Here is a 46618-nt window from a genome sequence, read left to right on the forward strand (position 1 = left end):
GGTCGACGACCTCCTGGACGAGGTGCGCCGCGTCGCGGCCCAGGGTTACCGCACCCTTGTCACCACGCTCACCAAACGCATGGCCGAGGACCTGACCGAATACCTGCACGAACAGGGCATCCGCGTCCGCTACATGCATTCCGACATCGACACGATCGAACGGATCGAGATCCTGCGCGACCTGCGCCTGGGCGCCTTTGACGTGCTGGTCGGCATCAACCTCTTGCGCGAGGGGCTGGATATCCCCGAATGCGGCCTCGTCGCCATTCTGGATGCGGACAAGGAAGGCTTCCTGCGCTCGGAAACCTCGCTGATCCAGACCATCGGCCGCGCCGCCCGCAACGCCGATGGCCGCGTCATCATGTATGCCGACCGCATCACCGGCAGCATGGAGCGCGCGCTGGCCGAAACCGACCGCCGCCGCGCCAAGCAGATCGCCTATAACGAGGAACACGGGATCACCCCCGCCACGGTGAAAAAGAATGTCGAGGACGTGCTGGCCGGCCTCTACAAGGGCGACACCGACATGAACCGGGTGACCGCCAAGATCGACAAGCCGCTGCATGGCGGGAACCTGGAGGCGGTGCTGGACGGTCTGCGCGCCGACATGCGCAAGGCCGCCGAGAACCTGGAATTCGAAGAGGCCGCACGCCTGCGCGACGAGATCAAGCGGCTGGAAGCGGTGGACCTGGCGGTGTCAGACGACCCCATGGCCCGGCAATGGGCGGTCGAGAAAGCCTCGGAAGAGGCGGTCCGGTCCAAGGGTCGGAGTACGGCGGGCAGACCGGGGCAGCGGGGCGGGAATGTGAAGCGGAGGGGGCGGTGATTATGTTAAAGAATGCAGAGGCTTTTAGTCGTCGAGCATGGGCCGAAGCACCAAGTTGGCTGTGTCCCAAATGCAAAAATGGCACTTTGATCAAAAAGGATAAACTCTCCAAAGATATTGAGCACGGATGGTCCGAAGATGCGCATCGCCATGAGGCATGGGAACCTGAATGGGTGTCCGGCGCATTTTTTTGGACTATGTGTTGTTCATCCCAGGATTGTAGGCACTTTGTTATTGTCACTGGTGAAACGGGGGTCGATTGGGATATTCAGGACAATGGCGCTGGGTCGGAACAGATTTGGTTGACATACTTTGTGCCACGCTCGTTTAGTCATGCACCACCGATTTTTATTATCCCAGAGAAAACCCCAGACAATGTTAGGGCTTTGGTTGAGGCGAGTTTCCATCTTTTTGGGGTTGATGCAGCGAGTTGCTTGAATAGGATTCGAGTTTGCATTGAAGAATTATTGACAATTGAAAAGGTTGCGCGATTTAGAATATCCAACGGGAAGCGCAAGATAATTCCCCTTCACAGTCGGATTCAGGCGTTCAAGGAAAAGAATGACCAAGTTGGTGAACTCCTGATGGCGTTAAAGTGGCTCGGAAATGATGGTAGTCACTCAAATGCCAGAGCTAAACATATTGAGCGATCTCACTTATTGGATGCGATGGAAATCCTGGAGTACAGCCTGGAAGCCATTTTCGACCCGAAGAGTGCATCTCTTGCCAAGACCGCAAAAAAGATAAACAAGAAAAAGGGAATATAACCAGCGAGCTTTGGGTGGGCAGTCCTGCCCACCATCCCACCATCGAATATTGACTCCACCCGCTGCATTGGTGGGCAAACTGCTCACCCTACGGCGTCACTCAATCATCTCGCCGGTGGGCAGTCCTGCCCACCCTACACTACTCGCCAAACCCGCCTTCGGTCGGGGACCAAGCCATTGCGCATCGGCACAATCGGGCGGTGTTGCCTTCGGAGCGAGCGGGCCGGGGCAGGGCGGTCTGTCCTGCCCCGGTCAATCGCAGGGGGCCGGATCAGCTCCGCGATGGGTAGATGCCGAACAGGGCGATGCAGTATTTCAGGCCAAGCGACGGCTGGTGGTTTTCCTGCGGAAGACCCTGACCGGTGCTCAGAACTGTGGTGGTGACACCGGTGGTCGCGGCTCCGTTTGCCATGACCTCGTCGGGTTGCGCCGTGTTGTAGGTCGCGGCCGGGGTCGTACCCAGAACCGCGTTGCCGGGCTCTTGTATATTGGCGTCGTCACTGCTCACATGGATCGAGGTCGATGCATTGCTGGTGGCCAGGTGGGTGTGCGGCGCCATCGTCGCGATGGTTTGGGTGGTGGTGGGTTGGCCAAGTCGTTCACCCTGTGTGATGGGCTGCAAGCCGGGGCCGGTGCCGACACCGATGGCGACGCGCCCGCGCAGATCGGGCAGGGCGAATGTGGTGCGTCCGTCACCGCCGTACATAGTGCCCAGCAACGAGAACAGCGTAGTGTTGGACGAGATGGGCAGCAGTGCCCCGTTGGCCTCGGCCCAGCCGCGCGGGCAGAAATTGAAACCGGCAAGCATCAGCTCGCCGACAAACGGCTCGGCCCCGGCGCGCGCCTGCGATGCGGGAGCGATCAGGCCCAAAGAAAGGGCCGCAGCGGCCGCGAATGTGGTAAATGCAGTCTTCGACATCTCAATCCTCCAGAAATTTTGGCGCGCTCACAGGGGCACGCGCCACCACTTTGAGGGAGAATCCGTCATCGCGATGCAACCTAGATCACATAGAACGCAGTTATTTTTCAAAAATGTATGATCTTGGGTATCAAGATGAGATTAAGTGCAGACAAAAAAAGGGTAACGGTTCACAACACGCAAGGCTTGCTTTCGCGTGAACTCGGCGAACGGGGTGACCGCGCAGCGCCCGCCGACCCGGTACGGCTTTGTCCTGTTCCGCTATGGACAATGGGGATCGTCCTTGCTAAGTGCCACCAATCTTGCGCCCTGGGATTCGTCCCGGGGCTCGTGATTTTTGCAGCCGGGGACCTTCGGGGCCCTATACCACGGGCACCTACGGGGGCCTCAATACATAGGCGGGGCAACCCGCCGTTGCTAAACGGAAGACAGAAAGCATGGCACTCAAGTCGTATAAGCCGACGACGCCGGGCCAGCGCGGGCTGGTGCTGATCGACCGTTCGGAGCTTTGGAAAGGACGTCCGGTCAAGTCTCTCACCGAGGGTTTGACCAAGTCGGGCGGCCGGAACAACACCGGACGGATCACCTCGCGTCGCCGCGGTGGTGGGGCAAAACGCCTCTACCGGATCGTTGACTTCAAACGGAACAAATTCGATGTGGCGGCCACCGTCGAGCGGATCGAGTACGACCCGAACCGGACCGCATTCATCGCACTGATCAAATACGAAGACGGCGAGCAGGCCTATATCCTGGCCGCACAGCGTCTGGCGGTCGGTGACAAGGTCGTGGCATCCGCCAAGGCCGACATCAAGCCCGGTAACGCGATGCCCTTCTCGGGCATGCCGATCGGTACCATCGTGCACAACATCGAGATGAAGCCCGGCAAGGGCGGTCAGATCGCACGTGCCGCCGGCACCTACGCCCAGTTCGTGGGCCGCGATGGTGGCTACGCTCAGATCCGCCTGAGCTCGGGTGAACTGCGCATGGTGCGTCAGGAATGCATGGCCACCGTCGGTGCCGTGTCGAACCCCGACAACAGCAACCAGAACTACGGCAAGGCCGGCCGTATGCGCCACAAGGGCATCCGTCCGTCGGTCCGCGGTGTTGCAATGAACCCGATCGACCACCCCCATGGTGGTGGTGAGGGCCGCACCTCGGGTGGCCGTACGCCGGTGACCCCGTGGGGCAAGGACACCAAGGGTACCCGTACCCGCAACAAGAACAAAGCGTCGCAAAAGCTGATCATTCGCTCGCGTCACGCCAAGAAGAAAGGGCGTTAAGCAATGTCTCGCTCTGTTTGGAAAGGTCCTTTCGTCGATGCTTATGTCCTTAAAAAGGCAGCAGCAGCGCGCGAGTCGGGCCGCAACGAAGTCATCAAGATCTGGTCGCGCCGGTCCACCATCCTGCCCCAGTTCGTGGGTCTGACCTTTGGCGTGTACAACGGCCAGAAGCACATCCCCGTCAACGTCTCCGAAGACATGATCGGTCAGAAGTTCGGTGAATACTCGCCGACCCGGACCTATTACGGTCACGCGGCTGACAAAAAAGCGAAGCGGAAGTAAGTCATGGGCAAGGAAAAGAACCCCCGCCGCGTGGCCGAAAACGAAGCAATGGCGAAAACCCGCATGCTTCGCACCAGCCCGCAGAAACTGAACCTGGTTGCAGCGATGATCCGCGGCAAGAAAGTTGGACAGGCCCTGACCGACCTGACTTTCTCGAACAAGCGGATCGCGCAGGACGTGAAGAAATGCCTTCAGTCCGCCATCGCCAATGCCGAAAACAACCACAACCTGGACGTGGACGAGCTGATCGTTGCCGAAGCATGGGTTGGCAAGAACCTGGTCATGAAACGCGGCCGTCCGCGGGCCCGTGGCCGGTTCGGCAAGATCATGAAGCCGTTCTCGGAGCTCACCATCAAGGTGCGTCAAGTTGAGGAGCAAGCCTAATGGGACATAAAGTCAATCCGATCGGCATGCGTCTTCAGGTCAACCGCACCTGGGACAGCCGCTGGTACGCAGATACCAAGGACTATGGCAATCTGCTGCTTGAAGACCTCGCAATCCGCGAGTTCATCAAGGAAGAGTGCAAGCAGGCCGGTGTCGCCCGTGTGATCATCGAGCGTCCGCACAAGAAGTGCCGCGTGACGATCCACACCGCGCGTCCGGGCGTGATCATCGGCAAGAAAGGCGCTGATATCGAGACCCTGCGCAAGAAGCTGGCGAACATGACCGACAGCGAGCTGCACCTGAACATCGTCGAAGTGCGCAAGCCCGAGATGGATGCTCAGCTGGTCGCCGAGTCGATCGCCCAGCAGCTGGAACGCCGCGTGTCCTTCCGCCGTGCGATGAAGCGCGCGGTGCAAAACTCGATGCGGATGGGTGCCTTGGGCATCCGTGTGAACGTCGCCGGCCGTCTGGGCGGTGCCGAGATCGCACGGACCGAGTGGTATCGCGAGGGCCGCGTGCCCCTGCACACCCTGCGTGCCGACATCGATTATGCTCTGGCCGAGGCCTCGACCCCTTACGGGATCATCGGGATCAAGGTCTGGATCTTCAAAGGCGAGATCCTCGAGCATGATCCGCAGGCGCGTGACCGCAAGGCACAGGAACTCCAGGACGGTCCGGCCCCGCGTGGCGCCGGTGGCCGCCGCTAAGGAGGATTAGAGATGCTGCAACCAAAGCGCACTAAATTCCGCAAGATGTTCAAGGGCCGTATCCACGGTCTGGCAAAAGGCGGAAGCGACCTGAACTTCGGCACCTATGGTCTGAAGGCTCTGGAACCCGAGCGGGTTACCGCCCGCCAGATCGAAGCCGCACGTCGTGCCATGACGCGTCACATGAAGCGTCAGGGCCGCGTCTGGATCCGGATCTTCCCGGATACGCCGGTGACCTCGAAGCCGACCGAAGTCCGTATGGGTAAAGGTAAGGGTTCGGTGGATTACTGGGCCTGCAAGGTCAAGCCCGGTCGCGTGATGTTCGAGATCGATGGCGTCAATGACGAAATCGCCCGCGAGGCTCTGCGCCTGGCTGCGATGAAGCTGCCGATCAAGACCCGCGTCGTGGTCCGCGAAGACTGGTAATTTCGGTTCTTTGCTAGAACGAGAACCCCCGCCGGGCGACCGGCGGGGGTTTTCTGTTCTACGCTGCGCGCCTTACCAGTTGCCGGACTGGCGAAGCCTCGTCTGCTCAATCTGGTCAACTCCGCCAGTATCTCGTGCAATCGACATGACATCATCGCGTGTCAGCCCGATGTCGCGCAATCCGCGGTCCGATAGCAGGGACAAAGTGGCCATCGCCTGCCAGCGGAGCAATAGCCCTTGGGCGATCAAACGGAACCGATTTATGGAAAGGGCATTGTGAAGTCGGGTCTGCTCGGTTGCGGCATGTGCGAGGGAGATCATCTGTCGTAGTCCTTGTTCGGGGTTCATCTGACGACAGGGTGCCACCTCAATCATGGCGCGGGGCAGTGTAGGAAGTGAACCAGAACCGGTACAGCTTCTGTACTGGAGCGAAATCCCGGGCCCGGATAGACTGTCACATACCCTACAGACCAGAAGATGGAGGTACGAGATGACGACCAAACCGTTTGGTCTCTTTTGCCCGACTTCCAAGGCTTGCGAAGTCCTCAATCCCCGTTGGACCATTCAGATCCTCGGAGAGCTCTCCACCGGTTCGACCCGTTTCAACGATATCAAGCGCGGCCTACCGGGAATCTCGCCGACTCTGCTGGCCAAACGCCTGAAAGAGATGCAACTGAATGGACTTGTCGAACGGATCGATGACCCAGCCAGCGGGGTCATAGACTATATCCGTACCGAGAAGGCCGTCGAACTGGACCCGATCCTTGAAGGTCTCGCGCGATGGGCGCAGCGCAATGTAACTGTCGATGTGGCGCTCGAAGACCGTGATGCGGATGTCCTGATGTGGACCCTTCGAAACCGGATCGTGGTCGATGCGCTGCCGCCGGGCCGGACAGTTGTCCGTTTCAACTTTTCGGACGCAACCTCGCCTGCGTCAACCTATTGGCTGGTCGTTCGTCCGGGTGTTCCGGTGGAACTTTGTGCTGCGGACCCCGGCTTTGACGTGGATTTGTTCATCGAGACGGGTGTGTCCGTGATGACCGGCATCTATCTTGGCCGGATGTCTTACGGTCGCGAGATCGACAGCGGGAGGTTTTTCATGTCAGGAGACAAACGACTGGAAAAGACGATCGGGAGATGGCTCAGACTAAGCATGTACGCCGGGGTCGAGGGTCTGGCTCGGGCCGTTTGACATCGAATATTGCTGTCGCGGCGACTGGCTCTCGCGCGTGTTCCCGGGTTGGTCTATGACTCCGCCATGTCCCAAATCGAATCCCTATTTGTTACCCGCCTCTACCGTGCCCGCCTGTCCGAACATGGCCCCGCCATCGACCCGGACGAGATGGAGGCGTCCTGCTATTCAATCGCCGAGGATGACGAGGCCGGACAGGAATGGTGCGAGGAAAACGGTTATCCCGGCTATACCTCTTACGCCTCGCTTACCGATCTGCCCTGGCGGTTCCCGATCTTCGCCGATCTGGTCACATCGCTCGACGCTCATGTCGCGGGTTTTGCGGCCGATCTGGAGTTCGATCTGGACGGGCGCAAATTGGTGCTCGAGGATCTCTGGATCAACATCCTGCCGCAGGGCGGCATGCATTCCAGCCATCTGCATCCGCATTCGGTGATCTCGGGCACCACCTATGTCGCCATGCCCGACGGCGCCAGCGCGCTTAAGCTGGAAGACCCCCGCTCGGGCCGGATGATGGCGGCGCCGACGCGCACCAAGACCGCCCGGCGCGAATTGCAGCCCTTCATCTATATGAAACCCGATGTGGGCGACGTCCTGCTGTGGGAAAGCTGGCTGCGCCACGAAGTGCCGATGAACATGTCCGAAGAGGAACGCATCTCGGTCAGCTTCAACTATCGCTGGGAATAATCCCGGCGCCGACAGCACCGGATTTGACCGAAGTCATGGGGATCACGCGCGCGTTGCTCTAGGCTGGGGGCGCTGCGTTGGCGTGACGCGCCAGCGGCGGCGCTTGTCCCTGGTCGCGAGTGTGCCATGCCGCGTATCCCTGTTCCCCTGTTGGCCGCCCTTCTTGCCCTGTTTCTGACAGCGCCCGCGCTTGCCCAATCGGCCAACCCACATCGCTTGTACGAGGAACGCTGCGCCGGTTGCCATCTGCCGCATGCTGGCGATTTCGTCTGGCAGGATCTGGCGCTGACGCAAGAGGGGTTGACGGGGCAACGGTCGGGACGCTCCGTCGCCGCGATGCTGGCGGCGGGCCATGGCCGCCTGACCCCGCAGGAGGCTGCGATCCTGCTTGACCATTTCGACACCATCCGTGCCTCGGGGCAGCTGTTCCGGCAGAAATGCCGTGCATGTCATGTCTCGGCCCACGATCTGGCGCGCGACGGTCTGATTCTGCGTGAGGGGGTGCTGACCGGCCGCTACACGGATCGGGATATCGCGGTGTTCCTGGTGGGGCACGGCCGGCTGACCCCGAAACAGGTCGCCCAGATGCTTGAGGTGTTGAAACGCGCGACTGCCAACCCCTAGGCCCTCGCGCCGTGCTTGAATGCAACCGAGGGGACCGCTATCGCTGAAAGGGGGTCGGAGAAATACCGGCGGGACTAGCGGATATCGCGCATGGATCTGGGGTTCATCATCGAAGGCTGGGCGGGGCATCTGTCCTATCTGCTGCTCGTGCTGTCGATGCTGATGCGCCACATGTTGTGGCTGCGGCTGTTCGTGATCGCCTCGGCGCTGGCGGGCATCGCGTTCGATCATTTCTGGCTGCAAAACCCGGTCGGCGTATTCTGGCAGAGCCTGCTGGTGCTAGTGAATGTGGCGGAGCTGACCCTGCTCTGGCGCAACGACCGGCGCGCGCGGTTCACGGCTGAGGAGGACCGGTTTCGCGAAACCCTGCTGAGCGGCCTCTCGCCGGGGCGTACCCGCCGGTTGCTGGATATGGGGCGGTGGGAAACGCTGCCATCCGAAACGGTGCTGACGCATGAAGGGCAGCCACCCGAGTTCCTGACCTATGTGGCGTCCGGCGTGGTTCGGATTGAACGACAGGGTCGGCTGCTGCGGCTGGTGGGCGAGGGCCATTTCATCGGCGAGATGTCCCTGATGGGAGATGGTCTGGCAGTGGCGACGGCGGTGATGCAAAACGAGGGATGGGTCTGGCGGATCGAGCGGCCCAAGCTCGACCGCCTGCGCGAGAGCAACCCGGCGGCCATGGCGGCCGTCGAGGCGGGTGTTGCCCGCGACATGCGCGCCAAGCTGGCCTATCAGAACGCCGGTGCCGAAACCGCTGTTCGACCGGCTGGCGGGACGGCCGACTGACAGCAGGTCGCCGGTGTGGAGCGCGGGCGAACTTTCCCTTGCCCTCCCATGGCAACTCTCCTATAGAGCGGCATCTTGCGTTCCCCCGCGCCAGCGGGGGATTCGCTTGTTTGTCATTCATCCACCAGGTCAAGGGTGACCCGGCCACGGGGCCCTCTGGTGTTTTGAGCAAAGGAAAAGGCGATGAACGCCCAGGAACTGCGTAACAAGACCCCGGATCAGCTCCGGGAAGATCTGGTCAACCTGAAAAAGGAGGCGTTCAACCTGCGCTTCCAGCAGGCCACCGGTCAGCTCGAAAGCACGGCCCGCATCCGCACCGTCCGCCGCGACGTTGCCCGTGTGCAGACCGTGTTGAACGAAAAAGCCGCTGAAGCTGCGAACTGAGGAGCCTGAGAGATGCCCAAACGTATTCTGCAAGGCACCGTGACCAGCGACGCCAACGCACAGACCGTGACCGTCCTGGTGGAGCGTCGCTTCACCCACCCGGTTCTGAAGAAGACCATCCGTAAGTCCAAGAAATACCGGGCTCACGATGAAAAGAACGCTTTCAAGGTCGGCGATACTGTCCGCATCATCGAATGCGCGCCGAAATCGAAAACGAAACGCTGGGAAGTTCTGGAAGCCTAAGAGTCTGATTGCTCAGACTCCTGGCGACTAGGCCTCTTGGCACAGTCGAAACCCTGGGGATACCGCCACGCATCGGCGCCCCAAAGGTCGGGAGAAACCACATGATCCAGATGCAAACCAATCTGGATGTTGCTGACAACTCCGGCGCTCGCCGGGTTCAGTGCATCAAGGTTCTGGGTGGTTCCAAGCGTAAATACGCCTCCGTCGGCGACATCATTGTCGTCTCGGTGAAGGAAGCCATCCCGCGCGGCCGCGTGAAGAAAGGTGACGTCCGCAAGGCCGTCGTCGTGCGCACCGCCAAAGAAGTCCGTCGCGAAGACGGCACCGCGATCCGTTTCGATCGCAACGCCGCCGTCATCCTGAACAACAACAACGAGCCGGTCGGTACCCGTATCTTTGGCCCGGTTGTTCGTGAACTGCGCGCGAAGAACTTCATGAAAATCATCTCGCTCGCTCCGGAGGTGCTGTAATCATGGCCGCAAAACTCCGCAAAGGCGACAAGGTCGTCGTGCTGGCCGGCAAGGACAAGGGCAAAGAGGGGACCATCTCCTCGGTTGATCCGAAAGCCGGCAAAGCTGTTGTCGACGGCGTGAACATCGCCATCCGTCACACCCGCCAGACCCAGACCTCGCAAGGTGGCCGCCTGCCCAAGGCACTGCCGATCGACCTCAGCAACCTGGCGCTGCTGGACAAGAACGGCAAGGCAACCCGCGTCGGCTTCCGCATGGAAGGTGACAAGAAGGTCCGTTTTGCCAAGACCACGGGGGACGTGATCGATGCTTGATGCTGCAAACTATACCCCGCGTCTGAAAGCCCAGTACGCAGAAACCATCCGGGCCGCTCTGAAAGAAGAGTTCGGCTACAAGAACGACATGATGATCCCCAAGCTGGACAAGATCGTTCTGAACATCGGTTGCGGTGCCGAGGCGGTGAAAGACAGCAAGAAGGCCAAATCAGCTCAGGAAGACCTGAGCAAGATTGCCGGCCAGAAAGCCATCACCACCAAGGCCAAGAAGTCGATCGCCGGTTTCCGCGTTCGTGAAGAAATGCCGATGGGTGCCAAGGTAACGCTGCGCGGTGAGCGCATGTATGAATTCCTTGATCGTCTGATCACCATCGCGATGCCCCGCATCCGCGACTTCCGTGGTGTGAAGCCCTCGTTCGATGGCCGTGGCAACTTTGCCATGGGGATCAAGGAGCACATCGTGTTCCCGGAAATCGACTTTGACAAGGTCGACGAAGTCTGGGGCATGGACATCATCATCGCCACCACTGCGAAAACCGACGCCGAAGCCAAGAGCCTGTTGAAGCATTTCAACATGCCCTTCAACGCCTAAGCGCGCGAGGATTAGACATGGCTAAGAAAAGCATGATCGAACGCGAGAAGAAGCGCGAGCGCCTGGTGGCACAATATGCCGCAAAGCGCGCCGAGCTGAAAGAAATCGCAAACGACGAGAGCCGCCCGATGGAAGAGCGCTTCAAGGCGCGTCTGCAACTGGCGAAACTGCCGCGCAACAGCTCGGCAACCCGTCTTCACAACCGCTGCCAGCTTACCGGCCGTCCGCATGCTTACTATCGTAAGCTCAAGGTCAGCCGGATCATGCTGCGCGAGCTGGGGTCTGCTGGTCAGATCCCCGGCATGGTGAAATCGAGCTGGTAAGGAGAGAGTGATATGAACGATCCTATCGGCGATATGCTCACCCGTATCCGCAACGCTCAGCTGCGCGGCAAGACCACGGTCAGCACCCCCGGCTCGAAACTGCGCGCCTGGGTTCTGGATGTACTGGCGGACGAAGGCTATATCCGCGGCTACGAGAAGTCGACGGATGCCAATGGCCACCCGACGCTGAACATCGAGCTGAAATACTACGAAGGCGAACCCGTCATTCGCGAACTGAAGCGGGTGTCGAAACCCGGTCGTCGCGTTTACATGGGCGTCAAGGACATCCCCTCGGTCCGTCAGGGCCTGGGCGTGTCGATTGTCAGCACTCCGAAAGGTGTGATGTCGGACGCGAACGCTCGCTCCAACAATGTTGGCGGCGAAGTGCTCTGCACCGTCTTCTAAGGAGGTCTGCAAATGTCTCGTATTGGTAAGAAACCGGTCGAGCTGCCCAGTGGCGTTTCCGCCTCTGTGTCGGGCCAGACCATCGAAGTGAAGGGCCCCAAGGGTGCCCGTACCTTCACCGCCACCGACGACGTGACCATCACCGTCGACGGCAATGTGGTGAGCGTCACCCCCCGTGGCATGTCCAAGCGGGCACGCCAGCAGTGGGGCATGTCGCGTACCATGGTGGCCAACCTCGTCGCCGGCGTGACCGAAGGCTTCAAGAAAGAGCTGGAGATCACCGGTGTGGGTTACCGCGCCAACGCACAGGGCAACACGCTCAAGCTGAACCTCGGCTACAGCCACGATGTCGACTTCGCCGTTCCGGCGGGCGTCACCGTGAGCACGCCGAAGCAGACCGAGATCGTTGTCGAAGGCATCGACCAGCAACAGGTTGGTGAAGTGGCTGCGAAAATCCGCGAGTGGCGTTCGCCCGAGCCGTACAAAGGCAAGGGTATCCGTTACAAGGGCGAGTTCATCTTCCGCAAAGACGGCAAGAAGAAGTAAGGACGCGAACAATGGCAAACAGCAAACGTACCCTGTTTCTGAAACGCCGCCTGCGCGTTCGGAACAAGCTTCGCAAGGTCAACGCCGGGCGCCTGCGCCTCAGCGTGCACCGCTCGAACAAGAACATCAGCGCCCAGCTGATCGACGACGTTCGTGGCGTGACCCTGGCGGCAGCCTCGACCATGGAAAAGGACCTTGGCGTTGTTGGCAAGAACAACGTCGAAGCGGCCAAGAAGGTGGGTGCGGCAATCGCCGAGCGCGCCAAGAAGGCTGGCATCGAAGAGGCCTATTTCGATCGTGGCGGCTTCCTGTTCCACGGCAAGGTGAAGGCCCTGGCCGACGCCGCGCGTGAAGGCGGTCTGAAGATCTAAGACCTGAGGGGGGCGCCTGCCGCCCCCCCGATGATCCGGGGCCGCGCCCGCGTGGCCACCATGGATCGGAGACAACGGCGCCCAGGCGCCAACAGAGAAAGAGGAATGCCGCATGGCAGAACGTGAAAACCGCCGGGGCAACCGTCGCGACCGCGAGGAAGCAGCCCCCGAATTCGCCGACCGTCTGGTCGCGATCAACCGCGTGTCGAAAACCGTCAAGGGCGGTAAGCGCTTCGGCTTCGCCGCTCTGGTGGTCGTGGGCGATCAGAAAGGCCGCGTCGGCTTTGGCAAGGGCAAGGCAAAAGAAGTGCCCGAGGCCATCCGCAAGGCAACCGAGCAGGCCAAGCGCCAGATGATCCGCGTGCAGCTGCGCGAAGGCCGCACCCTGCATCACGACATCGAAGGCCGCCACGGCGCCGGTAAGGTCGTCATGCGCGCCGCGCCCGAAGGTACCGGTATCATCGCCGGTGGTCCGATGCGCGCCGTGTTCGAAATGCTGGGTGTCAAGGACGTCGTGTCCAAGTCGCTGGGCAGCGCGAACCCCTATAACATGATCCGCGCCACCATTGACGGCCTGAAAAAAGAGCAGAGCCCGCGTTCGGTCGCACAGCGTCGTGGCAAGAAGGTCGCCGACATCCTGCCCAAGCGGGACGAAGCACCGGCTGCTGAAGCCGCTGAAGCCTAAGGAGACGCACCCATGGCAAAAACCATCGTCGTCAAGCAGATCGGCTCGCCGATCCGCCGCCCCGCCGACCAGCGCGCAACCCTGGTTGGTCTGGGCCTGAACAAGATGCACAAGACCCGCGAGCTGGAGGATACCCCCTCGGTCCGCGGCATGATCCGCAAGATCCCGCATCTGGTCGAGATCGTCGAAGAGCGCGGCTAAGCCCCTCTCGACAGACAGTTGAAACGCCCCCGGTTCGCTGGGGGCGTTTTTTTGCGTCGTGCGGATCAATTTCGCGTGTTTGGACGAGGCACGGGATGCGGTGCCGCCGACGTCCGCCTAACCTGCCTGACATGGCCCGTATTGACTATTTCTATTCCGCCCATTCCGCCTATGCCTATCTCGGCGCACAGGAGCTGTACCGCATCTGCGCCGCCCACCCGGACACGGAGCTGGTGCATCGCCCCATTCTTCTCAGCCCGGTGGTCGAAGCGGCGGGCGGCCTGTCCTTCGCCGCGCGCAGCCAGGCGCATGTAGACTATTTCTTTGGTCGCGAGATCGAACGCTGGGCCGAATGGCGCGGCGTTCCGGTAATTGATCATCGCCCGACCTATCACGACAATCCGCTGGACCTGCCCAACGGTCTGATCATCGCCGCGCAGAGGGACGGATTGGATGTAAACGCGCTGTCCTTTGCGATTCTACAGGCGCATTGGCGCGACGATGCGGATATCGCCGATCCCCGACTGTTGAGCGAGCTGCTCGCGCGGCTGGGACTGCCGGTCGAGCCGTTGATGGCGGCGGCCCGATCCGCCCCGGCAATCGACGAGCAGGCCGTCAATACGCAAGAGGCGATCGACCGCGCGCTGTTCGGCTCTCCGACTTATGTGGTCGATGGAGATCCGTTCTATGGCCAGGACAGGCTGGAACTGGTGGCCCGCGCCCTGACGCTGCCGTTTCGGCCGGGCTATTGGCACAATCCGCCGGTCGGATGAGCCAAGCCATGCCGCCGCTGCATGGCGGCTAGACCAAAGCACCTCTTGCTGATGCTGCGGTGCAGCACTATCTGCCAGCCATGTTCGGAATGCCCGAAAAACAGGCAGTGGGGAAGGGCCCTGCTGCATCCGTATGAGGTAAGAGAAAATGGCATATGCAACCGTGACCGCCGACCGCGCCCCCTCTGTGGTGGCCCGCGTCCTGTCCGCCCTGAAATCGACCCGCGCCACCTGGGCCCGGAACGCCGCCTACAAGCGTACGTTCAACGAGCTGGACCGCCTGTCGAACCGGGAACTGGCAGATATCGGCATCCGCCGTTGCGATATCGAGGATATCGCCCGCTTTCACGTCTATGGCGCCTGAACGGCCCATCTGACGGACTGCTGCACCGCCCTCGGAAATCCGGGGGCGTTCTGCATTTTGAGGCACCTCTTGCGTGACGCGAGCACAGCGTCTATACGCCTCCGGTGGCCGCAGGGCCGCGAGAATCAACAAGCAAGAAATGCCGAGGTTGGCCCGTCACGCTTCGTGGGTCACATCCGGCGAAGGAGAAGCGACATGAAACTGCATGAACTCAGCGACAATCCGGGCGCAGCCAAGAAACGGATGCGCATCGGCCGTGGCCCCGGCTCGGGCAAGGGCAAGATGGGTGGCCGTGGTATCAAGGGTCAGAAATCCCGTTCGGGTGTGGCCATCAATGGCTATGAAGGCGGCCAGATGCCGCTTTATCAACGTCTGCCCAAGCGTGGCTTCAGCAAGCCCAACCGCAAGGCATTCGCGGTGGTCAACCTGGGCCTGATCCAGAAATTCGTCGAAGCCGGCAAGCTGGACGGCGCCGCCGCCATCACCGAGGACGCGCTGGTCGCATCCGGCCTGGTGCGCCGCAAGCTGGACGGCATTCGCGTGCTGGCCAAGGGCGATTTCAACGCCAAGCTGAACATCGAAGTCACCGGCGCGTCGAAATCGGCTGTCGAGGCTGTCGAAAAAGCGGGCGGCTCGCTGAAGGTCACAAACGCTGCTGCGGCAGAGTAACGGCTTGTGAGCGGGCGCCGACCCGCTTACATAGACACCCAAGTTTTCCAAAACGCCGCCCGAGCCGGAAAACGGTTCCGGGCGGCGTTTGCATCAGAGAGACCGATACAACATGGTATCAGCAGCAGAACAAATGGCGGCCAACACCAGCTGGTCCGCCCTGGGCAAGGCCACGGACCTGCGCAATCGGATCCTGTTCACGCTGGGGCTTCTCATCGTCTATCGTCTGGGCACGTTCATCCCCGTGCCGGGCATAGACGGTGTTGCGCTGCGCGAGTTCATGGAACAGGCAGGGCAGGGCATCGGCGGCATGGTGTCGATGTTCACCGGTGGCGCGCTGGGGCGGATGGGCATCTTTGCCTTGGGCATCATGCCATATATCTCGGCCTCGATCATCGTTCAGCTGCTGACGGCCATGGTCCCCTCGCTTGAGCAACTCAAGAAGGAGGGCGAACAGGGCCGCAAGAAGATCAACCAGTATACCCGTCTGGGCACCGTGGCGCTGGCTACCGTGCAGGCCTATGGCCTTGCGGTCTCGCTGGAATCGGGTGACCTGGCCACCGAGCCGGGCATGTATTTCCGCTTTGCCACCATGATCACCCTTGTGGGTGGCACCATGTTCCTGATGTGGCTGGGCGAACAGATCACCGCGCGCGGCATCGGCAACGGCGTCTCGTTGATCATCTTTGTCGGCATCATCGCCGAGGTCCCCGCCGCGCTGGCGCAGTTCTTTGCCAGCGGTCGTTCGGGCGCCATCAGCCCCGCCGTGATCATCGCCATCATCCTGATGGTGATCGCGGTCATCACGTTCGTCGTGTTCATGGAACGCGCACTTCGCAAGATCCACATCCAGTATCCCCGCCGTCAGGTGGGCATGAAGGTCTATGACGGCGGCTCCAGCCACCTGCCGGTCAAGGTCAACCCCGCGGGCGTGATCCCGGCGATCTTCGCAAGCTCGCTGCTGCTGTTGCCGGTCACCATCTCGACCTTTTCCTCGGGCGCGGCCAACGGGCCGGTGATGTCCTGGCTTCTGGCCAACTTCGGCCCTGGACAGCCGCTCTATCTGCTGTTCTTCGTGTCGATGATCGTGTTCTTTGCCTATTTCTATACCTTCAACGTCTCGTTCAAACCCGATGACGTGGCGCAGAACCTGAAGAACCAGAACGGCTTTGTCCCCGGTATCCGTCCGGGCAAGAAGACTGCCGAATATCTGGAATACGTGGTCAACCGCGTGCTGGTGCTGGGTTCGGCCTATCTGGCCGCCGTCTGCCTGCTGCCCGAGATCATGCGCGGCCAGTTCAACGTGCCGTTCTATTTCGGTGGCACCTCGGTGCTCATCATCGTTTCGGTGACCATGGACACCATTCAACAGGTCCAAAGCCACCTGCTGGCACACCAATACGAAGGTCTGATCGAAAAATCGCAGCTTCGCGGCAAGAATCGCAAGCGCACGAACAGGAAGGGACCGGCGCGTCGATGAATATCATTCTGTTGGGACCCCCGGGTGCGGGCAAAGGCACCCAGGCGCGGCATCTGGTCGAAACACGTGGCATGATCCAGCTGTCGACCGGTGACATGCTGCGCGAGGCGCGGACGTCTGGCACCGAAATGGGCCAGAAGGTCGCTGCCATCATGGATGCGGGCAAGCTGGTCACCGACGAGATCGTCATCGGCCTGATCGAGGAACAGCTGACCACCAAGAAGGGGGCCGGTTTCATCTTCGACGGCTTCCCCCGCACCCTGGCCCAGGCCGACGCGCTGGCCGCGTTGCTGGCCAAGCACGGCCAGTCGCTGCATACCGTGATCGAGATGCGCGTCGATGATGAGGCGCTGGTCAGCCGAATCACCGCCCGCTCGACCTGCGGCGGCTGTGGTGAGGTCTATAACGACATCACCAAGCCGATCCCGGCTGACGGCAAGTGCTCCAACTGCGGCAGCACTGAGTTCAAGCGCCGCGCCGACGACAACGAGGACAGTCTGCGCACCCGGCTGATGGAGTATTACAAGAAAACGTCACCTTTGATCGGCTATTACTATGCCAAGGGCGATTTGCGTCCGGTGAACGGACTGGCCGATATCAAGGAAGTGACCGCCTCGATCGAGGCGATCCTGGGCTGACATTGGTTAGGGGCTTGACGGCCCCTTCAAAAGCCCATATCGACCACCATCCCCTCGGGGAATCAACCGCGCGGACGGGATTCGTTCCATTTGCGCACGACCACCTCATATAATGCTGGATCTACTGGCGACACTGCCATGGTCAAGCGTTGTGAAAAAAGGTTCTGGCGCTACGGAACCGCAACGAAAAGGAAAGTGACACGTGGCACGTATTGCCGGCGTTAACATCCCGACTGCCAAACGGGTACCCATCGCCCTCACCTATATCACCGGTATCGGCAACACTTCGGCGAAAGCCATTTGCGAAGCTGTTGGCATCGACGCGACCCGTCGTGTGAACGAGCTGAGCGATGCCGAGATCCTGGCCATCCGCGAGCATATCGACGCCAACTACAGCGTCGAAGGCGACCTGCGCCGTGAAGTTCAGATGAACATCAAGCGCCTGATGGACTTGGGCTGCTATCGCGGTCTGCGTCACCGCCGCAACCTGCCGGTTCGCGGTCAGCGGACCCACACCAACGCTCGCACCCGCAAAGGCCCCGCAAAGGCCATTGCCGGCAAGAAGAAATAAGGGGGCGTTGAGATATGGCACGCGATAAGACCCGCACCACGAAGAAAAAAGAACGCAAGAACATCGCATCGGGCGTGGCCCATGTGAACTCGACGTTCAACAACACCAAGATCCTGATCTCGGATGTGCAAGGCAACGCCATCTCGTGGTCGTCGGCTGGTACCATGGGCTTCAAGGGATCGCGGAAATCGACCCCCTACGCCGCTCAGCTGGCTGCCGAAGATGCCGGCCGCAAGGCGCAGGATCATGGCGTCAAGACGCTGGAAGTCGAAGTTCAGGGCCCCGGTTCGGGCCGTGAATCGGCTCTGCGCGCTCTGGCTGCCGTGGGCTTCAACATCACGTCGATCCGCGACGTGACCCCGATCGCTCACAACGGCTGCCGCCCGCCGAAGCGCCGCCGCGTCTAAGCGACCCAGAAATTACGCTGGGGCCGTGTCTGGTACACGGCCCCAGCACGCCGTTTGAAACCTCGGGCGTTTGCACCTTGCTGGACATGGGGTGCGAACAGGAATGGAGGGATTACATGATCCACAAGAACTGGGCAGAACTGATCAAGCCGACCCAGCTTGAGGTCAAGCCGGGCAACGATCCGGCACGCCAGGCGACCGTGATCGCCGAACCGCTGGAACGCGGTTTTGGTCTGACCCTGGGCAACGCGCTGCGCCGCATCCTCATGAGCTCGCTGCAAGGTGCGGCCATCACCAGCGTGCAGATCGACAACGTCCTGCACGAGTTTTCGAGCGTCGCCGGTGTCCGCGAAGACGTCACCGACATCATCCTCAACCTCAAGCAGGTCTCGCTGCGCATGGATGTCGAAGGGCCCAAACGCCTGTCGATCAATGCCAAGGGCCCGGCTGTCGTCACCGCCGGTGACATCAGCGAAAGCGCCGGTATCGAGATCCTGAACCGCGACCACGTGATCTGTCACCTGGACGATGGTGCCGACCTGTTCATGGAACTGACCGTGAATACCGGCAAGGGCTATGTCTCGGCCGACAAGAACCGCCCCGAAGACGCGCCCATCGGCCTGATTCCGATCGACGCGATCTATTCGCCGGTCAAGAAGGTCGCCTATGACGTGCAGCCCACCCGCGAGGGCCAGGTGCTGGACTATGACAAGCTGACCATGAAGATCGAAACCGACGGTTCGATCTCGCCGGACGATGCCGTGGCCTATGCCGCGCGTATCCTTCAGGACCAGCTGTCGATCTTCGTCAACTTCGACGAGCCGGAATCGGCTGGCCGCCAGGACGACGATGACGGTCTTGAGTTCAACCCGCTTCTGCTCAAGAAGGTGGACGAGCTGGAACTGTCGGTGCGTTCGGCAAACTGCCTCAAGAACGACAACATCGTCTATATCGGCGACCTGATCCAGAAGACCGAGGCCGAGATGCTGCGCACCCCGAACTTCGGCCGCAAGTCGCTGAACGAGATCAAGGAAGTGCTGTCGGGCATGGGCCTGCACCTGGGCATGGACGTCGAGGACTGGCCGCCGGACAACATCGAAGATCTGGCCAAGAAGTTCGAAGACGCTTTCTGAGAAGAAGGGGCGGGCGAACAGCCCGCCCTGCAAATTGCCCGGACCTGCCGGGGAACATCAGGGCAAATGCCCCAAGGAGAGCCGGTGACACGCATCGCCGGTCGGACAAAGCAAAACGCAAGTTAGGAGATAGAAAATGCGTCACGCACGTGGTTACCGCCGCCTCAACCGCACCCACGAACACCGCAAGGCCTTGTTTTCGAACATGGCCGGCTCGCTGATCGAGCACGAACAGATCAAGACCACCCTGCCCAAGGCCAAGGAACTGCGTCCGATCGTCGAAAAGCTGATCACGCTGGGCAAGCGCGGTGACCTGCATGCGCGCCGTCAGGCCGCTGCGCAGCTGAAAGAGGACAAGGACGTCGCCAAGCTGTTCGACGTTCTGGCAGAGCGTTACAAGGATCGTCAGGGCGGTTATGTCCGCATCCTGAAGGCCGGCTTCCGTTATGGCGACATGGCGCCGATGGCGATCATCGAATTCGTCGATCGTGACGTGGATGCCAAAGGTGCCGCAGACAAGGCCCGTCTGGTCGAAGAAGAGGCAGCCGCCGAAGAATAAGCATTTCGGGACATGTCCCGATTGCGCCCCGCCCGGGTTTCCGGGCGGGGTTTTTCGTTGTCGGGGGTGTTGCCCCGGTGGGGCCGGCCTTCTACCCTGCCGCCATCATGCGCACATCTTCACCTGCGGGATATTCGGGTCGTCCTCTGGTGGCCAAACTGGGGTTTAAACCGGGCTGGCGCGTGCGCGCCATCAACGTGCCACCCCACTACGCCGACCTGATGGCCGAGGCGGTGGATATCGTTTTTGACCCCGAGGCAACGAGTGCCGATGCGGCGCATCTTTTCCTGCACGGCCTGGAACCGCTGGCCGAGGCCGTCGCGACCGAGATCGCCTATCTGCGTCCCGGCGGCATGTTGTGGCTGTCCTGGGTTAAGAAGTCCTCGCCCCAACATGCGGGCATCACCGAGGACCTGCTGCGCGCCGAGGTGCTGCCGCTGGGCTGGGTCGATGTAAAGGTCTGCGCCATTGATGCGGATTGGTCGGGTCTGAAATTCCTGCGCCGCTGGGGTTGAGCGCGCGACTTGCATTTGTGGCCCATGCCCCGCATATCGCAGGGGACTGCAAATGGAGGTCCCATGATCCGCGCCATCCTGCTTTGTCTGCCGCTTGTCCTGGCCGCGCCGGTTCAGGCGGAAACCCGGGTGCCGACCTCGCAGGCCGAAATCGGGTTGGGCTTTGCCCCGGTGGTCAAGAAAGCAGCCCCCGCCGTGGTCAACATCTATGCCCGCATCATCACCGCCGGGCGGCAAAGCCCGATCTTTGACGACCCCTTCTTTCGCGATTTCTTTCGCGGATTTGGGACACCGCAGCCGCGGGTTCAGAACTCGCTGGGATCGGGCGTGATCCTGTCGGATGACGGCTATGTCGTGTCCAATTACCACGTGGTCGGCATGGCTTCGGAGATCCGGGTGGTCACCACCGACCGGCGCGAGTTCACCGCGCAGGTGGTGCTGGGCGACGAGGAGAGCGATATCGCCATCCTGCGCCTTGATGCGGCGCGCGATCTGCCGTCCCTGGCGCTGCGTGACAGTGACCATGTCGAGGTGGGCGAGCTGGCGCTGGCCATCGGCAACCCGTTTGGCGTGGGGCAGACCGTCAGCAGCGGAATCGTCTCGGGGTTGGCGCGCTCGGGCGCGGCCACCGGCAACGGGCGCGGCTATTTCATCCAGACCGACGCACCGATCAATCCGGGCAATTCGGGCGGGGCGCTGATCGACGTGAATGGCGACCTGATCGGCATCAATACCTCGATCCTCAGCCGGTCGGGCGGCTCGAACGGGATCGGTTTTGCCATTCCAGCCAATCTGGTGGCCGAATTCCTGCGCCAGGCCCGGCAGGGCAACAGCAGCTTTGCCCAGCCCTGGGCCGGGATCGCGGGGCAGCCGATGACCGCCGATATCGCCGACTCGCTGGGGCTCGGCCTGCCCGAGGGGGTGGTGATCTCGGACCTGCATCCCGACAGCCCGCTGGCGCGGGCGGGCTTTGCAGTGGGCGATGTGGTGACCGAGGTCGATGGACAGGCGGTCAACTCTCCGGCCGAGATGAAGTTCCGCATGTCGGTGGCCGGGATCGGGGGCGAGGCGCGGATGACCCGGCTGCGACAGGGGCAGCGCGAGACCCTGAGTGTAGCCCTGATCGAGGCGCCCGATACCCCTCCCGCGCAGGAAACCACGCTGGGAGAGCGCACGATCCTGCCCGGTCTGACCGTGGCCCGGCTGAACCCGGCTGTGATCGCGCGTCTGGGCCTGCCGCTGTCGGCGCGCGGGGTTGTTGTGCTCGATCCCGGCCCCTATGGCGCGCGGGCGGGTCTGCAACCGGGCGACGTGCTGGACGCGATCAATGGCGATCAGGTGGACAGCCCGCGCGACGTGGAACGGGCGCTGAGCGAGACCGGGCGCCGGGTACAGATCGACCTGCAACGGCGCGGCCAGCGGGTCTCGCTGCGGTTCCGGCTCTGAGCGATGGCGGATCTGTTCGATAGCGGCGCCAAGCCTTCGCCCGAGCGCGAGCCGCCCCGGCCGCTGGCCGACCGGCTGCGGCCGCAGAGCCTGGCCGAGGTGATCGGGCAACAGCAAGTGCTGGGGCCTGAGGCGCCCTTGGGCGTGATGCTGGCCTCGGGGTCGCTGTCCAGCCTGGTGTTCTGGGGGCCGCCCGGGGTGGGCAAGACCACCATCGCGCGCCTGCTGGCGAAGGAGACCCACCTGCATTTCGTGCAGATCAGCGCCATTTTTACCGGGGTGCCGGACCTGAAGAAAGTCTTCGAGGCCGCGCGTATCCGGCGCGGCAACGGGCAGGGCACGCTGTTGTTCGTCGACGAAATCCACCGGTTCAACAAGGCGCAGCAGGACGGGTTCCTGCCCCATATGGAGGATGGCACCATCCTGCTGGTAGGGGCCACGACCGAAAACCCTTCGTTCGAGCTGAACGCGGCGCTCTTGAGCCGCGCTCAGGTGTTGGTGCTGGAGAGGCTGAGCGCCCAGGATCTGGAACATCTGACCGCGCGGGCCGAGCGCGAACTGGGCCGCGAATTGCCACTGACGCCCGAGGCTCGGCTGGCGCTTCAGGAGATGGCAGATGGCGACGGGCGCGCGCTGCTCAACCTGATCGAGCAGGTGGCGGCGTGGAAAGTGGCGGCGCCGCTCGACCGCGAAGCTCTGGCGGCCCGGCTGATGCGGCGGGCCACCAAATACGACAAGAGCGGGGATGAGCATTACAACCTGATCTCGGCGCTGCACAAATCGGTGCGCGGCTCGGACCCGGACGCGGCCCTTTACTGGCTGGCGCGGATGCTGACCGGGGGTGAGGACCCGCGTTACCTGGCGCGTCGGATCACCCGGATGGCGGTCGAGGATATCGGCCTGGCCGACCCACAGGCGCAGTCGATCTGCCTGCATGCCTGGGAGGTTTACGAGCGACTGGGCAGCCCCGAGGGAGAACTGGCGCTGGCGCAGGCGATTGTCTATCTGGCGCTGGCCCCGAAATCGAACGGGGCCTATGTGGGCTACAAGGCGGCGATGCGGCTGGCCAAGCAATCGGGTTCGGCGCCGCCACCCAAACATATCCTCAACGCGCCCACCGGGTTGATGAAGGATCAGGGCTATGGCGCGGGCTATGCCTATGACCACGACGCCGAGGACGGGTTTTCAGGCCAGAATTACTTTCCCGACGGGATGGAGCGCCCGCAGCTTTATCAACCTGTCGAACGCGGGTTCGAGCGCGAGTTGAAGAAGCGGCTGGATTATTTCGCCCGTCTGCGGGCGCAGCGCGAACAGGGATAGGGCGGGCAGTCCGCGGCCGCCCCACCCGCCCGCCCGCGCCCGCGGACTGCCCTTGGTCCCTTGACTCTCGGGCGCGTGCGGGTGAGAGACGGCGATGTTTTCTTTCGATCTTCAACAAGGGGTGCGGCGGGCCGGAAACCGCCCCGCGCACGGGTTGCTGGCATGAGCGGCGTACAGATGATCACCGTGGGTGAGGGGGACGGCGACCAGCGGCTTGACCGCTGGTTTCGCCGGATGTTCCCGCATGTGGGGCAGGGGCGCATCGAGAAGATGTGCCGCAAGGGCGAGCTGCGCGTCGATGGCGCGCGGGCCAAACCCGCGACCCGGCTTGAGGTTGGTCAGCAGGTCCGTATCCCGCCGCTGCCCGCACCCGGCGAACGGCCAGAGCCGGTGAAATCGCGCGTCTCGGACGCCGATGCAAAGATGATCCGCGCCTGTGTCCTGCATCGCGACGACGATATCATCGTGCTGAACAAGCCTGCCGGGCTGTCGGTGCAGGGGGGCAGCGGCCAGACCCGCCATGTGGATGGCCTGTCCGAGGCGCTGCGCTTTGGCAATGACGAGAACCCGCGCCTGGTGCACCGGCTGGACAAGGACACCTCGGGTGTTCTGGTGCTGGCGCGCACTCGCGAGGCGGCGGCGCGTCTGACCGCCGCCTTCCGCCACCGCAACACGCGCAAGATCTATTGGGCGCTGGTGGCCGGGGTTCCGACGCCCTATCTGGGCGAGATCAAGACCGGGCTGGTCAAGGCCGGTGGGCATGGCGCCCGCGGCGAAGGCGAGAAGATGAACGTTGTGCATCTGAGCGAGATCGACGACACGCCCGGCGCCAAGCGGGCCCATACCTATTACGCCACGCTCTATCGGGTGGCGGGGCGCGCCTCGTGGGTGGCGATGGAGCCGGTCACCGGCCGCACCCACCAGCTGCGCGCACATATGGCCGGGATCGGGCATCCGATCATCGGTGACGGCAAATATGGCGGCTCGGGGCAAGAGAACCTAGGCGATGGATGGGGCGCGCAACTGGGCGGCATCATCAGCAAGAAACTGCATTTGCATGCGCGGCGGCTGAGCTTTGAGCACCCCTCGACCCGCAAGCAGGTCAGCTTTACCGCGCCATTGCCCGATCATATGCGCGAGAGCTGGGACACGTTTGGTTGGACCGAGGACCTGGCGGCGGAGGATCCGTTCGAGGAGCTGATGTGAGCCAGCCGCTGTACCTGATCCTCTTTGATGTGGACGGGACGCTGGTCGACAGTCAGGCGGCCATCGTCGGGTCGATGACTGCCGCATTCGCCGCATTGTCGCTGCCGGTGCCTGCGCGGGCGGATATCCTGTCGATCGTTGGCCTGTCCCTGCCGCAGGCGATGGCGCGGTTGGCACCGGGGCAGAGCGAGACCACACAGGCGCGGTTGGTCGAGGCCTACAAGCAATCCTATCACGCCACCCGGCTGGCGCTGGGTGAGGCGCATTCGCCGTTCTATCCCGGTGCACGCGAGATGCTGGAGCAGCTGCACGCGGTACCGCATTACTTGCTGGGCGTGGCGACGGGCAAATCCAAGCGCGGCCTCGATGCCCTGATCGAGGTACATGGGCTGGAGCGGTTCTTTGTTACCCGGCAGGTGGCCGATCACCACCCGTCGAAACCGCACCCCTCGATGATCGAGACGGCACTGGCAGAAACCGGTACCGCGCCGGGGCACGCGGCGATGATCGGCGATACCTCGTTCGATATGGAAATGGCGGCGGCAGCGGGCGTCGCCGGGATCGGCGTCAGCTGGGGTTATCATCCGCCCCGGGCCCTGTACCGGGCGCGCTGCATCGTCGATACCTTCCCTCAATTGCCGCCGGCACTGACACAGATCTGGACTTGAACGACATGAGCGACTGGAAACCGAAACGCTTCTGGAAACAGGCTGCCGTGGCCGAAACGGCCGAAGGCTATGCGGTGGAACTGGATGGCCGCCCGGTGCGCACCCCGGCCAAGGCGCCGCTGCTGTTGCCGACCCGGGCGCTGGCACAGGCGGTTGCCGCGGAATGGGACGCGCAGGAGAGTGAGGTCGATCCGATCAGCATGCCCTTTACCCGCACCGCCAACGCGGCCATCGACAAGGTGCGCATCCAGCATGGCGAAGTGGCCGACATGCTGGCGGCCTATGGCGATTCGGATCTGTTGTGTTATCGGGCGGATAGCCCTGCCGAATTGACGGAACGACAGGCGCTTTCCTGGGATCCGGCGCTGGATTGGGCCGCGGAAACCCTGGGCGCGCGTTTGATGCCGATTCAGGGTGTCATGCACCAACCACAACCCTCGGGGGCGCTCGATGCACTGACACCACGGGTGCATGCACTGAACCCGTTTCAGCTGGCGGCCTTTCACGATCTGGTCAGCCTGTCCGGTTCGCTGGTGCTTGGCTTTGCCGCGGCGCTGAATTGGCGCGAAGCTGACGAAATCTGGCAGATTTCACGCCTCGACGAGACCTGGCAAGAGGAACAATGGGGCCCCGATGACGAAGCGCGCGCGCTGGCCGCGCTGAAACGCGTGGCCTTTCTTCATGCCAAGGCGGTCTACGATATCTCGACATGAGACTGATTCCGTCAGACTGACGAAAACCTCAACGGATATGGGGCGGAAAGCGACATAGAAGCCTTGACCTTTGTCGGATATTGCGCCCAAACTCCTGCCCATCGAAGGGTTAACCCCTTCGCGATCCGCTCCGGCGCCAACGTGTGCCGGTCGAACCGCCCCGGGACAGGGGTGGAAAATCAGGAAGAGGTAAAAATGAAGAAATCCGTATTTTTGGGCGCTCTCACGGTCGCCGGGATGGCCGCTGGCGTTGCTGCGGCGGGCACCATGGACGACGTCAAGGCGCGCGGCAAGCTGAACTGCGGTGTGACCACCGGTCTTGTTGGCTTTGCAGCACCGGATTCGAATGGGGAGTGGAAAGGTTTTGACGTGGCCCTGTGCCGTGCCGTTGCTGCGGCCGTGCTGGGCGACGGCAACGCGGTTGAATTCGTGCCGACCACCGGCAAGACCCGTTTCACCGCGCTGGCATCGGGCGAAGTCGACATGCTGGCCCGTAACACCACCTGGACCTTCTCGCGCGATGTGGACCTGAAGTTCGAATTCGTCGGCGTGAACTACTATGACGGTCAGGGCTTCATGGTTCCGAAATCGCTGGGCGTCAGCTCGGCAAAGGAACTTGATGGCGCCACCGTCTGCATCCAGACCGGCACCACCACCGAGCTGAACCTCGCGGATTTCTTCCGCGCCAACAACATCAGCTACGAGCCGGTTCCGATCGAAACCAACGCCGAAGCGCAGCAGCAGTATCTGGCCGGCGCCTGTGACGTGTACACCACCGACGCCTCGGGTCTGGCCGCAACCCGCGCCACCTTCGAGAATCCGGGCGACCACGTTCTGCTGCCCGAAATCATCTCGAAAGAGCCGCTCGGCCCGCTGGTTCGCCATGGCGACCACGAGTGGGGCGATGTGGTCCGCTGGACCCTGAATGCGCTGGTCTCGGCTGAAGAGATGGGCATCACCTCGGCCAATATCGACGAAATGTCGGCCGGCACCAACAACCCGGAAATCAACCGTATCCTGGGTACCGAAGGGACCCTGGGCGAGATGCTGGGTCTGGACGCCGAGTGGGCCAAGCGCGCCATCAAGGTGGGCGGCAACTATGGTGAAGTGTTCGCACAGAACATCGGTGAAAGCACCCCGATCGGTCTGGCACGCGGCCTGAACGCACAGTGGACCGACGGCGGCCTGCTGTACTCGCCGCCGTTCCGTTAACAAAACAGCGAAGGGGCGCAGGGCAACCTGCGCCCTTTTTGCATCCATGAATACAAAGTGCCTGGCTGGTGGGAGCGGGGGAGAAACCTCGCCGGAGAGAGACAAGCCAGGACCTCACGGGGATATACATAGGTCATGACGACTCTCACTGACCCGCCAAAGGAGCAGTTCCGGCTGTCCATGCTTCTTTATGACACGCGGTACCGGTCGGCCACCATCCAGGTCATTGCGATGATATGCTTCATGCTGATGGCAGCATGGCTCATAAGCAATACCGCGCAAAACCTGGCCACCTTGGGCAAGCCCATTGATTTCGGATTTTTCAGCGAACCGGCCAGCTATGACATCAACCAGCGGCTGCTGGATTATTCCTCGCGCGATACGCACCTGCGGGCGGCCTTCATCGGTCTGCTTAACACGCTCGTCGTGGCGGTGCTGGGTTGTATCACAGCCACGATACTTGGCGTGATCATCGGTGTGCTGCGCCTGTCCAACAACTGGATCGTCGCGCGGCTGATGACGATCTATGTCGAAGGGTTCCGCAACGTTCCGGTCCTGCTGTGGATCGTCTTCATCATGGCGATCTTGATCGAAACCCTGCCAGCGCCACGAGCGTTCCGGGGCGACGATGCCACTGCCAGCATGATGCTGAACGACAGCGTGGCCGTCACCAACCGTGGCGTTTATATCCCCGACGCTCTGTTTTCCAACAGTCTGGGCAATATCCACCTGTTCGGCGAAAGCAGCCTGCGGTTTGATATCAGTCTTGATCTGATGCTGATCCTGATCGTTCTGGGCGGCGGCCTGTGGGTGTCGAACTTCCTGCGCAAGCGGGCGAACCGCATCCAGGAACAGACCGGTGATCGGCCGGTGACCTGGTGGCAGCGTCTGGGCGTGGTGGTGATCCCGACCGGGCTGGTGCTGGTGCTGCTGGGCTTCCATTTTGGCTATCCCGAGCTCAAGGGCTTCAACTTCCAGGGCGGTACCCATCTGCGGAACTCGCTGATCGCGCTCTGGCTGGCGCTGTCACTTTATACCGCCGCCTTCATCGCCGAGATCGTGCGCGCCGGTATCCTGGCTATCTCCAAGGGTCAGACCGAGGCCGCCTCGGCCCTGGGCCTGCGCTCGAACAAGATCATGTCGCTTGTGATCCTGCCGCAGGCGCTGCGGGTGATCATTCCGCCGCTGATCTCGAACTATCTCAACCTCACCAAGAACTCGTCGCTGGCGATCGCCGTGGGTTACATGGATATCACCGGCACTCTGGGCGGTATCACCATGAACCAGACCGGGCGCGAGCTGGAGACGATCCTGCTCTTGATGCTGGTGTACCTGACCATCTCGCTGTCCATTTCAGCGGTGATGAACTGGTACAATGAATCCGTCAAACTGAAGGAGCGTTGAGATGTCTGACATCGGATTTGTCCGCACCGAAATGCTCCCCGAGCGCGAACCGCCGGCCTCGACCGTCGGCGCGCTGGGCTGGGCACGCGTCAACCTGTTCTCGAACTGGTTCAACAGCATTCTTACGCTGGCGTCACTCTATGCGATCTATGCGATTCTTGCGGCGATCTTGCCTTGGGTATTTTCGCCCACCTGGAACGGGACCTCGCTCAACAACTGCCGCGAGATCCTGACCGCCGCCGGTTCGGTTGGGGATCATGGCACCTCGGGTGCCTGCTGGGGCGTCATTCGCGAGCGCTGGATCCAGCTCTTGTTCGGGTTCTACCCGTCCGAGCTGTATTGGCGCCCGATCCTCGCCTTTGTCCTGCTGGCCGTGGCCCTGGCCCCGGTCCTGTTCGCGGACAAGGTGCCGTCGAAGATGCTGATCTTCTCGGGTCTCTATCCGTTCATCTTCCCCTGGCTTTTGTGGGGCGGCACCATCTGGGGGCCGGTCGCGGCGCTGGGTGGCTTCGTCATAGGTTGGGTGGTCTATTCGGCGCTCAGCAAGACGATGAGCAGCCTGATGGGCATTCTTCTTGGCGCAGCGGCGGCGTTGGTCTGGTGGCTTGTTCTGTCCGGCTATTTTGTCGGCGCGCTGGATTCCATCCTGCCGATCGGCATCGAGGCGGTCGAAAGCCGCAAGTTCGGCGGCTTCATGCTGTCGATCACCATCGGCGTTGTCGCCATTGCCTGTTCGTTGCCGCTGGGCATCGTTCTGGCGCTGGGCCGTCAGTCGGACCTGATGATCGTCAAATACATCTGTGTGGGCTTTATCGAGTTCATTCGGGGTGTGCCGCTGATCACGCTGCTGTTCGTGGCTTCGACCCTGCTGAACATCTTCATGCCACCCAATACGAACTTCGACATCATCCTGCGGGTGCTGATCATGGTGACGCTGTTTGCCGCGGCCTATATGGCCGAGGTGATCCGCGGCGGCCTGGCCGCACTGCCCAAGGGCCAGTATGAGGGGGCGGATTCGCTTGGCCTCAACTACTGGCAGGCGCAGCGCCTGATCATCATGCCACAGGCGCTCAAGATCTCGATCCCGGGTATCGTGTCGACCTTCATCGGGGTGTTCAAGGACACCACGCTGGTGTCGATCATCGGGCTTCTCGATCCGCTGGGTCTGTCGAACGCCATTCGCGCGGACGCCAACTGGAACGGCGTCGTCTGGGAACTCTACGGTTTCATCGCCCTGCTGTTCTTTGTCTTCTGCTTCGGCATGTCCCGCTATTCCATGTATCTGGAGCGCAAGCTCCACACTGGCCATCGTTAAGGAGGGCCCAATGTCTGAACTCGCAATCGATCGTGAAATCGACCGTTCGAAAATGCAGGTGAGCGACGAGGTCGCCATCGAAATCACCAACATGAACAAGTGGTACGGGGCCTTCCACGTGCTGCGCGACATCAATCTGACCGTCAATCAGGGGGAGCGGATCGTCATCGCCGGGCCTTCGGGCTCGGGCAAGTCGACCCTGATCCGCTGCCTGAACGCGCTCGAGGAACACCAGCAGGGCAAGATCGTGGTGGATGGGACAGAGCTGTCGAACGACCTCAAGAATATCGACAAGATCCGGTCCGAGGTCGGGATGGTGTTCCAGCACTTCAACCTGTTCCCGCATCTGACCATTCTGGAGAACTGCACGCTGGCCCCGATCTGGGTGCGCAAGACGCCCCGGAAAGAGGCCGAGGAAACGGCGATGCATTTCCTGGAAAAGGTCAAGATCCCCGAGCAGGCTCTGAAGTATCCGGGTCAGCTTTCGGGCGGCCAGCAGCAGCGTGTGGCGATCGCCCGCTCGCTGTGCATGCGGCCGCGCATCATGCTGTTCGATGAACCGACCTCGGCGCTGGACCCCGAGATGATCAAGGAAGTGCTCGACACCATGATCGAGCTGGCCGAGGAAGGCATGACCATGCTCTGCGTGACGCACGAGATGGGCTTTGCCCGTCAGGTTGCCAACCGCGTCATCTTTATGGATGCAGGTCAGATCGTGGAACAGAACGAGCCGGAAGAGTTCTTCAATAACCCGCAAAGCGAGCGGACCAAGCTGTTCCTGAGCCAGATCCTGGGCCACTGAACAGGGCCTGGAATGAGACGGAAAGGGCGGGGATTTCCCCGCCCTTTTTCAATCCGTCAGCTCTCGTGGAACGATGAAATCCAGCACCTCGCCCTGATGCCAACCGATCTGCGCCCAATCGTCGGTGGCGAATTCTATCACGGTGGTGGCGCCGGTCGGATAGTCGAAGAAGCGGGCATGGGCGGGTGCCTCGTCGACGATCTGACCCGCAAACTCGGCGATACCGGGATTGTGCCCCAACAACAGCACCACGCGCCCGCTGGCCTGTCTGAGGCTGGAAAGGAGCTGCTCTGGCGGGGCCAAATAGAGTGCGCGGGTGAATTCAGGTTCACAGCCGCCCAGCCCCATCTCGGCCGCCATTTGGGTCCATGTCTCGCGGGTACGGACGGCGTCCGAACTGATCACCTGATCCGGCAGATAGCCATGCTGGCGCAGCCAGGCCCCGATCGCCTGCGCCGACCTCCTGCCACGCTTGTTGAGGGTGCGGTCGTGGTCGCCTAGGCTGATATCGTCCCAGGCGGATTTGGCGTGGCGGGTCAGAATCAGAATGCGGGTCATCTGCGCAAAAAAGCCTTCATGTGCAATGCGGACTGTGCCGGATCACGCGCCGCGCCAGCGCTGAGCGGGCAGGCGAGTCGGGCGGCACAGCCTGACCCCATACAAGCAGACCCAGCGGCGGTGTCCAGATATCCGCGGCAGGCATCGACATCATAGGCGTGATCTGCCGCAAGCGCACCAACCGGGCAGGCCCGGGTACAGGGCGCGGCGCAGCTGTCGCAGGGCGAGGGGCCGCCCTCGGCCACAGGCAGGTCGATCCGGTCTGGCAGCAGCAGCGCGCCGCGAAGCGAGATCATCAGACCGACCTGGTCATGCACCATCATTCCGACCGGGCTGGTATGAAACCGGCCCGAGGCCAATGCCCAGGCGATGAATGGCGGATAGGGTGGCCCATCCGAGGGATAGGCTGTCTTGGCACCCAGATCGACGGCCATCGCCCCGATCACCCGTTTTGACCAGCGGTCGACCGGGTCGCGCTGGCCATCGGCATATTCAGGCGCCGCGCTGAAGACGGACCAGAAGCCGGGGCCCGTGCCAAGCAGAACGACAGTGCCTGCCTGATCGACCGGGTTGAGCGCCCCCATCACAATCAGGGCCGAGGTGGCGGCCTCTGCCGTAATCCGCTCCAGCGTCATCGGCGGCGAAACGGCAGCAGCAGGCTCCAACCCAGCCGCGCGGGCCGGTCGTCCTGCCATGCCAGCCCGATGGTCATCTGGTCATGTCCCTTGGCGGGTTGTGCAACATAGGTTCCCATCATCCGGTCCCAGATCGACAAGGCAAAGCCGTAATTGCTGTCATGCTCCTCGCGCAGCACGGAATGGTGCACCCGGTGCATGTCGGGGGTCACCAAAACCTTGCGCAACACAGCGTCGAGCGCAAGCGGCAAGCGGAGGTTGGAGTGATTGAAGAGCGCGGTGCCGTTCAGCAGGATCTCGAACAGGACCACCGCCAGCGCCGAAGGACCCAGCAGATATACAAGGCCGATCTTGAGCAGCATCGACAGCGCGATTTCAACCGGATGAAACCGGATCGCGGTAGAGACGTCGATATCGGTATCGGCGTGATGCACCCGGTGCAGCCGCCACAGCAGCGGTATCTTGTGGGTGATCAGGTGCTGGCCCCAGATGGCGAAGTCGAGGATCAGGACGGCCAGCAGCGCCTCGACCCAGCCGGGCCAAGCCAGATGGTTGAACAGGCCCCAGCCCTGCGCGGTGGCGTCCAGCGCCGCGCCCACCGCCAGCAGCGGCAGGCCCACCGCCAAGGCGCGCAGGGTAACGGTGTTCAGCACCGATATCGTCAGGTTGGTCAGCCAGCGTCGCGGGCGCCGTGGATGAACCACCCGGCGCGGGGCCAGCCGCTCGGCAATTGCGAACAGGACAAAAAGGCCAACAAACATCGCCAGCCGGATCAGGCTTTCGTTTTCCATTCATTCACAATTCGGCATGTAAATGAAATAGGCAAGCCCGCTGGTCTGACGATTGCGTTAGTCCCGTCGGATCAGCGACCCGGCCCCGTGCTCGGTATAAAGCTCGAGCAGGACCGCATTCGGTGCGCGGCCATCCAGGATGACAACAGCGCGCACACCCTTTTCAAGCGCATCCAGCGCGGTTTCCGTCTTGGGGATCATTCCGCCCGCGATTGTGCCATCGGCCACCATCTCGCGGATTTGCGCTGCTTTCAGCTCCGTCAACACTTCGCCCGCACCGTTCTTGACACCGGATACATCGGTCAGCAGCAGCAGCCGGTCAGCCTTGAGGGCGCCTGCAATCGCACCGGCGGCGGTATCGCCGTTGATGTTGAACGTCTCGCCATTCCGGCCCGCGCCCAAGGGGGCGATCACCGGGATGATGTCATGGGCAAACAGGTTGCGCAGCAGGTCGGGATTCATCTCGGCCGGGGTGCCGACAAAGCCCAGATCGGGATCGGTCTGATCGCAGACCATCAGGTTGGCGTCCTTTCCGGACAGGCCCACCGCCTTGCCGCCCTGGCGGTTGATCGCCTGCACGATCCGCTTGTTGACCACGCCCGACAGCACCATTTCGACCACCTCGACCGTGGCAGCATCGGTGACCCGCTTGCCGTTCACGAAGTCGGACTGAATGCCCAGCTTGTCCAGCATGGCGTTTATCATCGGCCCGCCGCCATGCACCACGACCGGGTTCACACCCACCTGCCGCAACAGCACTACATCGCGCGCAAAGCTCTCCATGCCTTCGTCGCTGCCCATGGCGTGTCCGCCCAGCTTGATGACAACGATCGCATCATCATAGCGTTGAAGATACGGCAAGGCCGCGTTCAGCGTGGCAGCGGTGGCAATCCAGTCGCGATTCATGTCTCGTGTCTTCATGGCAAGGGTTCCTTTGGGGCCTTGTGTTAGGGGTTTTGCGCCCCTCTGCCAAGGGGCGTTGCCAAGATGCCGCGCTATGATAGGCTCCGCGAGAAATCAGTCACGAGGCCGGATCATGACGCGCAAGACCCTTGTTTTGACAGGTGCCAGTCGGGGAATCGGCCATGCCACGGTGCGCCGCTTCGTGGCCGAGGGCTGGCGGGTGATCACCTGCTCGCGCGAGCCGGTGCCGCCGGGATGTCCCTGGAGCAGTGGCGAGAACAACCATGTCCAGATCGACCTGAGCGACCCGCAGGCCACCATCGCCGGGGCCGAGACCATCCGGACCAAGCTGGACGGGCGGCTGGATGCATTGGTGAACAATGCCGGCATCTCGCCCAAGGGCCCCAATGGCGAGCGGTTGAGCACGCTCAGCACCGATCTGTCGGACTGGGGCCATGTGTTTCATGTCAATTTCTTTGCCCCGGTGGTGCTGGCCCGATCGCTCAAGGACGAGCTGGCGGCAGCCAGGGGGTCGGTGGTCAACGTGACGTCGATCGCGGGGTCACGGGTGCATCCGTTCGCCGGGGCGGCCTATGCCACGTCAAAGGCGGCGCTGGCGGCACTGACGCGTGAGATGGCGCATGATTTCGGGCCGCTCGGCGTACGGGTGAACGCGATTGCTCCGGGCGAGGTCGAAACCTCGATCCTCAGCCCCGGCACCGACAAGATCGTCGAGAAACTGCCGATGCAGCGGCTGGGCCAACCCAGCGAGGTGGCCGCCGCGATCTATTTCCTCTGCTCGCAGGAAAGCTCTTACATCTCGGGCACCGAGATCGAGGTGAACGGCGCGCAGCACGTTTGACCTCGCCGCCACCTACTCGAGATGCGCGATGATGGACCTGAGTGTCGCGATACCGTCACCTTTTTCAGACGAGGTGAGGACGATTTCAGGATAGGCGGCCGGGTGCTTGGCCAGCGCCGCGCGCACCTGCGCCAGCACCTTGTCGCGCTCGACGGCCTTGACCTTGTCGGCCTTGGTCAATACGCATTGAAAGGTCACGGCACTGGTGTCGAGCAGCTTCATGATCTCGTCATCGACCGCCTTGACCCCATGGCGGGCGTCGATCAGCACAAAGGCGCGGCGCAGGGTCTGGCGGCCGCTGAGATATTGCTTCAGCAGCTTCTGCCATTTCTCGACCACTTTCAGCGGCGCATTGGCATACCCGTACCCCGGCAGGTCGACCAGATAGAGCTCGGGTCCCTGAGTGAAGAAGTTGATTTCCTGTGTGCGGCCCGGCGTGTTCGAGGCGCGCGCCAGCCCCTTGGTGCCGGTCAGCGCGTTGATCAGGCTGGACTTGCCCACGTTTGATCGTCCGGCAAAGCAGACCTCGACCCGATCGGCGGGCGGCAGGCCGGACATCGCCACCACGCCCTTGACGAATTCGGACGGGCCGGCAAAGAGCTTGCGTCCGGTCTCGGCGGCGAATGCGTCGGGCTCTTCGGCAATGGGAAAGGGCAGGGCGGTCATAGCGGGCGCACCTCGTCACCAAGGCGGATGGTCCCGCCGCGGATCACCTCGGCCCGGACGCTGAAATCACGATGACCCCAATGGTCGAGCGCGGCCAGCGTGTCGGCATCGCGAATCCCGGTTTCAGGATTGGTAGTGGTCGCGGCGCAGCGGTCGGTGCGTTCGCGCACGGCAAACACCACCTCGCCGATCTGCACCTCGCGGTCGAGCCAGTCGAACTCCTCCCACAAAGGCAGGCCGTCGAACCAGATATTGCCGCGCCAGCGCAGTGGCGACAGAGGATGCCCAATCCGCTGTTCCACCGCCCGGTGCGAAGCCATATTGCACAGCGTCACCGAGGGGAAATCGCTATCGGTCATGCCGCGTCCGGGTACCCGGATGATTCGGGCCGATTGGGCCCGATCCTGTGGCATCAAGGGTTTCACCCATTCGAGGAAGCGGTCCGCCTCGGTCTCGGGGGCGAACTCCAGATCGGGGCGTTTGGGATGGCGAAGAGTCACGCGATCGCCGTTGAGCGCGGCAGTGATCGCCATCAGCTCGGGCACCTTGGACACACGGCTGAAATGACCGCAATGCACCCATTCGGACCCGTCCGCCTGGGACGTCTCATGCGCCACCGCCCAAACACGATCCCCGGGCATGGTCTGCCCGGGGTTGAGGGTGACGCTGTCCAGCGCCTCGCGGCCATGGCTCTTGATCGGATGCCGCCAGAGCCCGGTGACCGTGCCGGTCATTTCTTATCCGCCTTGGCCTTGCGGGCAAAGCCGGACTTGATGTTTCCGAATACGTCCGGTTTGTACCCGTGGCTGCGCATGATGATGTACTGCTGGGTAAAGGTGATCGTGTTGTTCGCGATCCAGTACACCACCAGGCCGCTGGCAAAACTGCCCAGCATGAACATGAATACCCAGGGCATCCAGGCAAAGATCATCGCCTGGGTCGGGTCGGTGGGCGCCGGATTAAGCTTCTGTTGCAGCCACATCGAGATGCCCAAAAGCAGCGGCAGGATACCGATGAGGATGGTCGCCGCCAGCGAGCCCGGCTCGGGCCCGGCCCAGGGCAGCCAGCCGAAGAAGTTCATGATCGAGGTTGGGTCCGGCATGCTGAGGTCGCGAAACGGGCCGAACCACGGCGCCTGGCGCAATTCGATGGTGACAAAGATCACCTTGTAGAGCGAGAAGAAGATCGGGATTTGCAGCAGGATCGGCAGACAGCCCGCGGCCGGGTTCACCTTTTCCTTCTTGTAAAGCTCCATCATGCCCTGTTGCATCTTCTGGCGGTCGTCGCCAGCCGCCTCTTTAAGGGCTTCCATCTGCGGCTGAAGCTCTTTCATCTTGGCCATCGAGACATAGGATTTCAGCGCCAGCGGGAAAACGATCGCCTTGATGATCAGCGTCAGACCGATGATCGACCAGCCCATGTTGCCGATCAGCCCGTTGAGCTGGTGCAGCAGCCAGAAGATCGGCTTGGTCAGGAAGAAGAACCAGCCCCAGTCGATACTGTCGAGGAACTTCTGCACGCCGTCTTTCTGATAGGCGCGGATGCTTTCCCATTCCTTGGCGCCGGCGAACAGGCGGGTGGTTACCTCGGCGCTTTCGCCTGGTGCGACGGTCATGGTCGGCAGGACGGTTTCGGCCTGATAGATCTTGCGCCGCGCATCATATTTGGCTGCCGATTTGAAGGCGCTGCCCGATCCGGGGATCAGGGTAGCCATCCAATAGTGATCGGTGAATCCGATCCAACCGTCGGATTTGTTCTGGAACACTTCGGCCTGCGCACCCTCATTCGGGTCGATGTCGAACTTGCGCACATCCTTGTAGTCGATTTCCGAAAGGGTGCCGTCATTCATGGCGACGACGCCCTCGTGCAGGATGAAGAAGTTCTTCAGACCCGGCAGGTCGGCATCTTCGCCAACACCGTGACGAGCCAGGATGCCATAAGGCGCGGCGCCAATCGGAGCGGTAGAGCTGTTCTCGACCGACTGGGTGACGGTGAACATATAGTCCTCGTCCACGGCAAGGATGCGGCGGAAGGTAACGCCGCTTCCATTGGACCAGCGCAGCGTCACCGGGCTGCCCACGCTCAGCGTTTCACCGGACTCCAGCGACCATTCGGTCAGCGGTCCGGGCACGTCGGCGGCGTTCAGGCCGGTGCCGGGGGCCCAGCCATAAAGCGCGTAGTAGGCCGAGGTCGACCCTGCCGGGGTCAACATCTCGACGATCTCGGCGTCCGCGTCTAGCGAGACGCGGTAATCCTTCAGCGAAAGCTCGTCGATCCGGCCACCGAGCAGTGACACACTGCCCTTCAGGCGCGGGGTGTCGATCTGAACCCGCGGGGCCTCTGCTTCGGTCGGGGCGTTGCTGTCGAGCACGGGGACCTCGCCCGAGCCGGTTTGGGTCGTGGCAGCAGAGGGGGCTTGCACGGCGGTGCCGTCGGTGGTTGCGATCTCGGTCGCGGGCGCCTCGGTCTGTTCCGGTGGCGGGAACAGGATGAACCAGACCAGGATCACCAGAAAGCTGAGCGCTGTTGCGAGGATGAGATTCTTGTTCTGATCGTCCATCGGGACAGCCACCTTGTGCAGTGAAAGACCACGCAGGGTTCAACAGAGTGATGGCACAAAGGTCAAGCGGAATCGGCCCTCGGGCGGAGTGGAAACGCTCCGGTGACCGTGGTTCGCGTGCGTTCAGCCAGTTTCGCGCCCGATCCTTGGGGCATCCTGCAGTTTCGCGTCGTGATGCGCGATCCAATCGAGGGTCTGGTCGAAAGGCATCGGTTTGCCGATCCCGAAGCCCTGAACATGGTCGCAACCCAGCTGCGCCAGCAGCGCATGTTCGCCGACGGTTTCCACCCCTTCGGCCAGGGTTTCCAGTTCGAGCCGCTCCGCCATCGTCAGGATTGCCGCGATCAAGCGCTGCTGTTCGGGGTCGCGGTCAGCCTTCATCACAAAGGACCGGTCGATCTTGATGCGCGAGATATCAAAGCGGCGGATCGACGCGATCGAGGCATGGCCGGTGCCGAAATCGTCCAGGTCGATGCGGCAGCCAAGCTTGCCCAGCCCTGCGATGTTACGGGTGATCACGTCATCGGGCGTGTTCGAGAACACGGTTTCCAGGATTTCCACCGACAGCCGGTCCGGAGTCAGGTCAAACCGGTCAAGCTCCCACTGGACCCGTTCGACAAGGCCAGGATTGCGCAACTCGTCGGACGCGAAGTTGACGCCGACCCGGGGCACATCGACCCCCGCGCTGTCCCAGGCCTTGACCGCCGTCAGGGCGTGATACAGCATCACTTGCCCCAGACGCTCCATCAGCCCGGCCTCTTCGATCACCGGCAGGAAAACGTTTGGCGTCAGCAGGCCGCGCGCGGGGTGGTTCCAGCGCGCCAGCGCCTCGAACCCGGTGACCTTGCCGGTGTCGGTCGAGATCTGGGGCTGGTACCAAGGCTGAATCTGCCCGTTTTCGAGTGCTGCCTGAACCTCATCGCGCAACTGAGATGCACCGCCCGGCCTACGCTCCATATCCGGGGCATAGGCCCGGATTGAGGAGGGGCCGGCGCCCTGCGCCGCAGCCAGGGCCACATTCGCGGCATCGAGCCAGTCGCTGGCGCTATGTCCGGGGGCCCGGCGGTTCTGACAGAAGCCGATCGAGCAGGATACATAGACTGCCACCCCATTGAGAGAGATCGGGTCCTCTACCGCGCTCTGCATCCGGCCCGCGAGTTGGATACACAGTTCCAGATCCAGTTGCGGCACCGGCGCCAGGCAGACGGCAAATCGTTTGTCACCCAAGCGCGCCACCACATCGTTGTTGCGTAGCGCGGCCAGAATGCGTTCGCCACTGCGTTGGGCGACAAGGTCGCCTGCTGTCTGTCCGTGATGGTCCACCAGTTCGGCATAATCGTCGAGTTCAATGAGAAAACAGGCCGATTTCCGGTCGGTCTCGGCCGCCATCGCGTGAATATGGGTCGCCGCGCTTTCGAACCCGTCCCGAAGCATCAGACCGGTCACGCTGTCACGCGGCACCTGATAGGTTGCGGGCCATTTGCCGAAGGCCCCGGCAAAAGCGAACATCAAAGGCAGGCCCAGAGACGCCAACAGCAGGGCAATCTCGCCCCCCAGCCAGAACGCCCCAAGAGTGATTGCGGGCAAGAAGGCCAAAATCGGCGGGCCTGTCAGCACCGGCACGATTGCATGTCGAATTCGGGTCAGGGACGGTTTTATCCGCATAGGGTCTACTGGCCTTTCGCAAGGCGCAACGCGCGCCTTGTTGGACCGTAGGAAACCAGTCTGAGTCAGACGTTAACGCAGCAGCGGAATTTCCCCAAAATTTTCGCCTTTTTCACGGGAACCCAATTCAAGCCCCTGAAAATCGAAGAGTTTCGGGTCCAGCAAATGCGACGGACGCGCATTCATCAACGCCCGGAACATCACCTGGCGCCGGCCGGGTCGATTCTTCTCCCAGCCGTCGAGGATCTGTTTGACCTGCTGACGTTGCAACCCGTCCTGGCTGCCGCAGAGGTCGCAGGGGATGATCGGATAGTTCATCGCTCGCGCGAATTTCTCGCAATCGGCCTCGGCCACATGGGCGAGCGGGCGAAAGACGAACAGGTCGCCCTCTTCGTTGACCAGCTTGGGCGGCATTGTCGCCAGACGGCCGCCGTGAAACAGGTTCATGAAGAAGGTTTCCAGGATATCGTCGCGGTGATGACCCAGCACCACCGCCGAACACCCCTCTTCGCGGGCGATCCGGTAGAGATTGCCGCGCCTGAGCCGCGAGCAGAGCGCGCAATAGGTGCGCCCCTGAGGCACCTTGTCGACAACAACTGAATAGGTGTCCTGATACTCGATCCGGTTGGGCACGCCCATCCGGTCGAGGAATTCGGGCAACACGGTCGAGGGAAAGCCGGGCTGGCCCTGATCCAGGTTGCAGGCCAGCAGGTCAACCGGCAGCAGGCCACGCCATTTAAGCTCGTAGAGAACCGCCAGAAGCGTATAGCTGTCCTTGCCGCCGGACAGACAGACCAACCATTTGGGCGTGCTGCCATCGGCGCGGCGCTCGACCATGCCATACTGTTCGATCGCCTCGCGCGTGTAGCGCACGATGCGTTTGCGCAGCTTCTTGAACTCGGTCGTCGCGGGGGCGCCGGCAAAAAGCGGATGGATGTCTTCGTTCTCGTCCAGCATGGGCGCGCCTTACAGTGTTTGTGCCTGCCGGGCAAGCGCCGCGCTCAGCCCTGCGCGGCCCAGACATAAGCGACATAGGCCAGCAGCAACAGGATGCCCGCGCCGCGGCTGACGCCTGCACGCCACAAGAGCAGCACGCTGAAGACGACTGCAGAGGCCAGTGCGACCGGCAGGTCGAACAGGGCAAAGCGCGAGGCTACCGGAATCGGTGCGATGACGGCGGTGGCGCCCAGGATGCCGAGAATGTTGAAGATGTTAGAACCGATGATATTGCCCACCGCGATCTCGGACTGGCGGCGGAATGCTGCGATGACCGAGGTCGCAAGCTCGGGCAGCGAGGTGCCGACGGCGACGATGGTCAGGCCGATGAAGGCATCCGAAACCCCCAGTCCCTGTGCGACCGAGACCGCGCCATCGACCAGCAGCCGCGCGCCGATCATCAGGCCCAGCAGGCCCGCACCGATCAGCAGCGGAGTGACAAGGGGGCGTGAGGGCAGTTCCGGCAGGTCTGTTTCGGCGTTGTCGGCGCAAGAGCCGCCGGATTGACGGTAGGACCAGATCAGGTAGGCAACGAGAGACAGCAGCAGGAACAGGCCCACGACCCGGGTCATCTGGCCGCTCAGCAGAAGTGGCGCCAATACCACGGTTGCCACCAGCATCGCCGCCAGATCGCGCCACAGACCCGCAGATTTACAATTGATCGGCCAGACCAGGCTCGTGATGCCTCCGATCAGCAGGATGTTTGCGATATTCGATCCCATAATGTTGCCCAGGGCGATATCGGGCACGCCACGCAACGCGGCGTCGACCGAGACCAGCAACTCCGGGGTCGAGGTGCCAAATCCGACGACGGTCAGACCAATCAAAAGTGGCGACAGACCAAGCCGGCGGGCCAGACCGACGCTTCCACGCACCAATGCCTCGCCGCCAAGAAACAAACCGATCAGCCCGGCGGCGATGTAGAGGTAATCCAATTTCAGATATCCCGGCTAGGTGGTGTCCGACTGCGACTGATACCTGTGCGCAGCATTGCTGCGCTGCAAGATGGGGCAGGAAATATACTGCCCCATGTCGGCGGAGCGGAGCCCAGCATCAATCAGCGGGCGGGTGGCTCGGTTTGCCGCTGTCGACCTTGGGGTCGGGGACCGGATCGTAGCCGTCGCTGCCCAGCGGGTGACAGCGTCCGATCCGTCGCGCGGCCAGCCAGCTGCCGCGAATGGCCCCGTGTTTCTCCAGTGCCTCCAGCGCATAGGCCGAGCAAGTCGGTTGATAGCGGCAGTTGAAACCGACCCAGGGCGAAAAGATCAACCGATAGGCGCGCACGGGCAGTGCCAGAATATGGGCAAGCGGGGTCATGGCGCCAATCTAGGGTGCAGGCCTGTCACTGCCAAGCATGTTGCGACGAAATGGAGTGGGTCAGGGTTTGGGCGCGTGCAGCTTGCGCAGCGCCCGGCGCAGATCGTCCAGCAGCCCCTCAAAGGGGCGCGTGGCGGTATCGTTGGGGCGACCGATCAGCACATAGTCCCAACCGGGGCGACCCATTTCCGGCAACACCAGCCGCGCGGCCTCGCGCAGGCGGCGTTTGGCGCGATTGCGGGCCACGGCGTTGCCGACCTTCTTGGAACAGGTGAACCCGACACGGATGCCCGGCGCCTCACCCTCGGCGCGTTTGCGGGCCTGGACCATCATCGAGCCCGCGCCCTGACGACGCGCACGCGCGGCCTTCAGGAAATCGCTGCGCTTGCGCAGGACAGTTATCCGGCTTGACGCGCAAACGGACACCGCCGGAGGCGTTTCCCCGTGGTTGGCGGTGCCATCCCTGGGGGCCTCCGGCGGTGTCATATCCGTCAGAACGGGTCGCAGCGCTTAGGCGCTGAGTTCCTTGCGGCCACGCGCGCGGCGTGCGTTCAGGATCTTGCGGCCGGCCTTGGTGGCCATGCGCGCGCGGAAGCCATGGCGGCGTTTGCGAACCAGGTTCGAAGGCTGATAGGTGCGTTTCATCGCTCCGTACTCCAATTTCTTGCGGTCGGGCGCGGCGCGGATTCGCCACCCGTGTGTCTGTCGAAGCCCGTCCTCTAATGCCAGAGGCCGGGCAAGTCAAACCCTCTGAGAGGGGTTTTGCGGGCTTTTGCAACAATTTCCCCCCGACCGCCAGAAGAAAGGTTTCAGTTTCCCGGCGCAGGCGGTGTTTTTCTCACGTTTTTATCCCTTTGCGTTCAACCGAGCGTGAATACCCTGTTGTTTGACGGCGCGGGTCTGCATCTTGGGGACAATATGAAGCCCGACCCTGAAACAAATCCGGAACCGATGCGCCAAACCGCCCAATCCGCGCCGCGTCGCATGCTGCGCCATTTGCCGTTGATCGCAATCGTTCTGGTCGCGGTGGTCGGGGCCGTCACCCTGCGCGACTATCTCAGTTTCGATACGCTGGCCGCGAATCGGCAGGCGCTGCTGGCCTATCGAGAGGCGCATTATGCCGCGATGGCGGCAATCTTCGTCTGCATCTATGTGCTGATCGTGGCCTTTTCCCTGCCCGGTGCGGCGGTGGCCTCTATGACAGGCGGATTTCTGTTCGGCCTGGCGGTCGGCACCGTGCTGAATGTGCTCGCGGCCACCATCGGGGCGGTTGTGATCTTTCTGGCCGCCCGCGCCGGGCTTGGGGCGATGTTGACCGCGCGGCTCGAGGCCTCCGAGGGCGCGGTAAAACGGCTCAAGGACGGGCTGCGGCGCAACGAGGTCGAGGTGCTGTTCCTGCTGCGGCTGGTACCAGCGGTACCGTTCTTCGCGGCCAACCTGATCCCAGCGCTGGTTGGGGTAAAGCTGCGCAACTATGTGCTGACCACGGCGCTGGGCATCGTGCCCGGCGCGATCGTTTTCACCTGGATCGGGGTGGGGTTGGGTGGCGTGTTCGATCGCGGCGAAACTCCTGACCTGTCTCTGTTCCGGGAACCCTTCGTGATCGGACCTATCCTGGGTCTTTGCCTGTTGGCGGCGCTGCCCATCGTCATCAAGACCCTGCGCGGAAAGCGGGAGGAAATGTGATGGAGCGGATCAAGACCGACCTGCTGGTGATCGGCGCGGGGTCCGGCGGCTTGTCGGTGGCGGCGGGTGCCAGCCAGATGGGCGCGCGGGTGGTGCTGCTTGAAGGGCATGAAATGGGGGGCGACTGCCTGAACTATGGCTGCATTCCCTCGAAGGCGCTGCTTGCCAGTGCCAAGGCAGCACATGCCAAAGCCAGTACCGCCCGGTTCGGCGTGACCGACCAGGTGGCGCAGGTGGATTTCGCGGCGGTCAAGGATCACGTTCGGGAGGTGATCGCGCAGATCGCGCCGGTCGACAGTCAGGACCGGTTCGAGGGGCTGGGCGTGCGGGTGATCCGCGAATACGGGCATTTCGTTTCACGGACCGAGGTGCAGGCCGGCGCGCACCTGATCACTGCCCGGCGCATTGTCATAGCCACCGGCTCGACCCCCTTTATCCCGCCGATCCCGGGGCTGGACAGTGTGCCCTATCTGACCAACGAAACCCTGTTTGACCTGCGTGAGCGGCCTGATCACCTGCTGATCATCGGCGGCGGCCCCATCGGGCTGGAAATGGCGCAGGCGCATGTGCGGCTGGGTTGCAAGGTCACCGTGATCGAGGCCGACCGCGCCTTGGGCCGCGAGGATCCCGAGGCGACAAAGCTGGTGCTTGATCACCTGCGCGCCGAAGGCGTCGAGATCGCCGAGGACACCGCCGCTGCACAGATCCGCGGCCAGGCCGGCGCCATCGAAGTGGTCAGCGCCGAGGGGCGCATCTTTGCGGGCAGCCATCTGCTGGTGGCGGTCGGGCGCAAGGCCAGCACCGACCGGCTGAACCTTGAAGTCGCGGGGGTCGAGATCACGCGCACCGGCATCCGGGTCGATGCGTCGCTGCGTAGCAGCAACCGCCGCGTCTATGCGATCGGCGACGTGGCGGGTGGCCTGCAATTCACCCATGTGGCGGGGTATCAGGCCGGGGTGATCCTGCGCTCGGCCCTGTTTGGCCTGCCCTCCAAGGCGCGAACCGATCACATCCCACGCGCTACCTACACCGACCCTGAACTGGCCCAGATCGGCCTGACCGAGGCGGAGGCCCGCGACACGCACGGCGATAGGGTCGAGGTGGCCCGGTTCGACTACCTTCATAACGACCGCGCCATCGCGGAACGCCGCACCGAAGGATTCATCAAGGTGATGGTGGTTCGGGGGCGTCCGGTTGGTGTCACCATCGTCGGACATCAGGCCGGGGAACACGTGAACTTGTGGTCGCTGGTTCTGGCCAATAATCTGAAGATGAGTCAGGTTGCGGCGATGGTGTCTCCGTACCCAACAATTGGTGAGATCAACAAGCGCGCGGCGGGGGCCTATTTCTCGCCGCGCCTGTTCGAAAATCAGACAGTGAAACGGGTGGTCGGGCTGGTACAGCGCTGGCTTCCCTGACGGGAAAGGACATCATGCTGAACTCGCTTTCGGGCCGGTTTCTGATCCTGACGGTCGCCTTCGTGATGTTGGCCGAAGTGCTGATCTTTGTACCCTCGATCGCGCGGTTCCGTCAGGATTTCCTGCAAAACCGGCTGGAAAGGGCGCAGATTGCCTCGCTGGCGCTGCTGGCTGATGACATGTTGGCCACCGATCTTGAGGCCGAGTTGTTGGAAAACGCCGGGGTATACAACGTGGTACTGCGCCGCGACGAGGTACGGCAGCTTATGCTCAGCTCTCCGATCCCCGGACAGATCGGGCAGAGCTATGATTTGCGTCAGGCCTCGCCCTGGATCCTGATGCGCGATGCGCTGTTGCGGTTCTTCATGTCCGAGAACGAGGTCATCCGGGTGATCGGCGAACCGGTCAAGGAGGCCGGATTGCTGATCGAGGTTACGATGGACAGCCAACCGCTCAGGACGGCGATGATCGACTATGGCGCGCGGATCCTGCTGTTGTCGCTGGTAATCTCGGTCATCACCGCCTTCTTCCTGTTCCTTGCGGTTCGTGCGATCCTGGTGCGCCCGATCAGAAGCGTTGTCGACTACATGCAGCGCTATGCCCGCGCGCCAGAGGATGTGCGCGGCATCATCACCCCCAATTCCAGCGTGACCGAGCTGCGCGAGGCCGAGGAAGCCCTGCAAATGCTGCAACGCCAGATCACTCAGGCGCTACGCCAGCGTGAACGGTTGGCGCAACTGGGCGGTGCCGTGGCAAAGGTCAGCCATGATCTGCGCAATATCCTGACCTCGGCGCAGCTGTTCACCGACCGGATTGAAACCAGCGAGGACCCACTGGTACGCCGGATGGCGCCGAAGCTGGTCAACTCGATCACCCGCGCGGTGTCGCTGTGCGAAAGCACGCTGGCCTTTGGTCGGGCCGAGGAACCCTCGCCGATGCTCACGATGGTCCGCCTGCATGCGGTCGCCGAGGACGTGGTCGCCAGCGAGCGGCTTGCGCTGGGCGAAGGCGCGGTAGAGATCGTCAACGAAGTGCCCGAGACGTTGAGCGCACGGGCCGATCCCGAACAGCTGTTCCGGGTGGTGATGAACCTGGTGCGCAATGCGCGCCAGGCGCTGGAGACAACCAGACAGCCCGGCCTGGTCGCGGTTTCGGGCCACGAGACAGAGGCGGATTGGGTGATCGAGGTGCGCGATACCGGCCCGGGTTTGCCGCCTAAGGCACGCGAAAACCTGTTCACGCCGTTCCAGGGCGGCGTGCGTAAGGGAGGCTCGGGCCTGGGCCTGGCGATTTCCGCCGAACTGGTGCGCGGTCACGGCGGCGCATTGGTTCTGAAAGACAGCGGACCGGGCGGAACCGTCTTTGAAATAAGGCTCCCGAAAGGGGGCGAAACTTTTTGATCGATTTTCGCAGAATCGGGTTGCGCCCCTCCGGCCTAAAGTCTAGATAGCCCCTCACCAAGCGGACCGATAGCTCAGTTGGATAGAGTACTTGACTACGAATCAAGGGGTCGGGGGTTCGAATCCTCCTCGGTCCGCCATTTGCCCCTGAAATCATTGGCAAATAGCGAAAGGCAAAGTTCCTACCCGCCAAAAATCCCGCCAACTGATTTGCGATTGGATGCTACCGCTTGCAACAGTTGATTGTAGCGGCCAAGAAACTTGGCTTCCCGAAAAAAAATCCTAGCTCCGCTCGCCTTGCCGCCAAACCAACAGTTCAATCCCCGAGAGTTCATGCATTGAATTGGGCTGAAAGGGCCTCAGCCTGTTGAAGCACAGTGCGAACCGCTGTGTCCTGTAGATCAGGCCGGTACAACCACACCGTTTTGGCGGATCAGTCATGCTGCGCAAAAACACTTGATTGGGAAGGCCCCGATAGGCATTGTTGCAGAACTCCCGCCTGAAGCGTGACTTCCCCTTTCCCCATTGATGTCATTCCACACGAACGATCTCGGCGGTGCCGAGTGCGTTGAAGCGGTTCATGAGAGC

60 protein-coding genes and 1 tRNA gene are annotated in these 46618 nt (G+C 62.3%); 46 read left to right on the forward strand and 15 right to left on the reverse strand.

Annotation, left to right across the window (positions count from 1 at the left end; translation table 11 throughout):
* Positions 1 to 826, forward strand: an 826-nt coding sequence (locus AC2FL1_RS16925) for a helicase-related protein (RefSeq protein WP_496877725.1), incomplete at its 5' end; no start/stop codon positions are given.
* 2 nt (positions 827 to 828) lie between these two features.
* Positions 829 to 1593: a DUF8608 domain-containing protein gene (locus AC2FL1_RS16930; RefSeq protein WP_496877726.1), complete on the forward strand. Its 765-nt coding sequence runs from the start codon at positions 829 to 831 to the stop codon at positions 1591 to 1593.
* Positions 1594 to 1864: 271 nt separating this feature from the next.
* Here the strand turns inward: AC2FL1_RS16930 and AC2FL1_RS16935 are convergent, their stop codons facing one another.
* A complete protein-coding gene (locus AC2FL1_RS16935) occupies positions 1865 to 2512 on the reverse strand; it encodes a phage tail protein (RefSeq protein ID WP_496877727.1) in 648 nt (215 codons plus the stop codon).
* Between the two features lie 437 nt (positions 2513 to 2949).
* Between AC2FL1_RS16935 and rplB the strand changes: the two genes are divergently transcribed.
* The 5 genes from rplB to rplP are packed head-to-tail and all read left to right on the forward strand — an operon-like array spanning position 2950 to position 5591.
* Positions 2950 to 3792 carry a 50S ribosomal protein L2 gene (rplB, locus tag AC2FL1_RS16940; RefSeq protein WP_496803067.1) on the forward strand — a complete coding sequence of 281 codons (843 nt, stop codon included), beginning with the start codon at positions 2950 to 2952 and terminating at the stop codon, positions 3790 to 3792.
* Positions 3793 to 3795: 3 nt separating this feature from the next.
* The gene (rpsS, locus tag AC2FL1_RS16945; protein WP_093029006.1) at positions 3796 to 4074 is read left to right on the forward strand and encodes a 30S ribosomal protein S19; all 279 of its coding nucleotides are present in this window, start codon (positions 3796 to 3798) and stop codon (positions 4072 to 4074) included.
* 3 nt (positions 4075 to 4077) lie between these two features.
* Entirely contained in the window at positions 4078 to 4458 is a 381-nt protein-coding gene (rplV, locus tag AC2FL1_RS16950) for a 50S ribosomal protein L22 (protein ID WP_234140484.1), read from the forward strand.
* Positions 4458 to 5165 carry a 30S ribosomal protein S3 gene (gene rpsC, locus AC2FL1_RS16955; RefSeq protein ID WP_011046247.1) on the forward strand — a complete coding sequence of 236 codons (708 nt, stop codon included), beginning with the start codon at positions 4458 to 4460 and terminating at the stop codon, positions 5163 to 5165. Before rplV ends, rpsC begins: the two co-directional genes overlap by 1 nt.
* Before the next feature lie 12 nt (positions 5166 to 5177).
* Positions 5178 to 5591 carry a 50S ribosomal protein L16 gene (gene rplP / locus AC2FL1_RS16960; RefSeq protein ID WP_011046248.1) on the forward strand — a complete coding sequence of 138 codons (414 nt, stop codon included), beginning with the start codon at positions 5178 to 5180 and terminating at the stop codon, positions 5589 to 5591.
* A gap of 72 nt (positions 5592 to 5663) precedes the next feature.
* On the opposite strand, the gene AC2FL1_RS16965 is transcribed toward rplP, so the two are convergent.
* On the reverse strand, positions 5664 to 5912 hold the full coding sequence (locus AC2FL1_RS16965; protein WP_496825490.1) for a YjiS-like domain-containing protein: 249 nt from the start codon (positions 5910 to 5912) through the stop codon (positions 5664 to 5666).
* A gap of 169 nt (positions 5913 to 6081) precedes the next feature.
* On the opposite strand from AC2FL1_RS16965, the gene AC2FL1_RS16970 reads away from it, so the two are divergent.
* The 34 genes from AC2FL1_RS16970 (at position 6082) to AC2FL1_RS17135 (ending at position 30573) form a co-directional block, all read left to right on the forward strand.
* Positions 6082 to 6783, forward strand: coding sequence for a winged helix-turn-helix transcriptional regulator (locus tag AC2FL1_RS16970; RefSeq protein ID WP_496825491.1), 702 nt, complete (start codon positions 6082 to 6084; stop codon positions 6781 to 6783).
* A gap of 66 nt (positions 6784 to 6849) precedes the next feature.
* Positions 6850 to 7470: a 2OG-Fe(II) oxygenase family protein gene (locus AC2FL1_RS16975; protein WP_496825492.1), complete on the forward strand. Its 621-nt coding sequence runs from the start codon at positions 6850 to 6852 to the stop codon at positions 7468 to 7470.
* A 126-nt stretch (positions 7471 to 7596) separates the two neighbouring features.
* The gene (locus AC2FL1_RS16980) at positions 7597 to 8094 is read left to right on the forward strand and encodes a hypothetical protein (protein ID WP_496877728.1); all 498 of its coding nucleotides are present in this window, start codon (positions 7597 to 7599) and stop codon (positions 8092 to 8094) included.
* 90 nt (positions 8095 to 8184) lie between these two features.
* Entirely contained in the window at positions 8185 to 8883 is a 699-nt protein-coding gene (locus AC2FL1_RS16985; RefSeq protein ID WP_496825494.1) for a Crp/Fnr family transcriptional regulator, read from the forward strand.
* A 183-nt stretch (positions 8884 to 9066) separates the two neighbouring features.
* The gene (gene rpmC, locus AC2FL1_RS16990) at positions 9067 to 9267 is read left to right on the forward strand and encodes a 50S ribosomal protein L29 (protein ID WP_234140496.1); all 201 of its coding nucleotides are present in this window, start codon (positions 9067 to 9069) and stop codon (positions 9265 to 9267) included.
* Positions 9268 to 9279: 12 nt separating this feature from the next.
* A complete protein-coding gene (gene rpsQ / locus AC2FL1_RS16995) occupies positions 9280 to 9510 on the forward strand; it encodes a 30S ribosomal protein S17 (protein ID WP_011046254.1) in 231 nt (76 codons plus the stop codon).
* Positions 9511 to 9611: 101 nt separating this feature from the next.
* Positions 9612 to 9980, forward strand: coding sequence for a 50S ribosomal protein L14 (gene rplN / locus AC2FL1_RS17000; protein WP_005621870.1), 369 nt, complete (start codon positions 9612 to 9614; stop codon positions 9978 to 9980).
* A gap of 2 nt (positions 9981 to 9982) precedes the next feature.
* Positions 9983 to 10294: a 50S ribosomal protein L24 gene (rplX, locus tag AC2FL1_RS17005; RefSeq protein WP_234140497.1), complete on the forward strand. Its 312-nt coding sequence runs from the start codon at positions 9983 to 9985 to the stop codon at positions 10292 to 10294.
* Positions 10287 to 10847, forward strand: coding sequence for a 50S ribosomal protein L5 (rplE, locus tag AC2FL1_RS17010; RefSeq protein WP_496877729.1), 561 nt, complete (start codon positions 10287 to 10289; stop codon positions 10845 to 10847). The genes rplX and rplE overlap by 8 nt, the downstream gene beginning before the upstream one ends.
* A gap of 17 nt (positions 10848 to 10864) precedes the next feature.
* A complete protein-coding gene (gene rpsN, locus AC2FL1_RS17015) occupies positions 10865 to 11170 on the forward strand; it encodes a 30S ribosomal protein S14 (RefSeq protein ID WP_234140500.1) in 306 nt (101 codons plus the stop codon).
* 12 nt (positions 11171 to 11182) lie between these two features.
* A complete protein-coding gene (rpsH, locus tag AC2FL1_RS17020) occupies positions 11183 to 11575 on the forward strand; it encodes a 30S ribosomal protein S8 (RefSeq protein ID WP_234140501.1) in 393 nt (130 codons plus the stop codon).
* A gap of 12 nt (positions 11576 to 11587) precedes the next feature.
* Entirely contained in the window at positions 11588 to 12121 is a 534-nt protein-coding gene (gene rplF, locus AC2FL1_RS17025) for a 50S ribosomal protein L6 (RefSeq protein ID WP_496825498.1), read from the forward strand.
* Between the two features lie 11 nt (positions 12122 to 12132).
* Positions 12133 to 12492 (forward strand): 50S ribosomal protein L18, encoded by a 360-nt coding sequence (gene rplR, locus AC2FL1_RS17030; protein ID WP_234140503.1) that lies wholly within the window; start codon positions 12133 to 12135, stop codon positions 12490 to 12492.
* A 112-nt stretch (positions 12493 to 12604) separates the two neighbouring features.
* Complete coding sequence (gene rpsE / locus AC2FL1_RS17035) at positions 12605 to 13177, forward strand: 30S ribosomal protein S5 (RefSeq protein WP_011046261.1); 573 nt, start codon at positions 12605 to 12607, stop codon at positions 13175 to 13177.
* A gap of 12 nt (positions 13178 to 13189) precedes the next feature.
* Positions 13190 to 13378 carry a 50S ribosomal protein L30 gene (gene rpmD / locus AC2FL1_RS17040; RefSeq protein WP_234140505.1) on the forward strand — a complete coding sequence of 63 codons (189 nt, stop codon included), beginning with the start codon at positions 13190 to 13192 and terminating at the stop codon, positions 13376 to 13378.
* Between the two features lie 131 nt (positions 13379 to 13509).
* Positions 13510 to 14151: a 2-hydroxychromene-2-carboxylate isomerase gene (locus AC2FL1_RS17045; protein WP_496877730.1), complete on the forward strand. Its 642-nt coding sequence runs from the start codon at positions 13510 to 13512 to the stop codon at positions 14149 to 14151.
* 148 nt (positions 14152 to 14299) lie between these two features.
* A complete protein-coding gene (locus AC2FL1_RS17050) occupies positions 14300 to 14515 on the forward strand; it encodes a DUF1127 domain-containing protein (RefSeq protein WP_234142737.1) in 216 nt (71 codons plus the stop codon).
* Positions 14516 to 14710: 195 nt separating this feature from the next.
* Positions 14711 to 15184: a 50S ribosomal protein L15 gene (gene rplO, locus AC2FL1_RS17055; protein ID WP_496877731.1), complete on the forward strand. Its 474-nt coding sequence runs from the start codon at positions 14711 to 14713 to the stop codon at positions 15182 to 15184.
* A 112-nt stretch (positions 15185 to 15296) separates the two neighbouring features.
* Complete coding sequence (gene secY / locus AC2FL1_RS17060) at positions 15297 to 16664, forward strand: preprotein translocase subunit SecY (RefSeq protein WP_011046265.1); 1368 nt, start codon at positions 15297 to 15299, stop codon at positions 16662 to 16664.
* Positions 16661 to 17302, forward strand: a complete 642-nt coding sequence (locus AC2FL1_RS17065) for an adenylate kinase (protein WP_234140524.1) — start codon at positions 16661 to 16663, stop codon at positions 17300 to 17302. The genes secY and AC2FL1_RS17065 overlap by 4 nt, the downstream gene beginning before the upstream one ends.
* A gap of 202 nt (positions 17303 to 17504) precedes the next feature.
* A complete protein-coding gene (gene rpsM, locus AC2FL1_RS17070; protein WP_011046268.1) occupies positions 17505 to 17873 on the forward strand; it encodes a 30S ribosomal protein S13 in 369 nt (122 codons plus the stop codon).
* 14 nt (positions 17874 to 17887) lie between these two features.
* Complete coding sequence (gene rpsK / locus AC2FL1_RS17075; protein WP_011046269.1) at positions 17888 to 18280, forward strand: 30S ribosomal protein S11; 393 nt, start codon at positions 17888 to 17890, stop codon at positions 18278 to 18280.
* Between the two features lie 116 nt (positions 18281 to 18396).
* Positions 18397 to 19413: a DNA-directed RNA polymerase subunit alpha gene (locus AC2FL1_RS17080; protein WP_234140529.1), complete on the forward strand. Its 1017-nt coding sequence runs from the start codon at positions 18397 to 18399 to the stop codon at positions 19411 to 19413.
* Positions 19414 to 19549: 136 nt separating this feature from the next.
* The gene (gene rplQ / locus AC2FL1_RS17085) at positions 19550 to 19972 is read left to right on the forward strand and encodes a 50S ribosomal protein L17 (RefSeq protein ID WP_496825505.1); all 423 of its coding nucleotides are present in this window, start codon (positions 19550 to 19552) and stop codon (positions 19970 to 19972) included.
* Positions 19973 to 20079: 107 nt separating this feature from the next.
* Positions 20080 to 20487, forward strand: a complete 408-nt coding sequence (locus AC2FL1_RS17090; RefSeq protein ID WP_496877732.1) for a hypothetical protein — start codon at positions 20080 to 20082, stop codon at positions 20485 to 20487.
* A 63-nt stretch (positions 20488 to 20550) separates the two neighbouring features.
* Positions 20551 to 21933, forward strand: coding sequence for a trypsin-like peptidase domain-containing protein (locus AC2FL1_RS17095; RefSeq protein ID WP_496825509.1), 1383 nt, complete (start codon positions 20551 to 20553; stop codon positions 21931 to 21933).
* 3 nt (positions 21934 to 21936) lie between these two features.
* Positions 21937 to 23253, forward strand: coding sequence for a replication-associated recombination protein A (locus tag AC2FL1_RS17100; RefSeq protein ID WP_496877733.1), 1317 nt, complete (start codon positions 21937 to 21939; stop codon positions 23251 to 23253).
* A gap of 162 nt (positions 23254 to 23415) precedes the next feature.
* The gene (locus tag AC2FL1_RS17105) at positions 23416 to 24459 is read left to right on the forward strand and encodes an RluA family pseudouridine synthase (RefSeq protein ID WP_496877734.1); all 1044 of its coding nucleotides are present in this window, start codon (positions 23416 to 23418) and stop codon (positions 24457 to 24459) included.
* On the forward strand, positions 24456 to 25127 hold the full coding sequence (locus AC2FL1_RS17110) for an HAD-IA family hydrolase (RefSeq protein WP_496877735.1): 672 nt from the start codon (positions 24456 to 24458) through the stop codon (positions 25125 to 25127). The genes AC2FL1_RS17105 and AC2FL1_RS17110 overlap by 4 nt, the downstream gene beginning before the upstream one ends.
* 5 nt (positions 25128 to 25132) lie before the next feature.
* Positions 25133 to 25840, forward strand: a complete 708-nt coding sequence (locus AC2FL1_RS17115; RefSeq protein ID WP_496877736.1) for an ATP12 family chaperone protein — start codon at positions 25133 to 25135, stop codon at positions 25838 to 25840.
* A gap of 195 nt (positions 25841 to 26035) precedes the next feature.
* Positions 26036 to 27052, forward strand: coding sequence for an amino acid ABC transporter substrate-binding protein (locus AC2FL1_RS17120; protein WP_234140545.1), 1017 nt, complete (start codon positions 26036 to 26038; stop codon positions 27050 to 27052).
* A 135-nt stretch (positions 27053 to 27187) separates the two neighbouring features.
* Positions 27188 to 28456: an amino acid ABC transporter permease gene (locus AC2FL1_RS17125; protein WP_496825517.1), complete on the forward strand. Its 1269-nt coding sequence runs from the start codon at positions 27188 to 27190 to the stop codon at positions 28454 to 28456.
* Position 28457: 1 nt separating this feature from the next.
* The gene (locus tag AC2FL1_RS17130) at positions 28458 to 29771 is read left to right on the forward strand and encodes an amino acid ABC transporter permease (RefSeq protein ID WP_496877737.1); all 1314 of its coding nucleotides are present in this window, start codon (positions 28458 to 28460) and stop codon (positions 29769 to 29771) included.
* A 10-nt stretch (positions 29772 to 29781) separates the two neighbouring features.
* Positions 29782 to 30573, forward strand: a complete 792-nt coding sequence (locus tag AC2FL1_RS17135; protein WP_275671098.1) for an amino acid ABC transporter ATP-binding protein — start codon at positions 29782 to 29784, stop codon at positions 30571 to 30573.
* Positions 30574 to 30621: 48 nt separating this feature from the next.
* Here the strand turns inward: AC2FL1_RS17135 and AC2FL1_RS17140 are convergent, their stop codons facing one another.
* Genes AC2FL1_RS17140 through argB form a run of 4 tightly spaced genes read right to left on the reverse strand, consistent with a single transcriptional unit; the run spans position 30622 to position 33478 of the window.
* On the reverse strand, positions 30622 to 31131 hold the full coding sequence (locus tag AC2FL1_RS17140; protein WP_496877738.1) for a SixA phosphatase family protein: 510 nt from the start codon (positions 31129 to 31131) through the stop codon (positions 30622 to 30624).
* Positions 31128 to 31826, reverse strand: coding sequence for a ferredoxin (locus tag AC2FL1_RS17145; protein WP_496877739.1), 699 nt, complete (start codon positions 31824 to 31826; stop codon positions 31128 to 31130). The genes AC2FL1_RS17140 and AC2FL1_RS17145 overlap by 4 nt, the downstream gene beginning before the upstream one ends.
* A complete protein-coding gene (locus AC2FL1_RS17150) occupies positions 31763 to 32557 on the reverse strand; it encodes a sterol desaturase family protein (RefSeq protein ID WP_496877740.1) in 795 nt (264 codons plus the stop codon). The genes AC2FL1_RS17145 and AC2FL1_RS17150 overlap by 64 nt, the downstream gene beginning before the upstream one ends.
* 57 nt (positions 32558 to 32614) lie before the next feature.
* Positions 32615 to 33478: an acetylglutamate kinase gene (gene argB / locus AC2FL1_RS17155; RefSeq protein ID WP_234140556.1), complete on the reverse strand. Its 864-nt coding sequence runs from the start codon at positions 33476 to 33478 to the stop codon at positions 32615 to 32617.
* Between the two features lie 115 nt (positions 33479 to 33593).
* Between argB and AC2FL1_RS17160 the strand changes: the two genes are divergently transcribed.
* Positions 33594 to 34322, forward strand: coding sequence for an SDR family NAD(P)-dependent oxidoreductase (locus tag AC2FL1_RS17160; RefSeq protein ID WP_496825526.1), 729 nt, complete (start codon positions 33594 to 33596; stop codon positions 34320 to 34322).
* A gap of 12 nt (positions 34323 to 34334) precedes the next feature.
* Here AC2FL1_RS17160 and yihA read toward each other — a convergent pair whose 3' ends face one another.
* The 9 genes from yihA to rpmH form a co-directional block, all read right to left on the reverse strand.
* On the reverse strand, positions 34335 to 34988 hold the full coding sequence (gene yihA, locus AC2FL1_RS17165) for a ribosome biogenesis GTP-binding protein YihA/YsxC (RefSeq protein WP_496825528.1): 654 nt from the start codon (positions 34986 to 34988) through the stop codon (positions 34335 to 34337).
* Positions 34985 to 35722, reverse strand: coding sequence for an MOSC domain-containing protein (locus AC2FL1_RS17170; RefSeq protein ID WP_496825530.1), 738 nt, complete (start codon positions 35720 to 35722; stop codon positions 34985 to 34987). The genes yihA and AC2FL1_RS17170 overlap by 4 nt, the downstream gene beginning before the upstream one ends.
* Positions 35719 to 37548 carry a membrane protein insertase YidC gene (yidC, locus tag AC2FL1_RS17175; RefSeq protein ID WP_496825532.1) on the reverse strand — a complete coding sequence of 610 codons (1830 nt, stop codon included), beginning with the start codon at positions 37546 to 37548 and terminating at the stop codon, positions 35719 to 35721. Before yidC ends, AC2FL1_RS17170 begins: the two co-directional genes overlap by 4 nt.
* Before the next feature lie 123 nt (positions 37549 to 37671).
* On the reverse strand, positions 37672 to 39213 hold the full coding sequence (locus AC2FL1_RS17180) for a putative bifunctional diguanylate cyclase/phosphodiesterase (RefSeq protein WP_496825534.1): 1542 nt from the start codon (positions 39211 to 39213) through the stop codon (positions 37672 to 37674).
* A gap of 72 nt (positions 39214 to 39285) precedes the next feature.
* Positions 39286 to 40170 carry a tRNA 2-thiocytidine(32) synthetase TtcA gene (ttcA, locus tag AC2FL1_RS17185; RefSeq protein WP_011046293.1) on the reverse strand — a complete coding sequence of 295 codons (885 nt, stop codon included), beginning with the start codon at positions 40168 to 40170 and terminating at the stop codon, positions 39286 to 39288.
* A 44-nt stretch (positions 40171 to 40214) separates the two neighbouring features.
* Positions 40215 to 41144 carry a calcium/sodium antiporter gene (locus AC2FL1_RS17190; protein ID WP_496877741.1) on the reverse strand — a complete coding sequence of 310 codons (930 nt, stop codon included), beginning with the start codon at positions 41142 to 41144 and terminating at the stop codon, positions 40215 to 40217.
* 118 nt (positions 41145 to 41262) lie between these two features.
* Positions 41263 to 41526: a membrane protein insertion efficiency factor YidD gene (gene yidD, locus AC2FL1_RS17195; RefSeq protein WP_496825537.1), complete on the reverse strand. Its 264-nt coding sequence runs from the start codon at positions 41524 to 41526 to the stop codon at positions 41263 to 41265.
* A 60-nt stretch (positions 41527 to 41586) separates the two neighbouring features.
* Complete coding sequence (gene rnpA, locus AC2FL1_RS17200; protein ID WP_496825539.1) at positions 41587 to 42012, reverse strand: ribonuclease P protein component; 426 nt, start codon at positions 42010 to 42012, stop codon at positions 41587 to 41589.
* A gap of 24 nt (positions 42013 to 42036) precedes the next feature.
* Complete coding sequence (gene rpmH, locus AC2FL1_RS17205) at positions 42037 to 42171, reverse strand: 50S ribosomal protein L34 (protein WP_008554144.1); 135 nt, start codon at positions 42169 to 42171, stop codon at positions 42037 to 42039.
* 306 nt (positions 42172 to 42477) lie between these two features.
* Here rpmH and AC2FL1_RS17210 point away from each other — a divergent pair, with 306 nt between their 5' ends.
* From AC2FL1_RS17210 to AC2FL1_RS17225, 4 genes are all read left to right on the forward strand, one after another.
* A complete protein-coding gene (locus tag AC2FL1_RS17210; protein ID WP_496877742.1) occupies positions 42478 to 43212 on the forward strand; it encodes a TVP38/TMEM64 family protein in 735 nt (244 codons plus the stop codon).
* Positions 43212 to 44630, forward strand: coding sequence for a dihydrolipoyl dehydrogenase family protein (locus tag AC2FL1_RS17215; RefSeq protein WP_496877743.1), 1419 nt, complete (start codon positions 43212 to 43214; stop codon positions 44628 to 44630). Before AC2FL1_RS17210 ends, AC2FL1_RS17215 begins: the two co-directional genes overlap by 1 nt.
* Positions 44631 to 44644: 14 nt before the next feature.
* A complete protein-coding gene (locus AC2FL1_RS17220) occupies positions 44645 to 46030 on the forward strand; it encodes a sensor histidine kinase (protein ID WP_496877744.1) in 1386 nt (461 codons plus the stop codon).
* A gap of 63 nt (positions 46031 to 46093) precedes the next feature.
* A tRNA-Arg gene (locus tag AC2FL1_RS17225) sits at positions 46094 to 46170 on the forward strand.
* Positions 46171 to 46618: the final 448 nt, after the last annotated feature.

This window comes from Ruegeria sp. YKSF070, assembly GCF_059612725.1.

What these genes read in the sequence shown, in the direction of transcription:
- AC2FL1_RS16975 (WP_496825492.1), top strand. Translation starts at nt 6,850, where the DNA reads ATGTCCCAAATCGAATCCCTATTTGTTACCCGCCTCTACCGTGCCCGC.
- rplO (WP_496877731.1), top strand. Translation starts at nt 14,711, where the DNA reads ATGAAACTGCATGAACTCAGCGACAATCCGGGCGCAGCCAAGAAACGG.
- rpsS (WP_093029006.1), top strand. Translation starts at nt 3,796, where the DNA reads ATGTCTCGCTCTGTTTGGAAAGGTCCTTTCGTCGATGCTTATGTCCTT.
- rpsQ (WP_011046254.1), top strand. Translation starts at nt 9,280, where the DNA reads ATGCCCAAACGTATTCTGCAAGGCACCGTGACCAGCGACGCCAACGCA.
- yihA (WP_496825528.1), bottom strand. Translation starts at nt 34,988, where the DNA reads ATGACCGCCCTGCCCTTTCCCATTGCCGAAGAGCCCGACGCATTCGCC.
- argB (WP_234140556.1), bottom strand. Translation starts at nt 33,478, where the DNA reads ATGAAGACACGAGACATGAATCGCGACTGGATTGCCACCGCTGCCACG.
- rplR (WP_234140503.1), top strand. Translation starts at nt 12,133, where the DNA reads ATGGCAAACAGCAAACGTACCCTGTTTCTGAAACGCCGCCTGCGCGTT.
- AC2FL1_RS17090 (WP_496877732.1), top strand. Translation starts at nt 20,080, where the DNA reads ATGCGCACATCTTCACCTGCGGGATATTCGGGTCGTCCTCTGGTGGCC.
- rpmD (WP_234140505.1), top strand. Translation starts at nt 13,190, where the DNA reads ATGGCAAAAACCATCGTCGTCAAGCAGATCGGCTCGCCGATCCGCCGC.
- rpsC (WP_011046247.1), top strand. Translation starts at nt 4,458, where the DNA reads ATGGGACATAAAGTCAATCCGATCGGCATGCGTCTTCAGGTCAACCGC.
- AC2FL1_RS17180 (WP_496825534.1), bottom strand. Translation starts at nt 39,213, where the DNA reads ATGCGGATAAAACCGTCCCTGACCCGAATTCGACATGCAATCGTGCCG.
- AC2FL1_RS16970 (WP_496825491.1), top strand. Translation starts at nt 6,082, where the DNA reads ATGACGACCAAACCGTTTGGTCTCTTTTGCCCGACTTCCAAGGCTTGC.
- AC2FL1_RS16930 (WP_496877726.1), top strand. Translation starts at nt 829, where the DNA reads ATGTTAAAGAATGCAGAGGCTTTTAGTCGTCGAGCATGGGCCGAAGCA.
- AC2FL1_RS17065 (WP_234140524.1), top strand. Translation starts at nt 16,661, where the DNA reads ATGAATATCATTCTGTTGGGACCCCCGGGTGCGGGCAAAGGCACCCAG.
- AC2FL1_RS17080 (WP_234140529.1), top strand. Translation starts at nt 18,397, where the DNA reads ATGATCCACAAGAACTGGGCAGAACTGATCAAGCCGACCCAGCTTGAG.
- rplQ (WP_496825505.1), top strand. Translation starts at nt 19,550, where the DNA reads ATGCGTCACGCACGTGGTTACCGCCGCCTCAACCGCACCCACGAACAC.
- AC2FL1_RS17135 (WP_275671098.1), top strand. Translation starts at nt 29,782, where the DNA reads ATGTCTGAACTCGCAATCGATCGTGAAATCGACCGTTCGAAAATGCAG.
- yidC (WP_496825532.1), bottom strand. Translation starts at nt 37,548, where the DNA reads ATGGACGATCAGAACAAGAATCTCATCCTCGCAACAGCGCTCAGCTTT.
- AC2FL1_RS17220 (WP_496877744.1), top strand. Translation starts at nt 44,645, where the DNA reads ATGCTGAACTCGCTTTCGGGCCGGTTTCTGATCCTGACGGTCGCCTTC.
- AC2FL1_RS16980 (WP_496877728.1), top strand. Translation starts at nt 7,597, where the DNA reads ATGCCGCGTATCCCTGTTCCCCTGTTGGCCGCCCTTCTTGCCCTGTTT.
- AC2FL1_RS17045 (WP_496877730.1), top strand. Translation starts at nt 13,510, where the DNA reads ATGGCCCGTATTGACTATTTCTATTCCGCCCATTCCGCCTATGCCTAT.
- yidD (WP_496825537.1), bottom strand. Translation starts at nt 41,526, where the DNA reads ATGACCCCGCTTGCCCATATTCTGGCACTGCCCGTGCGCGCCTATCGG.
- AC2FL1_RS17120 (WP_234140545.1), top strand. Translation starts at nt 26,036, where the DNA reads ATGAAGAAATCCGTATTTTTGGGCGCTCTCACGGTCGCCGGGATGGCC.
- rnpA (WP_496825539.1), bottom strand. Translation starts at nt 42,012, where the DNA reads ATGACACCGCCGGAGGCCCCCAGGGATGGCACCGCCAACCACGGGGAA.
- AC2FL1_RS17145 (WP_496877739.1), bottom strand. Translation starts at nt 31,826, where the DNA reads ATGGCAGGACGACCGGCCCGCGCGGCTGGGTTGGAGCCTGCTGCTGCC.
- AC2FL1_RS17100 (WP_496877733.1), top strand. Translation starts at nt 21,937, where the DNA reads ATGGCGGATCTGTTCGATAGCGGCGCCAAGCCTTCGCCCGAGCGCGAG.
- AC2FL1_RS16935 (WP_496877727.1), bottom strand. Translation starts at nt 2,512, where the DNA reads ATGTCGAAGACTGCATTTACCACATTCGCGGCCGCTGCGGCCCTTTCT.
- rplE (WP_496877729.1), top strand. Translation starts at nt 10,287, where the DNA reads ATGCTTGATGCTGCAAACTATACCCCGCGTCTGAAAGCCCAGTACGCA.
- rpmC (WP_234140496.1), top strand. Translation starts at nt 9,067, where the DNA reads ATGAACGCCCAGGAACTGCGTAACAAGACCCCGGATCAGCTCCGGGAA.
- AC2FL1_RS16985 (WP_496825494.1), top strand. Translation starts at nt 8,185, where the DNA reads ATGGATCTGGGGTTCATCATCGAAGGCTGGGCGGGGCATCTGTCCTAT.
- AC2FL1_RS17160 (WP_496825526.1), top strand. Translation starts at nt 33,594, where the DNA reads ATGACGCGCAAGACCCTTGTTTTGACAGGTGCCAGTCGGGGAATCGGC.
- AC2FL1_RS16965 (WP_496825490.1), bottom strand. Translation starts at nt 5,912, where the DNA reads ATGATCTCCCTCGCACATGCCGCAACCGAGCAGACCCGACTTCACAAT.
- AC2FL1_RS17115 (WP_496877736.1), top strand. Translation starts at nt 25,133, where the DNA reads ATGAGCGACTGGAAACCGAAACGCTTCTGGAAACAGGCTGCCGTGGCC.
- rplP (WP_011046248.1), top strand. Translation starts at nt 5,178, where the DNA reads ATGCTGCAACCAAAGCGCACTAAATTCCGCAAGATGTTCAAGGGCCGT.
- ttcA (WP_011046293.1), bottom strand. Translation starts at nt 40,170, where the DNA reads ATGCTGGACGAGAACGAAGACATCCATCCGCTTTTTGCCGGCGCCCCC.
- AC2FL1_RS17150 (WP_496877740.1), bottom strand. Translation starts at nt 32,557, where the DNA reads ATGGAAAACGAAAGCCTGATCCGGCTGGCGATGTTTGTTGGCCTTTTT.
- rpsE (WP_011046261.1), top strand. Translation starts at nt 12,605, where the DNA reads ATGGCAGAACGTGAAAACCGCCGGGGCAACCGTCGCGACCGCGAGGAA.
- AC2FL1_RS17130 (WP_496877737.1), top strand. Translation starts at nt 28,458, where the DNA reads ATGTCTGACATCGGATTTGTCCGCACCGAAATGCTCCCCGAGCGCGAA.
- AC2FL1_RS17215 (WP_496877743.1), top strand. Translation starts at nt 43,212, where the DNA reads ATGGAGCGGATCAAGACCGACCTGCTGGTGATCGGCGCGGGGTCCGGC.
- rplF (WP_496825498.1), top strand. Translation starts at nt 11,588, where the DNA reads ATGTCTCGTATTGGTAAGAAACCGGTCGAGCTGCCCAGTGGCGTTTCC.
- rpmH (WP_008554144.1), bottom strand. Translation starts at nt 42,171, where the DNA reads ATGAAACGCACCTATCAGCCTTCGAACCTGGTTCGCAAACGCCGCCAT.
- rplV (WP_234140484.1), top strand. Translation starts at nt 4,078, where the DNA reads ATGGGCAAGGAAAAGAACCCCCGCCGCGTGGCCGAAAACGAAGCAATG.
- rpsN (WP_234140500.1), top strand. Translation starts at nt 10,865, where the DNA reads ATGGCTAAGAAAAGCATGATCGAACGCGAGAAGAAGCGCGAGCGCCTG.
- AC2FL1_RS17140 (WP_496877738.1), bottom strand. Translation starts at nt 31,131, where the DNA reads ATGACCCGCATTCTGATTCTGACCCGCCACGCCAAATCCGCCTGGGAC.
- AC2FL1_RS17170 (WP_496825530.1), bottom strand. Translation starts at nt 35,722, where the DNA reads ATGACCGGCACGGTCACCGGGCTCTGGCGGCATCCGATCAAGAGCCAT.
- rplN (WP_005621870.1), top strand. Translation starts at nt 9,612, where the DNA reads ATGATCCAGATGCAAACCAATCTGGATGTTGCTGACAACTCCGGCGCT.
- secY (WP_011046265.1), top strand. Translation starts at nt 15,297, where the DNA reads ATGGTATCAGCAGCAGAACAAATGGCGGCCAACACCAGCTGGTCCGCC.
- rplX (WP_234140497.1), top strand. Translation starts at nt 9,983, where the DNA reads ATGGCCGCAAAACTCCGCAAAGGCGACAAGGTCGTCGTGCTGGCCGGC.
- AC2FL1_RS17125 (WP_496825517.1), top strand. Translation starts at nt 27,188, where the DNA reads ATGACGACTCTCACTGACCCGCCAAAGGAGCAGTTCCGGCTGTCCATG.
- rplB (WP_496803067.1), top strand. Translation starts at nt 2,950, where the DNA reads ATGGCACTCAAGTCGTATAAGCCGACGACGCCGGGCCAGCGCGGGCTG.
- AC2FL1_RS17210 (WP_496877742.1), top strand. Translation starts at nt 42,478, where the DNA reads ATGCGCCAAACCGCCCAATCCGCGCCGCGTCGCATGCTGCGCCATTTG.
- AC2FL1_RS17050 (WP_234142737.1), top strand. Translation starts at nt 14,300, where the DNA reads ATGGCATATGCAACCGTGACCGCCGACCGCGCCCCCTCTGTGGTGGCC.
- rpsH (WP_234140501.1), top strand. Translation starts at nt 11,183, where the DNA reads ATGAACGATCCTATCGGCGATATGCTCACCCGTATCCGCAACGCTCAG.
- rpsK (WP_011046269.1), top strand. Translation starts at nt 17,888, where the DNA reads ATGGCACGCGATAAGACCCGCACCACGAAGAAAAAAGAACGCAAGAAC.
- AC2FL1_RS17095 (WP_496825509.1), top strand. Translation starts at nt 20,551, where the DNA reads ATGATCCGCGCCATCCTGCTTTGTCTGCCGCTTGTCCTGGCCGCGCCG.
- AC2FL1_RS17105 (WP_496877734.1), top strand. Translation starts at nt 23,416, where the DNA reads ATGAGCGGCGTACAGATGATCACCGTGGGTGAGGGGGACGGCGACCAG.